The organism is Biomaibacter sp. TOL (genome assembly GCF_059717795.1).
The window spans coordinates 3,639,428-3,695,946 of the sequence record NZ_AP046092.1 but is presented as its reverse complement, the minus strand read 5'-3'; the positions used below and the strand labels follow the sequence as shown (position 1 = coordinate 3,695,946).

The following is a 56,519-nucleotide window of genomic DNA, read 5'->3' as shown; positions in this document are numbered from 1 at the left end:
TAACCGGTGCAAAGACTTTCATTCCAAACAAAAACCCTTCTCTGACATAATCGGTAATTTTTTCAAGAGAATCAGCTCCAAATCCCAACAATGAAATAACTGACGTAATTACCAGTGCCGTTCCACCGATTAACGCAGTAGCATCTCCGCCCCTCAATTTAAACTTTAAGAGTAGAATAACATCAATCAAAAATAAGAGAATAAATAATGCTGCGCCTATATACGATACTGAAGTAAATTTTCTGTTTTTTTGCTTTTCGTCAGTTTCTTCATATGCCAACCTGTGGGTCTCATTTTCAATTTTTTGTCTGGATAAGTCTTTTTTTACATATAAATAAGATAAGATACTCGTCACTATTGCCATGGTAAGCCATAGCGGAAAACTGGCACTCATTACGGGAGTGGCTGAAGTAAAACCTGCAGCTTTTGCCGTTATGGCGGGAGCTCCCTGAATCACATAATCTCCGGATAATCCAATACCGTGACCAAAGATGTTCATTGCCACAGCGGCTCCCATCACCGAAAGTCCGGCTCTTACCGCTATTGGGAGCATAATGGCGCCAATTAAAGCAACAGCCGGGGAAGGCCATATGAATAGTGTTACAATAAGCATGACAAAACCCAAAACCCAGAACGCTATATCCGGGTTGACCATTATCCTGGCGGCAGGTCTCATTATAATGTAATCACTTCCCACATCGCCCATAGCCTTAGACATAGCCACCACCAGTCCGATTACGGTTATCAACCCGAGAAATTCGGTACCCGCGGCAATTAATGCATTGAAAAGCACCTGTACAGATTTCCATGCATTACCAGTTGATACAAAACCTACGAGCAAAATTCCAATTACACAAGGTAATACAGTATCTCTTCTCAAAGCCATAGTTGCAATTATCACGATTACCATTCCAAAATATACCCAGTGTATGGCAGAAAGTTGAACCATTATTTCCCCTCCAAAATATAAAATAAAAAAGGGTCAAATTTATGACCCCTTTTTTATATGATTTTCATTTATTATGATTTTTATACTATTCGCTGGTTGAAAAAGTTTGTCATGCCCGCTTTTTCCACTCTCTGTCGAATGGTGTTTACATCTGTGGTGTAAAGGCCAAGCTGCTTCATTCTCTCAAAATACACCGAGCCTGAAAAAGTGTACTTTTTGGAGATGCCTTCTTCGGTCTTCATCTGTTCTTTTACATATGCAATAGCATCGCCAACAGCGAGTTCGGTAGGTATTTGTGCCAGTTCTTTGCCTGCGGCAAATCTTACTGCGTTCGACCCGGCGAGTGTTCCGGTACAAATTGCTTCTGTATGACCTACCAGCGGACCTGCTTTTTCGCCGCCGCAAAAAAGGTTATCTACACCTTCAGTCTTTAAATAATTGTCTCTGGGAGAAATTGCCAGATACCTCATGGAATTGCCTCTGTTCCCGGCATATGGATCTTCATACCGGGCATTTTCAAATCCCGGAATTCTACGCAGATTTTCAAGAGGGAAAAACGGCGTCATCAATTTTGCATGACCGGTGTCCAGCAGCACCACATTTTCGATAAATTCTTTTAGAGCATACTGCTGGCAGGCTTTTTTATTTAAAATGTCCGCTCCTTCTCTTACTTCTTCTGGAACAGGTATAACCGCTACACCAGTTGAATCAAGTTTGTCCACAATCTCTTTGGATAAAGAATCCTTGTGGAGTTTACAGGAACCGCTCATGGCCCCGTAAGTTCCATCGGCTTTCTTTGCCATCATTTCTTTAACGCCCATTTTACCTGCCACACTTATTCTGGGCCCATAACTCGGACATCTTATAATGCACATGGCACATCCATTTCCATATTTAGTACAGTTGCCCTGCGGGCCCGCCGTTCCAGTACATTCTACAAAAACATCGCCTTCAAATCTTTCGTCTTCATCTGTAATCACTGCTACTATCTTTTTACCCTGAGCTTCAACATCTTTTACTCTGGCTTCGGTATGAATTTCGACTCCCGCATTTAGTAAAACCTTTTTCACAGCGGGTTCAACTCTTGCTACATCATAAAGCGAAGCATGCTTATGGCCGGGAAACTCAATATTCTTATGGCGGGCAACTTCATCTGTCACATGGAATAATTCTCCTCCGCCCATGGCAATCATTTCTTCCGTCGCGGTAAATCTTCCGTTATTTCTCATGATCCCACCTACCAGGCCGGTTCCCAGCAGCATATCCGCCCTTTCAAGCAAAACCACATCAGCACCTGCTTTTTTTGCCGCCAGTGCGGCAGCGCAACCGGACCACCCACCACCAATTACTACGACTTTTGGCATCATTTTCCCTCCCTTTTATTTTAGGAAAATGCCAAAGGGTTTCCCCTTTGGCATTTAAAATTTTTATTCTGTAAAACCGCTGTACTTAGCAACAATTTCCATCAACTTGACCAGAGCTTTGACGGCGTATCTAAAGTTCTTTTCAATTATTTGACCGTTCTCATCAGTTGTTCCGAGACCCGGTGAAATCATAATATTGGCATCGTAGGCCACAGTCGGAATCACACCCATTGATCCCATTCCGCTCTGGAAAATGTTAGTTCCGGAATACATGTCTTCTATGGAGAATATGGGCAGACCAAGTTCGCTATCGCTCCATGTATTTTCATAATTCACTTCAATTGCTCTTGAGTTATATGATTTGGTGATGATCAGACCTTTTTTAATCTTGGGGTGTATTTGTTCAAACTCCTCTTTTACAATATTGTACATATCGTCGACAGGTTTCGTTAATTCTTCAGGATTATCCCGTAACTCCTTCAAAGCAACAATTACGCCGAGAAGAGCTTCTTTACCAGGATCATTTGTCACATAAGCCGCTTTACCGTAGGATGCTGTGGTACCATATCTGTCGCCGTGCATGCCCAGAGCTCTCCTGATTGGCACCATGAATTCTTCTTTGCCTACAATCAAACCGGCGGTCGTAGATTCGCTGGCTTTATCAAGGCTGTATATAATTACATCGGCGCCGCTTTTTCTTATATCGTGACCTATAAAGGGAACGCCCCATGCATTGTCAATCACATACGGCACGTCGAAATCATGAGCGATTTGGGCCAGCTTTTTCTGAAGCACCGGGGTTCCGTCCGTATCCTTCACACCATATCCATAACCGGGAGTATCATAACCCAGTGAAGTGATCCCGGTCAGCATGGTGGCGTGTCTTTCCGCTATGGTTTCTATCTTTTTTGCGGAAGCTTCGGGGTCTACTTTTGTTAATTGAATCGTGGGATGATATTTGATTCCATGAACCGAATAATCCGCCCCAACCAATGGAACCATGTATACACTTGTGTTGTTCTGCCGTTTGCCGTAAAATCCCAGTTCGCCTGCTGTAGATCCCCTGTCGGCAAGAATATCTTTGAATCTGCCTGGGAAAGGCCTACCGTACCCGCCGTGATGGTGCAGGTGTTTTTCGTAGGGGATGATGTAACGGGCCTGGTAACTGTCGCCTCTACCTTGCATTGGCGGTGTAAATAAAGCATCAAAAGTAACCCATAATCCGGCTTCGCATGTATTCACAGGAGCAACGTCATAATCATCGCCATAAACATCTTTTACTATTGAACGAATTTCATCTACTAATTTTGCCAGAGGAATAACTTCTGTACTGCCTTTATCCAAAGCTTCCCTGACTTTTTTTGTCAGAGGAGAAGGGCATCCGGATATGGCTCCTGTCAAACCGAATTTTCCTCTCAGTTCTACAGGGATTCCTATTTCATCGGCAGCTTTTTTTGCTTCAGCATATATGTTGGGAATATTGGCTTGTAAGAATCTGTACATTTCAAATTTCTTTGTGAACTTAGCCATCTTAAAAACTCCTTCCGATTATTTTATTTTTACAATAAGTTCCACTTCACAGGTAGCATCCAAAGGCAGTTCACTCACACCTACTGCGGAACGCGCATGAGCTCCGGCATCGCCGAAAATCTGGCCCAGCAATTCGGAAGCACCATTTATGACTTTTGGCTGCTGATTAAAACCATCGGCACTGTTTACAAATCCGACAACTTTTACTATTTTTTCAACATTGTCAAGACTTCCTGCCAGGGATTTAACAATGCTCAGGCAGTTCAGCGCACAAATTTTGGCCGCTTCATATGCTTCTTCAACTGTAACTTCTTTACCAACTTTTCCCTTGTACTTCAGCTCGCCATTCACAAAAGGAATCTGACCCGCCGTATAGATAATTTTTTCTATTTTTACTCCCGGGACATAAGCAGCCACCGGTTTTGGCGGTTCAGGCAAGTTGATTCCGAGCTCCTGAAGCTTCTTTTCGAATGACATTTAGATACACCTCCCTTCAATGAATATTATAAATTAATTTATTTTTTTCATAAAACTTTTTTATTCTTTTCAGCCAATCACTACCTCGTCATCCAGTTGCAAATTTCTTTCTTTGCCAGAGATGCGTTCATTACAGTTTATCACGATATTATAGTGGTTCGGCATATGAGTTTCATCAAAGCCGGCTATCTTTCCAACTATATTTCCCGCTATTTTTACCTCGTCTCCCACCACAACTACGCTGCTTTCTTTGACGGCAAAAAAACCAAGGTAGGCGATTCTGTTTACCGTATCTCCGGGTTTCTTAGATTCGTCCGTAATAATCATTTCATGAACTTCATGCGTTAAAAGGCAGCGCGAAGGTTGAGTTATAAGTTTCAAACCGCGTTCTTCATATTTTCCATCAAGAACTACCACAATATTTCCTTTTAAAGGTTTTTTTCTAAAATATGGGTTTGTTTTAAACATTCCTGTTTTGTATGGATCAGTCATTCCAGGCCTCCTCATCAATGATGAGCTATTTTGCTTTATAAGTATTCTACATTTTTATTGAATATCCTTCTTGTCAACAAAAATTTTTTATATATTTTTTCCCTAAAATATTATTGATTTTTTACAATAGTTATCTATTCATTAAACGACTTTGCTATTTTCGTTACACTTATTTTTTCCAGATTGCAGGCTTTAAAACCATCATATTTATGAGAAAGAAGCACCATAAGATGCTTCTGGCAAGTTCAACCATTCTCTAATAATCTTATAATAGATGTCAAATAACGTTTTTTCACGTATTTCCTGAGCGGATACCAGGTTGGTTTTAAAAACATGTTTTCCGTTTATATATACGTGAATCTCGCCTACGGGTTGATTTTTAATTATAGGGGCGGTTATGTTTTCAGGAACCGCCATCTTCAATTCAAAAATTTCATTTTCACCAACCGGAAGAAAAACATCCTCACCCGCAACCAGAAGAACCCTATCAAGTATTCCGTTTTTTACTTCAACCGAAGTATATAATTTGTCTTTTACTACCAGTTGCTTATATTTAAAATGCGAAAACCCGTAATTTAACAAATCATACGAATCGCCGAAATGATCTTTGCTACCCAAAACCACAGAAATCAGTTGAAAACCGTTTTTTACCGCAGATGCTACGAGGCATTTCCCAGCATTACCGGTAAATCCTGTTTTTATGCCACAGATACCGGCGTTATTCCATAAAAGCCTGTTTGTGTTGTAAATATGCCTTGTATAGCTGCCGTCGTTTATAACTTTCTCTCTGGTTTTAACTATTTCACGAAATTCAGGAATGCTCCATGCATATTTTGCAATCATCGCTAGATCCCTGGCTGTAGTGTAATGCCCGGGTTCGTCAAGACCGTGAGGGTTCATGAAATGAGTATTAAATGCCCCGATTTGATGTGCTTTCAAATTCATTAAGTCTGTGAAAATTTTTTCAGTGCCTCCAATATGTTCGGCAATTGCTACGGCGGCATCATTTCCCGATGGTAAAAGAAGGCCGTAAAGCATATTTTCTAAAGACATTGTTTCCCCCGCTTTAAGGTAAAAAGATGAACCACCAATTGCGGCGGCTTTTGTGCTTACTTTGACTTTTGATTTCAGATTCCCCTTTTCAATAGCGATTATAGCCGTCATGATTTTCGTGGTGCTAGCCATAGCCATTCTTTCTTCAGAATTCTTTTCTATCAACACTCTTCCGGTAATTGGGTCAATTAAAACATATGCCCTGGCATCTATATTGGTCATGGTGTTATCCGCTTTTACATAACCCGAACAAAATGCAGTAAAAATGAAACACAAAATAAAAAATTTTTTCAGCATATATAAATCCCTCCAGCTAAACTTATTCTTAGATCATTATCATAAATTCATTCAAAATAATAGTTGGAGGGATTACCGGTATTATTTATTCATAGAAAATATTGCATCCGAATTCTTTTGCTATTTTTTCGGCTTCCTTTACGTCTTCTTCACTCCAGATGGACCATCCCCCTTTTAATACCCCATTTACATATATTTCTACTTTATCTTTTTTAAATATCATCAATTTTTCATGTCTCTGTTTCATCTGAGCCACCTGACGCTTTACAGCCTCTTCCGGATCGATGTCAAGGACTTTCAGTGCAATAAAAATACAAGATAATGCATCTTCCAGTTCCCTTTTTGCCCTGTCCCGTTCATTTCTCAAAAGGGCTTTTAGAGATTCTGCAACTTCTTCATTCAAATGACTTATGGCCTCTTTTGGATCGGTAGTTTGATATTTTCGATTTTCCCATATTAATTCTACAGCTTTTTCCAGTTCCATTTGTATCACCTCTCCCCGAATTTTTCTAGATAATTTATATCATAAACTTAAATTACCTTTTTTTCAATAAAAAAAACAGGCTATCTTGCCTGAACAGTAAGCGATTCATTGTTTTTCTTTAAAACACCCTTCAACTGATCAAGAATTTGAGGAGCTATATCTATGATTCTTTCAATCATTGCACTTTGAGTAACCGGTAATAGCCTTATTTGACCCTGACCTACAACCATAAAAGCTACGGGCTGCACGGATACTCCGGCACCGCTTCCTCCTCCAAAAGGAAGATTTTGCTGCCCGCCTTTATCGGTATCCTGGGAAGTTTTCATATTAAATTCACCGCCTCCTGCGGCAAAACCAAAAGTGACTCTCGATACAGGTATTATAACACTGCCGTCAGGCGTCTCCACCGCATCTCCGACTATTGTATTTACGTCTACCATTTCTTTTATGCTTTCCATTGAGGTTTTTATTAAACTTTCAATGGGATGTCCATCCATATTCTTCCGCTCCCCTTGATTTAATATAACTCCGCTGCGACAAAAACCATATTACAGAAGTAAATAAACCTGCAATAATAATATGACCGATCCTGACCTGAATTATACTTGTAAAAAATATTTGTATGGATTTAGATTTTTCAAAAACTGGAATCACTGTTATTTCTGCAGAGGTTCTTTCAAAGTTAAAACAATATGACATCATGCTCAAAATAAAATAAATGAAACTCCATATTCCGCCGGCGATAAATCCTGAGATTGCAGGGTCTTCCGCACCAAATTTAATGTGGATATCTATATTTATGATTTTTATACTTTTTAAAAATATCCTAACTGGATGTTTAAATCTTTTAATCTGTTGAAATAATTTTTTAATAAAATTTACTAAAATAGCTATTCTTAGTCTTAAAGGTGAAATTATAATTTTATTATTTTTTGTCTTTTTTATTTTATTGTTTGATAAATTTATCTTTAAGGTCACAAAAGGGATTAAATTACTTATATAAAATATTGTTTCTGGAATCTTAACATTTATCCTGATTATTTTCAAATAGACAATAGAAATTTCAATATGTTCATCTGAACCTTCTTTATAAAAAAACAAAGTGAATTTTACCGAAGATAGAATAAAAAGAAAAAAAGTTAGGGCAAATATTATGTAAATCAATGCAATCCCCTTTGACTTTTTCTCTTATTTTATGGAAAATGATACAAAAAATACATGTCAACTTTTTTTAATATCATCAATGGATGTTAATCCAAAATATTCCATGCAATAATCCGTTGCGCCGTATAGAATGGGACGCCCCGGCGTATCAAGACGACCGATTTCATGAACCAGATTTTTATCCTGAAGGCTGCTCAATGCCTTTTCCACATTTACTCCTCTGATGGCTTCAATTTCAGTTTTTGTTACAGGTTGTTTGAAAAGAATTATGGCAAGAGTTTCTAGGGCAGCTCTCGATAGCTGTGAATTTATTTTAGGCTTAAAAACTTTTTCTATAAAACAAAAAATCTCAGGTTTTGTGGTGAGTCTCACGCTGTTCCCCACGCGCGAAACCATTATACCTCTTGATGGTAAAGCATATTCCTTCTGCAGCTTTTGTATTGCACACAAAAGCTCCTCCTCCGATACTTCCAAATACCGGCATAATTCTGCAATATTAACGGGGTCGCCTGATACAAATAAAATACCTTCTATTATTGCCATCAATTTATTTTCGTCCATTACGGAACCTCCTTTTTCATAACCAAGATATCATCAAAAATGTGTTCCTGGGCCGCAAATATTTTGTTCATTTTAATCAATTCCAAAACTGCCAGGAACGTAACAATAAGTTCCATTTTTGAATAGCTATTATTTATCAATCTACTGAAAAAAATTTTAGTTTTTCCGGTAATTATTTTATATATCTCTCTTACTCTTTTTGATAGGGGATATGGGTCCTTTGATAAAGTATGCGGTCTTTCTTGCTGTTTTTTCTTTGTTATTAAGTTTGAAAAAATCGATTTCATATCGTCAAGATTTATATTTGATATAGTAAATTCTCCATTCCATAAATATGACAGGTCTTCAGGAGGCCTCTTGAATATTTTCCGCTGTTCTTCTTCACGAATTTTTAAGACTTCCGCTATATCTTTAAACTTTTTATATTCCACCAGCATGTCCACCAGTTCTTTTCTTGGATCAATTTCGTCAACTCCAACCGCCAGTTCCAGTTGAACCTGGTCATTTTTAGTGCCGGGAAGCAACATTCTGGATTTGATGCTTAATAGAGTGGCCGCCATTACCAAAAATTCGCTGGCGAGATCCAGTTGATTTTCCCTCATGTCTTTGAGACATTCCATATACTGATCGGTCAGCTGGGCAATGGGAATATCATAAATATCGATTTGATTTTTTTCGATGAGATGAAAAAGGAGGTCAAAAGGCCCTTCAAAAGCGCCTAGTTTTACATTCAGTGCCATAATTATTCACCCATATTTAAACTTAAAACCGGAGTAGTATCAGATTTGACAATGTGTCCAATCCTGTATGGACAAAAGAAATTAAGGGGTCCAGGATCACATTTAGAATTCCAAAGTAGACTAGAATAATAAGAATAAAAGGGCCGTAGGTTTCTATTTCAGAAAAAGCATAAGTCTGTCTCCCGGGCAGAAGACTTGTTAAAATTTTGGAACCGTCAAGAGGTGGAATAGGTATAAGATTGAAAACCGCCAGGACAAGATTGTAAACAAAAAGTATCTGTAAAAATGTAAATAAAATTCCATTAAAAAATAAACCCATCTTTATAAAAATCAGCGTGATAAAGGCCAGAAGCAGGTTGGAAAGTGGGCCAGCTAGCGAAACAAGCAATATGCCCTTCTTTGGATCTCTGTAATATGAAGGATTTATCTGAACCGGTTTCGCCCACCCAAAACGGAAAAGCCAGAGCATCAACAATCCCACCGGATCAAGGTGTGCCATTGGATTCAATGACAGCCGGCCGGTCCACCGTGGTGTAGGATCTCCCATGGCATCCGAAACTTTTGCATGAGCGTATTCATGAAAAGTAATTGCAATAAGCAGCGCAGGAATCCTTAAAAGCATTTCCGATCCGAAAAGATTTGCCATGAATCTTCTTCCTTTCTTTGCCTGTTTTTTTACCTCTTATTGCATTATACCATTTATATTTAAATGAAAAAAGTGCGCTTTTTACGCGCACATAAAAATGTTAAGCAAAAGAAACAGATTTTTTATTTGTTTTAAATATTTCTTTTCTCAGCAGATCTTCGTACGTTTCTCTTTGAACCATTAAATTGGCGCATGCATTCTTTACAAATACCACAGCAGGCCTGGGGAGCATATTATAATTGCTGGACATGGTATAGTGATACGCTCCGGTGCAAAAAACAGCCAGAATATCTCCGGGCACAACTCGGGGAAGCTCCACATCCCATACAAGCATATCGCCGGACTCACAGCACTTTCCCGCCACTGAGACCTTCTCTTCAGACGCATTTCCCGCTTTGTTTGCAATCATGGCACTGTACTTGGCGCCATACAATGCCGGTCTGATGTTATCGCTCATACCACCGTCAACGCTGATATATTTTCTTACGCCCGGTATATTTTTAATTGAACCTATAGTATACAGCGTGGTCCCTGCGGCGCCCACTATGGCCCTTCCTGGTTCGATTAAAATCTTGGGAACCTTTATATTCAGTTTTTCCGACCATGATTTAACCGAATATACCAGCGTTTCCAGATAATTTTCCACAGAGAGAGGTCTGTCGCCTTCAACATATTTAATACCAAATCCGCCTCCGAAATCTAATTCCCCGGTTTCAACACCAAACTTTTCACGGACATCACTGGCGAGTTTGAGCATTACCTCCGCCGCCATGTTAAACGGTTCTCTTTCAAATATTTGAGAACCTATGTGGCAGTGGAACCCCATGAGTTTTATACCTTTCGAGCTGAGAGCATGTTCCACTGCCATTACGGCATGTCCGTTCTCAAGACCGAATCCGAATTTCGAATCTATCTGGCCGGTTTTTATATAATCATGCGTATGTGCCTCTATACCAGGTGTAATCCTTAGAAGAATCTTAATCTTATTGCGCCACTTTTTTGCAAGGTCTTTTAACATTTCCAGTTCGTAAAAATTATCTACAATAATCCTGCCCACGCCATATTCCACAGCCATTTTGAGTTCTTCATAGGATTTATTATTGCCGTGAAAATAGATTCTGTTGGCCGGAAACCCTGCGCTAATGGCGCAAAAAAGTTCTCCGCCGGATACTACGTCCAGGCTGAGTCCCTCTTCTTCGATAATTTTACACATGCCCATTGTTAGAAAGGCTTTTCCGGCATATATAACTTCGCTGTCTTTGTGAAGTTTTTCCAATGTCTCTTTATATATACGGCAGTTTTGCCTGATGTATTCTTCATCCATTAAATAAAGAGGAGTACCAAATTCTTTTGCCAGATCAACAGTGTCGCAGCCGCCAATCTCCAAGTGGTTAAATTCATTTATTCTTGCAGTACCAGAAAGCATTAATATTCTCCTTTCAAATAAAAAAGCTTTTTATTAATATAATTTAAAATTAAACAGCGATAGCTTTTTTGAAATGTGCTACGGAAAGCCCTAGATTAAGAAATATCTTTGCCTTCCTGCACATTTTAAAATAAAAAAACAACCGTAGATATTTGCCGGTTGCAAACAAAAAGACAACCGTAGATATTTGCCGGTTGTCAAAAGCTTCTTGAGGCAAATACCTCCTCTCTTTCCCTAAACTGAAGTAGCGCTCCACCAAAAAAATCGGGATTTTTCTGGTGACAGTCTCATATCTATTCGATATGAGCCCAGCACAGTTTTCCGGACAAAAACTGCACTTCGGCGGTGACCCCTTTTTCTATGCCTCATAGGCTTCCGGCCTTCGCAAAGATACTCTTGATCCACCGCGCCTCTACCTCAACTCTTTTCGAGATGAGGTTCTTTATTAAGTTAAGTTTGTATAAATATAACATGATATATCCTGATTGTCAAGTAAAATTTTATTTTAAACTGCCATTGAAGAGGACCATTTCCCGCATTTATCTCCCCATCGCGCCAGTAATTTGTCATCTCTGTAAATTTGAATTATTTCACAGCAATTTGAACAGCCTTTACACTCAAAGCTTTTTACCGTATAGTCTTTAAGCATGGCATCAAATCCAAAGAAATTTGTCGTTTTAAATTTGTGCTGTATAACATATCTTTTCGCCAATATTGCCGCTCCTATAGCACCCATTACATTATAGTGTTTTGGTACTGTAATGCTTATGCCCAGTTCTTCTTCAAAAGCCTTTTTTATGCCAACATTGGCCGCAACGCCTCCCTGGAACAGCACTGATGGCCTTATTTCCTTCCCTTTTGCCACATTGGCCAGATAATTTCTAACCAAAGCCTGACATAAACCATAGATTATATCCTCGATTTTGTAACCCATCTGTTGTTTGTGAATCATGTCCGATTCTGCAAAAACCGCACATCGACCCGCAATTCTCGTTGGAACTGTTGATTTAAGCGCCATTTTGCCAAATTCTTCAATGGGAATTCCCAACCTCTGGGCTTGCCTATCCAGAAAAGAGCCTGTACCAGCTGCGCACACTGTGTTCATTGCGAAATCTACTATTACTTTATTTCTTAAAATAATAATTTTCGAATCCTGACCGCCTATCTCAAAAATAGTCTGCGCATCGGGATACTCTTCCAGTGCCGCCACGGCATGAGTTGTTATTTCATTTTTAACTATATCCGCACCCACCAGAACCGACGCCAGCTGTCTTCCGCTCCCGGTAGTGCCCACTGCAAATATCTCCAGAAAACCGTTAAATTCATCTTTAAGCATCTTCAGGCCTTTTACAACAACATCTATGGGTTTCCCGGCGGTGTTTAAATACAGTTTTTCAACAACCTTATTGTCTTCATCAATTAAGACAAGATTTGTGCTTACCGAACCCACATCAATTCCCAGTGAACATTTCGTTTTCATTTTGTACCTCCGATTTATGTTTAATCATATCCACAAATGCCTCAAGGCGGGTCGCAAAACCAGCCTCCGCAGCGTGTTCATCCAGCACCAGAGTCATTACGGGTATCGAATATCTCCTGCTTGTGCTGGGAAGCACGCTCTTTGCCACTATTTCAGGCATGCATGTGAAAGGCAAAAGTTGTATAATGCCGTCAAAACCTTCTTTTGCAAATTTTGCTACATGTGCTACAGTTTCCTGACCATGACCGCCAACAAAGCAATTAATAAAGGGCTTTGACATATCAAGGAGCTTTTTATGCTCTCTAGGTTTTAAAAATGACGGAAAAAGATTGTGGCGTATCCAATCCGTAATATAGATACTTCTGTGAACTTCCACTCCAATTTCGCTGAGTTGTTTTTCAATTGCAAGATTCGCGAAGGGTTCAAGAACCGTGTAAATCTCACCTGTTATGCCAATTCTGGGTAAATCTGATCGGATGAGATTCAAATCGCAGAACATCGTTTTGATTTTTCTTTGAATATCTTTTATTCCTGCTGGGTCCATTACCTCTTCCAACATTTTTATTGCCGTTTTATAAAATTTTTCCGTCTCACCTCGAGATTTCTCTCGTGGTCTTGCCTTGCAAACCATTATATCTAGTTCATCCAGCAACAGAGCTTTTCCCCAGGCAAGTTTTGCGGCATATATTAAATCTTTATAAGAGTGAGTTTTCTTATTCGTAATCATTTTAAGTTTTTGTATTAATTCTAGAATGTGCCCACGGGGAGGTTCCAGTACCACCATATTGAATTTATACCCTAAATCTTTTAATATTTCTTTTTGAACTTCGGCATAATATCCAAACCTGCACGGCCCGATTCCTCCGGCCATGACTATAGTATCCGCTCCTTTTTCAAGCGCTTCGATGAAGTTCCCAATATTTATTTTCAACGGAAGGCATGCAAATTCAGGCGAATTTTTTACTCCCAGCTCCAGGGTCCTTTTACTGCAAGCGGGAGGCACCACTACTTCCACTCCGAGACTTTCAAAAAAACTTTGTAAAGGAATATAGATATTACCCAAGTGCGGAAATGTTACTTTCACTTTTTCTTCTCCCTTCAAGGATGTCTAAAAATGCTTCCAGTCTCGTATCAAACCCTGCCTCGCCCGAGTGTTCATCCAGAGTCAAATATAAAAAAGGCAATTTATAGTCCCTCATAACTCTGTGCTCAAGAAGTTCTCCAACAAGAGAGTCCGGCCCGCATCCGAAGGACGCCACATGTATTATGCCGTCAATTTTTTCGTTTTCTAAAAAATAATAGGCACACCCGAGAATATTTTTACCAAGTGTCCAGAACATTTCTTTGGACATTTTTTTTGTCCCTCGGAAAATTTTTTGTTCACTTATCATTTCATAAGTAATTATCTTTACATTATTTAATCGCAATTTTTTTATCAAATTCATACTAATAAAGTCGTCATACAGATTGTATGGATGACCTAACAATAATACTGTAAAACTTGCTTTGTTTTGATTTTTTATACTTTTGTATGTGGTTTTATTAAATAATATATCTCCTAATATATCTCCGGGAGTTGCCCAATATCTCCTTATATAGTTTTTATATGAAGAAAAACTTTTTGTTGCAATAAAATATGCCTTTAAAACTTCCGCGGGAGATTTATTTAATAAGTTTCCTATCTTAAAAAAGTGTTCAAATATACGGGACTTTTTATTATAAAGGTCAAGTTTTATATCTATTAACGGAGGCAAATTATTTAAGTTGAATCTTATCATTTCCGGTAAACCCAGAAATTTCGGACATATATACTCCCCCAGTTCAATACTGACTATTCGTGGAATAAAAATAGCGTCAACCTTTTCCGCAAGGTCCATCACATGACCATGAAACACCTTGACTGGAAGGCATGCGTCGTCTACCGCAGTTTCGACACCCCTTTTTAATATTTGTTTGTTCGTCGGATTTGATAAAATGACATCCTGCCCCAGAGCTTTAAAAAAACTTTCCCATAATGGATAATAATGATAAAAAAATAGAGCTCTTGGTATTCCTATTTTCATAACCAATAATACACCTCGTAACGAATTTTATTACCTATTATTTCCATTTTTTAATAAGTTATGCTCATCAAATTTCACATTGCCGTCCAAAATACTAAGAAAATGATCAGTCTAAAAACTGCCATTTTTATCATTATAACAGGCCATGGCTTCCTGAAACCTGCCAAAGGGTTAATCATATCTATCCAGGAAATTTTATTATGTTTCAACAATCCCGCACCTATGATAAATAAAAAAGCGGGACTTACCAAATATAAAAAATTTTTACCTGTCGAGTTCCATGTAATAGATGAAAAAATCCCCCCCGCAATCACTTCTGTTACCCCGAAGCTTAGAGCTGTTGTTATTAGGATGGAAAAGGCCAACTCCGTTATGGAAATGACAATAACTATAAACCAATATCGTGGGCTTATAATTAAAATCGTTAGAAGAGTACCTATTATGTCTAAAAACATCTCGTTCTCCTTACTTTGATTTTGGATTAAAAAGCAATGACATTAAATATCCAAATACCACTGCAGCCGTTATTCCGGCGGCGGCAGACGTGAGACCTCCCGTAAATATCCCCAAGAAGCCCCGCTTGTTGATATCTTCAATTACGCCTGTCACCAGAGTATGGCCAAAACCAGTAAGCGGTATGGTTGCTCCCGCTTTTCCTATTTCTACAATAGGTTGATAAAGCCCCAAACCGCTTAATACAGCTCCCAAAGTAACAAATAATACCAGAACATGGGCGGGACTCAATTTAGTCGTATCCATCAGAATCTGACCGACGGCGCAAATTATCCCGCCAACAATGAAAGCCATAATATAATCCACTTATAAAACTCCTCCAGTTTAAAGGTTTTCAATTGCAACTGCATGAGCTATACATGGTATTGTTTCTCCCTGCTGTGTACTGGTAGTACTCAAAAGCGCGCCTGTAGCAACCAGCAAAACCCTGTTGTATTTACCTTTTATCATCTCTTTATAAAGATAACCGCAAGTCACCACTGCCGCACAAGCACAACCGCTGCCTCCTGCATGTACATCCTGCTCCGGATTGAATATCATGAGGCCGCAATCTGAATATTTGTTTGACACGTCAAAACCTCTTTGTTTTATAAGTTCTTCTGCAATATCCTTTCCAACACTTGCCAGGTCTCCTGTAACAATCAAATCGTAATCGTCGGGTGTTCTTTTAGTATCATTAAAATGCCGCACTATAGTGTCCACAGCCGCGGGCGCCATTGCAGTACCCATATCATTGGGATTCGTCTCCCCCATATCTATTACTTTACCGGCTGTGGCGTATGTTATCCTTGGATTTTTCGGTTTTGATGAAATCACTACTGCTCCTGCCCCTGTGACAGACCATTGAGCTGTCGGAGGTCTCTGATTACCGAGTTCTAAAGGATATCTGTACTGTCTCTCGGCTGTACAGTAATGGCTCGAAGTTGCAACAACAAGGTTGTCTGCAAACCCTCCATCAATAATTATTGCCCCCAGACCCAATCCTTCTGCCATTGTTGAACAGGCTCCGTATATTCCATAAAATGGCAAACCTAGTTCTCTTGCGGCAAATCCCGCTGAAATGATCTGGTTTAAAAGGTCTCCCGCAATAAAATACTCAATATTCGAATACGGGACATTGCTATTTTTTATAGCCATTTCTACCGCTTCTTTTAACATTTTTCTTTCGGCTTTTTCCCAGGTTTTTTCTTTGTATATGTTGTCATTTAAAATGAGATCAAAATAATCTTTTAACGGCCCTTGACCTTCTTTTGGCCCAACAATGGATGCTGTAGCCAGGAGTGAAGGAGGGTTTTGAAATTTTACTGTCTGTAATCCCGTCTTTTTAACTGCCAAATTGGTTCCCCCTATAGCTTTAGTAAATAATAAATAAAACCTATAATAAACGCAGAAGTCATACCATAGACCAGCACAGGTCCCGCTACTACGAACATTTTAGACGCCACTCCAAAGACATAACCCTCTCTTTTAAATTCCATGGCGGGTGAAACTATTGAATTGGCAAAACCCGTTATCGGAACAATAGAACCGGCTCCAGCCCTTTTGCCTATTTTATCGTAAATTCCAAGTCCGGTAAGGAAAGCCCCCAAAAAAACCATGGTGGCTGATGTTGGGGCTCCGGCTTCTTTTGCGCTCAAACCTCTGGAAATAAAAAAGTTCATTATACCCTGGCCTATTACGCAAATCAATCCGCCTACTACAAAAGCCATAAAAATATTTTTTAAATAAGGAGGTTTTGGCCTCTTTTGCTTGACAAAATTTTGGTAATCCTGTTGTTCTTTTGTGAGTTTCTGCATACAAATCTCCCTTTAATTCAGGTTTAAAAACGAGCACTTACGTGCCCGTTTTTTCTAAGATTCGGTTGATCCGTCTACTTTGAAAGCAATTGCCACATCGGCCTTATACTCTATAATTTTTCCATTCTGAACATTTGCGGTGTTATTTAAAACTTCCACTCCGGAAATATTTCTTATGGTTTTGCTGGCGTCTTTTACGGCATTTTCCACTGCTTCCTGCCAACTGTTTTTTGATTCGCCTACTACTTCCACAATTTTAACAGTCATAAAAATTTTCCTCCTTTATGTGAAGTTACGATTTTATTTTTTCCCGTTATCAGGCTGTTATTCTCTAAATGCAATACAAGTTTGGCACTTTTTGGCATTCTGTTATTATATATATTTTTTGCTATGACAAGTCCAGAAACCGCAAATAATATTAATATCAATATTATCACAGTTATTCTTTTTTGAATTATATTCATATCAGATTCACCTCTTGTTTTATTATTGTTTGACACAAAAATTTTTATTCAAAAAAAATTAGCCTGGTTTCGGCTATATTTTATGAAATCAATTCCTTAATTTTATTTAATATCTTTTTTTCCATTCTTGATACCTGTACCTGAGTTATCCCCAAAGTTGCCGCAACTTCCATCTGTGTTTTGTCTTTAAAATATCTTAATATGATAATCTGCCTTTCTTCCTTGTTTAATTTGGATAATGCTTCTTTCAATGCTATTCTGTCCAGCCATTGATTCTGATGGATTTCATCGGTTGCGATCTGGTCAATATAATATATAGGTGCCCCTTCATCCTGAAAAGCCACATCATTTAATGAAACTGGCGCCTGAGAAGATTCCATAACCATCACCAATTCTTCAGGAGATATATTTATCTCTTCCGCTAACTCGTTTACAGTCGGCTCTCTATCAAGGGATTTAGCCAGTGTTTCTCTGGCTTTCTGTACTTTTGCCGATAGTTCCTTTAAAGATCTGGAAACCTTTACAGGTCTATCATCTCTTAAAAACCTGCGGATTTCCCCCATGATCATGGGAACCGCATATGTAGAAAACTTTACATTATATGAAAAATCAAACTTATCTATCGCTTTAAGCAACCCTATACTGCCGATTTGAAATAAATCTTCCAATTCATAACCCCTGTTGTTAAACCTTTTTACGATGCTCCAGACAAGACCCAGGTTAAGTGACACCAGATCTTCCTTCGCTTTATCGTCCCCCTGTTTGGCCCTTTTTAACAATTCCATAGAATCATTCGAATTCATAGATATTACCTCAAAATCCTGTCATCTTTAAAATTTTTAGCCATTTTTACAAGAGTCCCAACTCCGGAACGGGATTCTACTTCGAGTTCGTCCATAAAGTTTTCCATTATGGTGAAACCCATTCCCGACCTGTCTTGTTCCGGTTTTGACGTCCACAGGGGTTGTCTTGCCTTTTCAATGTCTTCGATTCCTTTTCCCCAGTCCTGGACAACAATCTCGATCCTCTCTTTATAAAGCCTTGCCTGTATCCTGATTATGCCAGGCTTATCTTCATATCCATGAATTATTGAGTTTGTCACAGCCTCAGACACAGCGGTCTTTATGTCGGCGAGCTGGTCCAGTGTCAGATCCAACTGGGATGCGAAGGCAGCTACCACTACCCTGGCAAAAGCTTCATTTTCGGACTTGCTTAAAAAGTCAAGCTGCATTTCATTCAATAATTCCATAATATCACTCCCTACAATTTTTCCATTGCTTCTTTCTCATCGTTGTAATACTGTAATATGCTAAAAATGCCTGACATTTCAAATATTTTCTTTATCTTTGCATTAATATTGGTCACTCCCACTATGCCTCCGATTTTTTGTAAGGCCTTGTAGCGCCCTATTATCATTCCAACTCCTGAACTATCCATAAATGTAACATTTTTAAAATTAAATAATATTTTTTTAATAGAGTTTTTTTGACAATAGCTATCAATCTGCATTTTCACTAAATGAGATGTGTGATGATCTAGCTCTCCTTTTAAATTAACTATCATCATATCACCCGTGATTTTAATAACAGAATTCACGCTGCTTCACCCCCCGTCGTACATAATAGTATTCTACAATCTAGAGGAAATTCCTGCTAATTACAAAAAAATAGACACAGCTCAAGCTGTTTACAAAGCTGTGCCTAAAAAAATAATGTTAAAAATTAAACCATCTTTCAAGAATTCTTTTGACCATATCCAGCATACCTGCCTTTTTTACATCCTGAGAAACTGCCAGCATTACCTCACCTACTTTTTTGCCATTCTGTTCAGCTATTATTTTGCCGACAACCTGTCCCTTATTAAGAGGAGCAAACAATTTATCCGGGGCTTCAATTTTAGTATTTATTCCGCTATCCTTACCTTTTTCAGTTAAAACACTCAAGTTGCTTTCAGCGATTAGGTTCACCTCTTTCAAAAAACCTTTTTCTACACGCAAAATTTTCTGCACGGAGCCTTTTTTCACTATCAAAACGGAATTAAAATGCCCAAACCCGTAATCAAGTAATTTAACCGTATCTTCAAACCGCTGGCTTGAATTTTCGCTGCCCATTACCACAGAAACCAGCCTGAAATCTCCTCTTTTAGCAGTACCTGCAAAACAATAACCCGCCTTCTGATGAAAACCCGTTTTTATTCCATCAAGGCCTTCATATTTGCCCAACAATTTATTGGTGTTTGCCAGCATTGTGGCATCGCGTTTTTTATCCGTATGTTCAAGATAATCCATCCACACCGTAGACCAAGTAAAAAAATTGTGAAATCTCAACAATTCTCTTGACATCATGGCTACATCATAGGCGCTGGTATAATGATTCGGTTCCGAAAGCCCATGAGGATTCATAAAATTGGTATCCTGAAGCCCAAGAACCTTAGCTTTGTCGTTCATCATTTTTACAAAGCCTTCGACACTACCTCCAATATATTCGGCTACAGCTACTGAAGCATCATTGGCAGAAGCGACGGTAATGCATTTCAATAATGTTTCAAGAGTTTGCTCTTCACCCGGACCTAAAAATACCTGACTGCCTCCTGTTTTCCATGCTCTTTCGCTGACTTTTATTTTGTCTTCCAGTTTAACCTTCCCCTGATCAAGGGCTTCAAATGCCAGCAATAGTGTCATAATTTTTGTGATACTGGCAGGTTCGAGCCTCTGATGAGAATTTTTATCAAAAAGGACTGTTCCAGTACCTGCATCAATCAAAATAGCAGAAGGAGATTTTATTTCGGGCTGGACTTGAGCAAGGGTTATACTGTTTACATTCAAAACAATAAGATTAATTATTAAAAAAAATATGATATACCTTTTTTTACTGTGTAAAACCATATTAAACATTCCTCCCTTTATATATAGACTTTCCAATGGGGAGGAATGTTATTCAAAACATCAAGGAATGATATTATAAAGCTGAAATCTGCCTTACAATTTCTTTTAAAAGAGTTGCAAGCATTTCTTCTGATCTTTTGGCTACTTCCATTACCTCTTCATGGCTCAGCGCATGGGGATTTATACCAGCAGCCATATTTGTGATGCAAGAGATGGCCAATACCTTCATTCCGCATTGCCTTGCGACAATAACTTCCGGAACAGTAGACATTCCTACAGCATCGGCACCCATTGTCTTTAGCATCCTTATCTCCGCCGGAGTTTCGTAACTTGGCCCGGTCATACACGCATACACTCCTTCATGTAGAGGTAAGCTCAGGGTCCTGCCTGCCCTTTTTGCGATTTCCCTCAGTTCCGGGCTGTAAGCTTGACTCATATCTATAAACCTGGGTCCCATTTCTTCAGAACCGATTAAAGGATTATTGCCCAAAAGATTTATGTGGTCATTTATCATCATAAGGTCCCCAGGTTTAAAATCATTATTTATACCTCCGGCAGCATTGGTTACTATTAAATTTGTAATTCCAAGTTGACTTAAGACATACACAGGAAACACTACCTTTTTTAAATCATATCCTTCGTAATAATGTATGCGCCCTTGCATTATTGCGGCAGTTACCCCTTCCAGTTCTCCAAAAACCATTTTTCCGGCATGACCTCTGACAGTGGATACCGGAAAATTGGGAATATCTCTAAAACCAATTTCCACGGGATCTTTTATTAAATCTACTATTCCCCCAAGTCCTGAACCCAGGATTAAACCTACTACAGGTTGAAGGTTTAATCGAGTTTTAATGGCATTAACAGCTTCTTCAACCTTTTTTCTCATTTAATTCTGCCCCCTTATTTCATAAAAATTTCTCCTGCGAAGCTTTCTCCAATCGGTAAACTGCCAAGATCGAATATTTCAGATATAGTGGCTCCAATATCAGCAAAAGTTTTTCTAATACCAAGGTTTTTCCCAGGAATAAAATATTCACTTTTACTAAATACCAGTAGCGGCGTATATTCCCTTGAGTGGTCGGTGCTCTCGGTAGTAGGATCACAACCGTGATCTGCCGTTATAATCAACAAATCCCGGGAATTTATGCTTGCAAGAATTTCTGGAACACTTTTGTCAAAAGCTTCCAGTGCATTTTTATATCCATAAACATTATTGCGATGACCGTACAAAGTGTCATAGTCTCCAAGGTTGGCAAATAATATGCCTTTAAAACTTTTTTTGGCATGGCTGATTATCTCTCTTACGCCTTCTTCATTGTTGGATGTGTGAATGCAATCAGTAATGCCCTGACCGTTAAAAATATCCCTGATTTTACCTATGCCAAATACTTTAAAACCTTTTTCAACAGCTCTGTCCAGCACAGTTTTATGTGGAGGAGAAAGAGAAAAATCCTTTCTCCTTTCGGTCCTTATAAAATCTTCTGGTGATGTTCCTGTGAAAGGTCTGGCGATAACCCTTCCCACTGCATGCCTGCCAGTTAAAAGATTTCGGGCGATTAGGCAAATTCGGTAAAGCTCTTCCACAGGGATTACATCCTCATGAGCAGCTATCTGAAATACACTATCGGCAGAAGTATATACAATAGGCATTCCCGTCTTTATATGCTCCATGCCCAGTTTTTTTATTATTTCCGTACCCGATGCCACTACATTTCCCAGCACTTTTTTACCTATTGCTTTTTCAAAGGACTCTATTACTTCATCCGGAAATCCATTGGGATATGTTGGGAAAGGATTTTTTAACATTAAACCTGCCATTTCCCAGTGGCCGGTGGTGGTATCCTTTCCTCTGGAAATCTCTGTGCATTTCCCATAGCAACCCATTGGATTCTTTTCCGGTTCAACTCCTGCAATGGGAAAAATATTCCCCAAGCCCATTTTCCCAAGGTTTGGCAGTTTAAGACCGCCAACGGCTCTCGCGGTATTCGCAAGAGTATTGCTTCCCTCGTCTCCAAAATCACGGGCATCAGGTAATTCTCCAATTCCTACGCTATCCATCACTATCAGTACAATCCTATCTATCATTGTATTCAACCTCCTTCATGCTCTGGGGTGGGTCCTGTCATACACTTCCTTTATTCTGCTCTTTGTTATATGAGTATAAATCTGTGTGGTGGATATGTCGGCATGTCCCAACATTTCCTGGACAGACCTCAAATCAGCGCCATTTTCCAGAAGATGAGTCGCAAATGAATGGCGCAAGGTATGAGGTGTTATATTTTTTAAAATGCCGGCTTTTTGGGCATATTTTCTGATGATTTTCCAGAATCCCTGCCTGGTCAATCCTTTTCCCAGGTGGTTAAGAAACAGTATTTTCTCGTCCTGCTTTTTTAATAACAGTGGTCTGACATCGTTTATATATTTTTCAAGATATTTTATAGCAACCGACCCAATAGGGACTATCCTTTCCCTGGCACCTTTGCCAAAACATCGTAAATATCCCATTTCAATGTTTATATCCTCGACTTTTATAATTATCAATTCAGATACTCTTATACCTGTGGCATATAGAAGTTCCAGCATGGTTTTATCTCTTATGCCCCATACAGTGGAAATATCGGGTTGGTTTAACAGCTGTTCCACTTCATCTAATGTCAAAACCCTTGGAAGTCGATGCTCGAGTTTGGGAGCATCCAGATTTATGGTAGGATCTCTTTCGGCAAGACGCTCCATCACCAGAAAGTGGTGAAAAGACTTTATGGCTGCACAGGCTCTGGATATGCTGCTGCTGGCTTTGCCTTTTTTTTGCATTAGAATTAAATACGAAACTATGACAGTCCTTGTAATGCAATTTATGTCATTAATCCTTTGCATTTTCAAATAACCTATGTAACTTTTCAAATCTCTTCTATATGAATTTATAGTATTCTTTGACAACCCTCTTTCGACTGATAAAAATTCTATATATTTTATCAATAGCTCATCCATAAAATTCCCCCTTATAATTATTATTAAATATTCAATAAAAACTACTCGATTCCTTCTCAAATAAAAAAAACTCCAAAAAACTATTTTTGGAGATACGAATATTAAATATAGGACGTCAGCAATCTAATAAAAACCGGTGAAATATAGCCTTCTATCAATCCTGCCAACATAAGAATGATACAAAAAGTGAGATTAAATAAGAAATACCCAAATAAAAGCCGCGAATAATCTTCAACATAATGCCATAGCCTGCTTCTTACAATCGTCAAAGAAAGAGTCATTGCTGCAACACCGATAGAAATAATTGAAGGTATTATTAAAACATTTTGCGGAAGAATAGATAAAAGAGAAAACAGTATGCCTTTAATTCCCATGCTTCCGATAAAAAAACCTACTGTATAACCCAACACGAACCCCCGGAAAAAAATCAAAACCGGAATAAGCGGCAGGCCGATTATGGTCAAACCGAGTATGCAAAGGATGACAGCCGTTTTTAAATTGTTTGAAATGGATATATAAAAAATGGTCGCAGAATCCACATTGATATTCTTAATATTAGCAAAAAATCCGTTTATAAAATTCAATATAGCCTGTATTTGTACATCTGACATCATATTAACTGCGATGCTCCCACAAATAGTTCCCCCAATGAAAAGCAGAATTATAATAACATAGAGCACTATATTTTTTTTAAAATAATCCAGTATCATTCTGGGGAAATAATTCAAAGATATCCCTCCCCCGTCCATTTCATAAAAATATTATGCCGGGCGGAAGAAGAATATGATTTTTATATATAATTATTCTATTCTTTTTCTAATTTCAACATATTGTAAGCCAGCAGCAAACCAGAAATAGTTTTGGCATCTCTTATTTCACCGTCATATATCTTCCTCACCGCTTGTTCTAAAGGAATAATTTTTAGGTCTATAAATTCATCCTCATCTGCAAGCTTTGTATTATTCTCAAGGTCCCTGGCTAAATACAAATACATTCTTTCGCTCGAAAAACCCGGTGAAGTGTAAAAAGCCGTAATATAACGCAAACTGCGGGCAAAAAAGCCGGTTTCCTCCATGAGTTCTCTCTGAGCGCAAATTTCCGGCTGTTCTCCTTTTTCCAGTTTTCCTGCCGGAAGTTCAAGAAGTTCTTCTTCCACAGGCTTTCTAAATTGTCTTACCATTAAAACTTCATTTTTTTCATTTAAGGCTACAATGGCGACAGCTCCAGGGTGTTCCACTATTTCCCTAGTGGAGGTTTTGCCGTTGGGAAGTTTTACCTCATCCAAACGGAGGGTTAAAATCTTTCCTGAATAAATCAGCCTAGAACTTATGGTATTTTCATAAAATTTCATTCTAACATCTCCTGATGAATCATTTTTTTTGTAATACATATAATATTTTAAAACAACTTAAAGGAGTGGTAAAGATAGAATATATAATTTTTAAAAATGGTTTTTATCTTATAGGCAAATCAAGAGATATTTTATTTTTTTTAAGACAAAAAGCACGGTTATATAAAACCGTATCTGAAATGCTAACAAATGAATTGAATTAAAATTGAAAAAGCGCGTAACTACGCGCTTAAACCGTTTTTTCTTTCCATCCTCAACTTATCGGAAATCATGGCAATGAATTCGGAATTTGTCGGTTTGCCTTTGTCCTTAGGTATTGTATACCCAAACAAGTTATTTATGGTTTCTATGCAGCCTCTGTTCCATGCTACTTCTATCGCATGCCTTATAGCCCTTTCAACCCTGCTTGGAGTGGTATTGAACTTACTGGCAATAGTGGGATAAAGGACTTTTGTAACTGCAGAAAGAAGCTCCACATTGTTTATAACCATATAAATGGCTTCCCTGAGATAAAAATATCCTTTAATGTGAGCAGGTACACCAATTTCATGAATAATATTGGTGATATCTATTTCTAGATTATCCTTCCGCTCACCGGGGCTGGCTACACTTCTTTGCCTTTTTGTACTAAAGTTATTTTCCATAATTTCCCGGACTCGTTCGATGAGTATATTCAGGTCGAATGGTTTTACAATATAATAGGCAGCTCCAAGATTTATTGCTTTTTGGGTAATTTTGTCCTGCCCAACTGCGGAAAGTACTACTATTTTTGGTTTTTTAGGATTATTTGCCAGCTTTTCTATAACCCCTAACCCGTCAAGATTTGGCATTATAAGATCCAGTATTAAGACATCGGGAGACAATTCTTCAACTTTTTCCAGGACATCCAAGCCGTCATAAGCGATACCAATTACTTCCATGTCGTTTTCGCTCTGGAAAAATTCCTGAAGCATGTTGCAGAACTCTTTGTTGTCATCTGCAATTAACAACCTTATTTTTTTTGTATCTTTCAAGAAAAACCCCCCTTATTTTGTAACATTATATTTTTTATATTCGACAAACTATGGTATATTCCTCCTATTATACCAAAAAATGTTTTAAAAATTTTTCATCACCTGTGTTTCGGACTCTAATTTTAATACCTCATCCATCATCCATTCAGCAAAGATTCCGTATCCTTTTGTGGGATCATTTACAAAAACGTGAGTTACAGCTCCCACAAGATATCCATCCTGAATAATCGGACTTCCGCTCATTCCTTGAATAATCCCACCGGTTTTCTCTATTAGTTTCGGATCTGTTATTTTTATAATCATGCCTTTTCCTTCCGGATAAGTCTGTCGCATGATTTTCTGGATTTCTATATCATATTTTTCTATTTTTTCTCCGTAAATTACAGTTAAAATACTGGCTTTTCCTTCATGAACTTGTGTCAAGGACGCTATTGGCAAAGAGTCGTAAAACGGGTTTTGAAAAGGAATGTAAGCCTTCCCGAAAATGCCATGTGGAGTGTTTGCCAGGATATTACCTATTATCTTGTCTTCATGGACAAACATGCCTCTCTTCTCGCCCGGTTGGCTTTTTCGCCCGGGCTCTATCGACGTCACCTTTGCTCTTATTATTTCACCTTCGCCTATTTCAATGATTTTTCCCGTATCAGCATCCGAAATAATATGACCAAGCGCACCGTAATATCCTGTTTGAGGATCGTAAAATGTTAATGTCCCTACACCCGCAGCTATATCCCTCACCCATAATCCGATTTGATACAGTCCAGATGCACTTTTTACTGCATTTAAATTAGTCTCGATTATTCTGTCGTTTCTTTTAATTGAAAGCACTACGGTTTTGTCCTGGTCATTATTCACTATCTTGGACAATTCATCCGCCTGATAAATTTTCTGGTGATTTGCCATATAAATAGTATCTCCGATTTCTATACCCGCTTCATGGGCGGGATAATGCCTCTTTCCGTTTTCGTCTATAACAGAGGCAAACCCTACTACTATAACCCCGTTTGGTCTCAATTTTACACCTACAGAATGCCCGCCTGGAATGACTCTAGTCTCGGGCAAAACGTGGACTTTCATTTTTTTTACCGGGATAACTCCAAAAAGCCTGAATTCCAGATTGTATGTTCCAAGTTTTGATGATTGAATGACAAATGGATTTTTCAAATTTAAACTTAATTTATCCTTAATTCGAGATCCATTTATTGTTAAAAAATTGTTTTCATCACAAAATAACTGAAAAATCATGGGAACATTAAGTATGATTTCCTGTTTTTTACCTTCAATTATTCTAATTTCATCCGGGAAATCATAAAAACGGTAATAATCCAGAACAAACGCAGAAAATATAATGATAAAAGCCAGAAAAATACCGAGAATTTTTCTTGATATTTTTTTTTGCAAAATATCACTCCTCATTACGGCATAAAAATAGGGTCTGAAGAATAACATAACCTTTAAAAAATCTTTTTATACCGTAACAAAAATGTATTTTTTTGCAAAAAAATAAGCCTTTTATTCAGGCTTTTTAAAGATTTTTTGTTTTTTTTGCCATTTCCAGCATTTCTTTAGCATGGGTTAAAGTATTTTCCGTAATTTTTGCTCCTCCGAGCATCCTTGCCAGTTCTTTAACTCTTTCGGAACCGGTTAACTCTAAAACTTGTGTAAATGTTGTTCCATCCAGAGTTTGCTTTTTTATTAAAAAATGACTGTCGCCAAGACTTGCTATCTGTGGAGAATGGGTCACGCATAAAACCTGGTGGCTTCTTGCTACCATTGAAAGCTTTTCTCCGACTATTTGCGCTGTCCTCCCTCCAATTCCTGTATCGATTTCATCGAAAATAAGGCATGGAATATTGTCCACTTTTGCCATAATATTTTTTAATGCCAGCATGATGCGCGATGTTTCTCCGCCGGAAATAATCTTTGACAGAGGTTTTAACGGTTCCCCGGGATTGGTGGAAATCATGAATTCCACCCGGTCGAAACCCTCTTCAGTGAGATTAACTTTTGATTTGTCTGCTTCCATACCATTATCATCAGGACCTTGAGTGAAATTTACAGAAAACTTGACATCTTTCATCCCCAGGTCTTTGAGTTCTTTTGAAATATCACTCTCCAGTTTTGCGGCAGTTTGCACCCTTAAGGAATGAAGATGCAAGGCTTTTTCTGTCAGCTTGGACACTATATCTTTTAGTTTTATATTTAAGTCATTAATCTCCTCATCGATATTATAAACTTCTTCTAACCGGGCGGCGGCCTGCTTTTTATATTCTATAAGCTCGCCTATATTCATATTATATTTGGATTTAAGTCTGTCTATCAGTTCAAGTCTCAACTGTATTTCATCCAATCTTTGAGGATCAAATTCTATTGAGTCGCGTAAAGCCCTAATATTTGAAGCAAGATCTTCGAATTCATACAGCGCATTTTTTAAAAAATCAAGGGAGGAATACACAGACTTGTAATAGCTTTTTATTTCCTCAAAACCATTTATTATTTTATTAATATTATCTACTATAGATGGAGCATCTTCCCCCCGGTATAAAATATTATAACTTGATTCTAAAACTTGAAATATTTTTTCTGAATTCTCTAAGATTTGTTTTTCTTCTTCCAACAATACATCTTCATTCGGTTTTAAAGCGGCTTTCTCTATTTCGTCAACCTCAAACTTCAATCTATCCCTTTGTTTATTAAATTCGGATCTTTTTCTATCCATTTCTTGAATCATCCCTATAAGATGTCGGTACTCTCTGTAAAATTCCGATACCTGTTTTTTTGCCTCTGCAATAGCTTCCGACCCAAGCAAATCCAGTAACTGTAGATGATTCTGACTGTCAAGGAGAGATTGATGCTGATGTTGACCGTGAATATCTATTAAGTGCTTACCTACTCTTTTTAAAACAGAAGTCGGAACTATCTTTCCGTTTATATGGCAGAAATTTCTTCCCTGGCTTGTTATTTCCCTATCTATAAAAAGCAGATCATCTTCTTTTTCTATTCCATACTCTTCAAGTATCTTTGTTATATTATCGTTATTGCAATCGAAAACAGCTTCAACGATGGAACTTTGTTTGCCTGTCCTGATGTATTCACTGGATGCCCTTTCTCCTATAAGTACACCTATGGCATCGATAATAATGGATTTTCCGGCCCCGGTCTCGCCAGTGAGGATATTCAAGCCATCTTTAAAATTTATTTCGATATCATCTATCAACGCAAAGTCTTTTATATGGAGTTTAAGGAGCATTAATTTGCCTCCTTATTTTATAATGTTCTCAAATTTTTCAACGATATCTTTAACCACCGATTTTGAACTTGCTACAACCAAGATGGTATTGTCCCCAGCGATAGTCCCTATAATCTCATTCCAGTTTAAACCGTCTATGGCTTCGGCTGCAGCTGAAGCAGTCCCGGTAAGGGTTTTGATTACAATAAGATTTTCTGAAGGTACAATGCTGATAATGGACTCTCTCAACATTCTGAGAAATTTGTCCGAAATATATGCAGTCCTGTCTGGTTCGGCATAACAGTAATGTTCATTATCTCGCAAAACCTTTATTAGCCTTAATTCTTTAATATCCCGGGATACCGTAGCTTGAGTAACATTGAAACCCTGTTTTCTCAATTCTTCCGCCAACTCCTCCTGGGTTTCAATCGGTTTTTCTTTGATTATCTCCCTTATTTTCATGTGTCTTTTTGCTTTCAAAAGGGCACCTCCTACTCACTAAAATTAACCTCGGTCAACTTCTTTCTTAAAATATCATAGAAACTTCTTTTTTTAATTCTTATAAGCCTGGTATGGTAATCGGACCTTTTTACGATCACCTCATCCCCGGGTAGGAGCCTATAACCCTGCTGTCCGTCTACTGTAAGCATTGTTTCGGGATGTTCGGCGATAACCTGTATTTTTATAATATCATCCTTTGAAATTATTATTGACCTGCTTCGAAGAGTATGGGGGCATATCGGTGTCAGCAATAAAAGTTCCATATCCGGATTAATTATAGGGCCACCGGCGGAAAGAGAATAGGCTGTTGAACCCGTAGGTGTAGAAATTATTAGACCGTCAGAAGGATATGTGTCAATATATGCTCCGTTGGAAAAAACCTTTAATCTTATTAATCTTGCAAAAGGACCCTTGGTTATTACTGCATCATTTAAGGTTATAAATCTTTCTAATAAACGATTTTTCCTGACAACCTGCGCTTCCAGCATCATCCTGGTATCGATAAAAAATTTGTTTGCGATAAATAACTCCAGATCCTTATATAAATCAGGAAGTTCTATCTCCGTTAAAAAACCCATATGGCCCATGTTTATTCCAAGTATGGGAACTTCATAGGGTGCCAGCTGCCTCGCAAGGCTCAGCAGAGTTCCGTCACCCCCAAGTGTCACGGCGCAATCTATTTTATTAAAAATTTTATCGCTTTCGATACTAAATAAGGCCGCATCCAATGACTTTGCAATATTATCGGGCAATAAAACCCTGTAATCTTTTTCACAAAACCAGTTAATTATAGCACCTGTCACCCGAGCTGAATTTTTTTTAGAGAGGTTCGGAAATAAGCCTATTGTTTTCATGTTTAACCACCTCTGGATAAAAAACCTATGACAAATCCGGCAAAGAAAATAACAGCAGTCCATCCGAAATAATTTACAAAAAAACGATGTTCATTACTTACAATAGAATACTCTACCTTCCTTATTTTTTCCCTCTCCATATCAACCAGAAGCAGGCCGCCGGGTCTATATACTAGATAGTATTCCAGAAGTTGCCGCCGGGTATCGATGAATCTCGGCGAAGGAGAAAATTCGCCGGATTTTACTTCAGCCACAAAGGTTTTATTGCCTTTTTTTACAATCATATCCGCTTTAACGGCTGCTTTATACGGTTTATCATCAATTAAAATTGTATAATAACTTTCCTTTTGAATATCAACTATTTCAAAACCATTTTTTTTCAACAACTCCATTGCTTTGAGTTCACTTTTTTTAGCCTTGTAAATTCTCTTTTTTATTTTCAATTTTTTAAGATGCTTTAAATATGCTGCAGTCGCCACAGCACCGATAATTATCCAGAGAGCTATATAATACATATTGTTCATTAACTTACCTTCTTTACAATAATTCTACAAAAAATTCAATTTTCCTTTTGTTGAAGTAATTGTAAATGAGCGTTTTCAACAACTTTTTCTATATTTATTATTCCATCCTGCCTTGGATATTTTTTAAACCAACCAAGAAATTCTATATTTCCTTTGGGGCCGGTAATCGGTGAAAAATCAAGACCCCATTCGAAAAAGTTGCTTTGATTGGCGCTTTTTATGACTTTCTTAAGAGTTTTTTCATGCAATTCTGGTCTTTTCACTACACCATTTTTACCGACATCTTTTTTCTCAACTTCAAATTGAGGTTTAATTAATGCTAAAAGATCTCCATCACTTTTTAACAAATTAAAAAAAGGTTCAAAAACCATTGAAAGAGAAATGAAAGAAAGATCAGCGGTTATAATGTCCACCTCTTGCCCTATATCCTCAAATTTTACATAACGGACATTAGTTTTTTCCATTACTACCACTCTTGGGTCATTCCTTAAATTGTAATCAAGCTGACCGTAACCCACATCTATAGCAAAAACTTTCCTAGCACCGTTTTTTAAGAGGCAATCTGTAAAACCTCCCGTAGAAGCGCCTGCATCTATGATGACTTTATCTTTAGGTAAAATATTAAAGACCGCCAGAGCTTTTTCCAACTTCAATCCGCCTCGGCTGACATATGGTACCGCTTTTCTTTTTACTTCGATATCAGTATCTATGTTTACCATTGTCCCAGGCTTATCTATCATCTTGCCTTTTATATAAATATTTCCAGCCATAATCTCGGCTTTTGCTTTTTCCCTGCTGGGAAAGAAGCCTCTTTGTACAAGAAGGACATCCAACCTTTCCTTCGCGTTACACATCTCAAACCATCCCCAAGCCGTTATTTTCTATTATTGCTACTCGAAAAAAAATCAATTCCGAGTCGCTTCTTCAATATATATAAAAAGAGAGCCACTCCATAAACTACTCTTTTTGAATTTTTTATGGCTATTCCCTTTCCTATAGCTTTGCCGCCTATGGTTAAAGTAGAAATGGCTCCCGCCATAAATATGCTTAAAATTGTTTCGTTTATACTTTTTGCCACAATAACCGCTTTTATCACAATGGCGGCTCCAGCTGCACCGCTTACTATCCCGCAGATGTCTCCAACCACATCATTACAAAAATTCGACACTATATCTGCATTGCGTATCAATTTTACCGCCTCTTTTCCACCGGGAACTTTATCCGCGGCCATAGCGTGAAAAGGAGTTTCGCTGGCGGAAGTAACGGAAATGCCTATAATATCAAACAGAATACCTATTGTTATTATTATGAGTAATAAAAAAACAGAAAATATTATGTTAACCCTATCCAAAACGGTTTCAGATATAAAACTAAAAAAAACGGATAACCCAAAAGCTAAGAAAAAAACCCAATATACCCACTTTGCTTTTGTGTTTCCGCTAATTTCATTATTTTTTACCTTTTTTATTGTTTTTCCGGAACTATTCTTTTTTGAGTAAGAACTCAACTTTGAACCTCCCGTACATTCACCGAAACAGGTGGCAGTGAATTGAGTAAATTTTGTGGCTTAGGTCCAGCTGGATTTCCCAGGAAGGCATCTCATCGTCGCCGATAAGACGGTTCCCCTTTAAGCCCGCCTTTGCCATGTCGCCATAAGCAATGCTAGATTACCACTTAGTCCACACTGTAATCCTCAATTCACTTCCATATGGAACAGTCTAGGGGTTTTCCCCACCAAAATCCATCTTCCCCTAGCCTCTTTTGCAAAAAAGGTTTCAAAGGGTATTCCCTAAGATTTAAATTGGCCAATTTAAATCTTAGCCTAAAATGCCTTTTTCCACCCTTTTCACTCAAGGCAGGCTACACTGCACCCAACATGTAATCGAATGCAGGTTCACACCCCAAGCCATAACTTATAAAATCTTTTCAGTTACAAACTTGGGTCTCCACGGAAGTAGGGTCAACGCCCACATGCCATTGTAGATCGCCCCATCTTCCTTACTCCCAGCACCAACCCCCGACTGGGCGTCGGCAGCCAGCACCAGGAACTTCATCGATGTGCCCTTGACGGATTTTTAGCCCCGCCTTCAGGGAAGCGATTTTGACTAGAATACTGTACCACCTGTTTTTCGATTCGAAATTTATTATATCATAAAAAAAAATTACCTTCAAACCGATAATAAGCCCCTATTAACCAAAAAGAGAGGCTTACAAACATATAACCTGCTTATAAAAACGTAGTGCACAAATACTGGATTATGATTTATGCAACGCCTAATAACGTCTTTCTTTTAAAAAGTCTACCAGCTGAATAAAAAACCAACTGTCATTAAACGATGATATCAGTTCTTTGGCTTCCCTACAGAGTTTTTCAACCATTCGAAGTGATTCTTCGTAACCAAATAATGAAGGAAATGTATTCTTATAATTCTTAGCATCACTGCCAATCTGTTTTCCAAGTAATTTTTCATCACCATTTATATCTAGTATATCGTCAATTATCTGGAATATTAAACCGATTTTGTCTCCATAATCATCTATTGCTTTTAAATCTCGCTCCGAAGCTTCGGCAAGTCTGGCGCCTGACCATAGTGACGCTCGTATCAGGCAACCGGTTTTGTGCCTGTCAATATAGAGCAATGTTTCCTTATCTATGTCCATACCTGAAGTATCAATATCAACAGTCTGGCCTCCGACCATTCCCAGACTTCCGGCATCTTTCGAAATTCTTTCAATGACGTCGATTACAGCTTGCAAAGATATGCCGTCAATTGTGGAGTTTCTTGCTATAATGGAAAAGGCATTGGTCAAAAGAGCATCTCCTGCGAGCAGCGCCACAGCTTCTCCAAAAACCTTATGACACGTAGGCTTTCCACGCCGTAAATCATCGTTATCCATTACCGGCAGATCGTCATGTATAAGGGAATATGTATGTATCATTTCTATACCGCATGCTGTGGGAATTACTTTTTCAAATGATAAACCAAAAAGTTTTGCACTCTCCATGACCAATATAGGCCTTAATCTTTTTCCTCCGGCCATAGCACTGTAACGCATCGCTTGATGCAATTTTTTCGGAAAATCTTCCCGGGGTAAATAAAAGTCAAGAGCTGCATCCACTATTTCCGCTCTTTGTTTAAGTAATTTTTGAAATTCATCCAATTTATTCCAAGCCTCCATTAAATTCCTTTAAAGATATGTTTCCATTCAGGTCTTTAACAAGTACTTCGATTTTCCCTTCGGCTTCGTCTAGTATCTTTGAACATATTTTCGTAAGTTTTATTCCTTCCTCAAAGAGAGTCAGCGCTTCCTCCAGTGTCAGATCGCCCTTTTCGAGCCTGGCTGTAATTACTTCCAGTTTGTTAATGGCATCTTCATATTTATAACCTGTCAATTTCCATCACCCTTCCCTTCTCGGTCTTTGATCTTGCATATAAGTCTGCCATCCGAAAGAGTCACAAAAACCATATCTCCAATATTTACGTCATCTATTCTTCTAATTATTTTTAAATTGCTGCTATTCTGGCAGATACTATATCCCCTTTGAAGCACCGAAAGGGGATTCAAGACCTGAAGCTTATCTACTTTATTTTTAAATTTCAATTTTTTGTCATCCAAAAGGATTCCCATATTTCTAAAAAGCTCACGCAGTTGCTTGTCCAGGCCCAGTCTGTAATTTGAAATTATGTTTTTGGCCCTGGTAAAAGTTGAAGATCTTCGTAGATATTCCAATTTTTGCCTTTTTAAATTAACATTATGGATAGCTGCATTAATCAGACGGTTCTTCAGCTGTCTCATTTCATCTCGCAATATATTTCTTTCTGGCACCACCATTTCTCCTGCAGCGGACGGTGTAGGAGCCCTTTTATCGGCTACAAAATCTGCTATTGTAAAATCGGTTTCATGGCCGACCGCCGATATTATCGGAATTTTTGAACCATATATGGATCTGGCTACTTTCTCCTCGTTAAAAGCCCACAGCTCCTCAATAGACCCCCCGCCCCTCGCCACTATAATAACTTCGACTCCTTCGAGGTTATTTAAATCGCAAATAGCGGAACATATCCTATCGGCTGCATCCTTTCCCTGGACCAGAGTTGGAGCAATAACTATATTTACGCTTGGATACCTTCTCCTTATTACCGTGAGCAAATCCCTTACCGCCGCTCCGGTAAGTGAAGTAACCAGACCTATTTTACGAGGTAGAAATGGAATAGGCCTTTTTCTCTCAACATTAAAAAGTCCTTCTTTTTCAAGCTTAGCCTTTAACTTTTCAAAAGCAATATGCAAATCTCCAATACCATCGGGTTCCATATCTTCAACATATAGCTGATACTCACCTGTTTTATCAAAAACGCTTATTCTGCCGAAAGCTATAACTTTCATACCGTTTTTCGGAATAAAGTGTAGTAGAATATTGCTGCTTTTAAACATAATACACCGGATTTGAGACTTTTCATCTTTTAAAGTAAAATACATATGACCGGATATGTGGTGCTTAAAATTAGAGATTTCTCCTCTTATATATATCCTCTGAAGTAAATCATTGGATTCCATTAAGTTTTTAATTATCAGAGTCACTTCACTGACGCTGAAAATAGTTTCCAATACTTTCCCCCCGAAGTTTATCCTTTTTTCTCTTCTTTTATCACGCTGCCCAGCAAACCGTTAATATACTTATAAGACTTTTCATCGCAGTATTTTTTGGCCATATCAACCGCTTCATTAATAGAAACGCTGTCAGGGATATCTTCGCAAAAAAGTATTTCATAAATCGCCAACCTGAGAATATTTCTATCGGTGCTGGCGATTCTGTCCAGATCCCATGCGGATGAATATTTTTGAATAATTTTATCTATTATATCAAGATTATCAATGGTCCCTCTGACCTCTTTGAAAATAAAATCCTGTTGTTCCCTGTCAAGATATTTTGACAATACTATATCCGCCGCTTCTTCAATAGTGTTTTTACCTTCATGGATGGCATATAGCATTTTAAACGCCATTTCTCTTGCCGTTCTTCTGCTCAAAAAAAGCACTCTCCTACCTAACCCCTGGAGGTAAAATTTTATCCAGGTAATCTCTTAAATTCATCTTATTGTCAAATAATTTGCCGACAAAATATCCGACAGCGGCGGAAAACACAATAAATAAGGTTTTAAGAAATCCGAAGACCAATATTATTATACCGATTATGAGGCCCAGTATAGCTCCCAGAATTTTCCCTTTATGTTTCTGTAAATTATCATAGGAAAAAAAATCCACTTTATTCCTCCCTATTTTACTATCCGCTGTTTATATGGATTAAAAATGTTATCAACTCTTACATTAACATCGTTTACCGTTATTCCGGCCGTAGTTTCTATATAATTTTTTATCGATTTCTGAAGTGTGGAGGATAATTCAGGTATAACAATATCATAATTTACCACTAGCTTCAGCAAGACTGAAATTCCGTTTGCTTTTTTTTTGATTTGCACCTTTACATCCTTAACATTTTCTATATCGCGGGTTATTTTCAAAATGAGATTTTCTATGGCATTCAGAGAAATGCTGATATTGCCAAGCTCTCCATTACAAATCACAGTCTCCGGAAAATGCTGTACTTTTAAACCGGATAGAAGAAACCTTAAACTTACGAGCATGACAGCCAATCCCACCGCTCCCGCTTCCCACCGTCCATACGCTATAGCAAGCCTCGTCCAAAGATCATCCAAAGAAATCAAGCGGGCGGAAAAAAGAACGACTATTATTGAGGCTAATGCTACAAACATGGTATAAATAGTTAAAATAATTCTGTCTAATATGTTCATTTTCAAACTCCTTTCAAAGGAAATTAACCCCCTGAACCATCAGGGGGCATTATCATTTAACCCTGCTTTCTTCCTCTTTCACCGTCTGGCCGAAATTTACGCCTTGTACATGAATATTTACTTCTATTACCGAAAGACCTGTCATATTTTCTATCGCTTTTTTTACATTTTCCTGGACATTCCATGCTACTTCAGGTATGCGGACGCCGTAATTAACTATTATGTACAGGTCCACTGCGGCTTCTTTTTCCCCAACCTCAACTTTAACTCCTTTTGAAAGGTTTTTACGACCTAAAATCTCTGCAATGCCACCCACTATACCGCCGCTCATGCCTGCCACCCCTTCCACTTCAGTGGCGGCAAGACCAGCAATAATACCGACTACTTCATCTGCTATTTTTATAGAACCTTTATCACTGGTATTTTCAATTTTATCATTTTCCATTCTCTACCCCTCCAAGTAAACTATGCCTTTTGCTATTATTATAACAAAAAAAGAAATGCATTACAATAAATTCCTTTATTCTTTTATTTTCTCTCAATAATTGTAATTTTATCTATAGGTATATTCGTTGTTTTTGTTACTATATCAGTGATTTGGGCAATTTGTTTGGGCAAAAGTCCTGATGCCTTTATCACCACATTTGCATAATCATTGGAAATAAATATAACCGCATCTTCAAAACCTTTGGCCTTAATTAAGTTTTCCACCATCATTTCCTTCTCCACTCTTTGCGATAGGACAATGAGGTCCTTTTGAGCCTGGTCCCTGGATTCACTGGAAGCGTTGGCATTGTTTATTAGTTCCCTTAAATAATCTGCTTCCTGGCTTCTGAGGCGGTCTCTTTCAAGTTTGTAATCTATGAAAAAATCACTTTGATTTTCTTTTTTATCCAGCGCTGTTCCGGGGGCGCTTTTTTGTGGTAACTGTGTTTGAGATATTACTTTTTCCGCATCAGAGGATGTAGAATTTTTTTCATATACTACCTTTGGAAAATTGCCTGAAAACATCATATACACCGAGAGCAGAAAAATAGAAGTAAATAATATTATCAGAAGCGTCCTCTTTCTTAATAAAAATGCCATTTTTTCCCCTCCTAAAAACTTATCTTGGCAACACTTTGATTTTATAAACAGGAATATCCAACACGGTAGCCGTTGCTCTTGTAACCTGCTCGACTATTCTGGATGAAGAAGCACCATCGGCTACGATAAGCACTCCTTTTATCGCAGGCGTGGACTTTTTAATTAACAGAGGTTCATCTTCCCCTCCTTTTTGAAGCACAACCACCTGCCTGTTTGATTGTGTTTCAATTGTTGATCTGATCCCTCCTTCACTATCTTTTTCTTCAGAGGTTTTTTGATTGTTGATGGTATTATAAGCCGGTTCTACCATTACATCATTCTCCAGCGTAATCATTATACTTACGTCTCCGACGTCACTGACCTTTTTTAGAACCTCAGCCAGGTGTTTCTCCAGTCTATCTTCATAGGATTGCTCTGAGATATTCGGAACGTCCGCAATACCTCTGTTTTCGTTATTTGTTAATTCTTGGGATTGTTTTAAAGGCCCAACGATTTTAGAAAGTGACAGGAATAAAAATCCAATGGCAAAAATAATCATCAGATTAAAAATCACTTTGTTTCTTGAATTTCCGAGCCACCTGAAGAGAACTTTTATATTTTGCTGTTCTTCCATTAATCTCCCTCCAGTTGTAATTGAATATTTTTTTCAGGAATATCAAATTTCTCTTTCAGATATTTTTTTAATTCAAGAAGAGCGTTTTTATAATTTGCAAAATTAACATTGTTTTCGATTTTATTTGTGTCAAATCCATTGATTTTGACGGAAACCTTTTGAATACTTTCTTTGTTTTTTACTATTCCAGATGCAGGCTTCAGTAATATGTATATGTTTTCTATTTTACCGAAATCACTTATTTCGTTTTGTTCTATAATCTTCAGGTCAATGTCTTTTACTTCAAATGTACTTTTTTCATTTATATGATTTTTTATTAAAGATATAAGGTTGTTTTTATATTGTTTTACAATCAGTTCGTTGTTAATATTATTAATGTTTTCGACTCTTTTATTAACTTCTTCAAGGTTTACCATTTGCGTATTGTAATTAATCTGAGATTCACTGAAGAAGTTTTCTTTATGAAAGAAAGCCAGCATGGGATTTATAATTGCTATCATTACGACAAGTCCCAACAAAACCCTTGCGTACCGTAAATACTTATCGCTGGGTAACAGGAAGTCTACAACTGTAGTGAATATAACTATAAGTATTATTTGCTTGACCCATGAACTAAGAATGTTCAGCATGCATGGTCACCTCATCATAACAGTGATATTACTAACAGTCAATATTACTGTTATGGCTACAAAAAACATCATGGCTACGGAAGCCACCGAAATGAAAATCAACATCAACGAATTTGCCATATCATTCAAACACCTGACCATTGTTTCTTCTCCCAGGGGTTGTATAATGGCGCCTGCCAGTTTATATATAATTATTAAAGAAAGTATTTTTAAGACCGGAAAAATTGCGATTAACAATACTATGAGCATTCCGGCAAAGCCTATGGCGTTTTTTAAAATCAACGAACAACTGACTATTGTATCAACCGTATCGGAAAAGATTCCGCCTACAATGGGAATGAAATTTTTTGAAGCAAACTTAGCTGTCCTGACAGCCACACCATCGATGGTAGCCGAAGCCGCTCCTTTAACTATAAGAATCCCGAGGAAGACGCTTAGAAAAAGCCCCAACAAAAAAACACAAATCTGCTTTAAAAATGAAGCCAATAAAGAAACATGAAACCTATCAGAAAAGCTGTTGATCAGGCCCAGAACTGCCGTGAAAAAAATAACGGGCAGAATGATATCTTTTATCCATGTACACGCGGCCGATGCTCCTATAAAAATGAGCGGATTTAACACGGCCACCGAGGTAATTCCTCCTATTGACGCAAGCAGAGCAAATATGGTAGGCATCAAAGCCTGTATAAAGCTCACCATTTGTTCTATTGTTTCCTTGCCAACTCTAACGGCCATAGAAAAACTTTGAATCGCTATAACCGCCAGTATGAGATATATGACGCTGTATGTGACTTTTCCCACGTTGTCGTTTTCAAAAGCACTGTTTATATTCCTCAAAACGGCACAGATTATTGAAAGGGCTATAAGCTTGCCTAGAAGCCTGTAACTGACTGAAATCTCTCTTAAAACATATTTAACAACACCATTGACCATTTGCCCAAAATCGTATCCCTGCCGACCGCGCATAATTTTTATCATATCTTTTAATTCATACTGCGGAATATAGTCGTCATATGTTTTATTGATTTTATCTAAAAATGAATTTATATCACCAAAATCCATATTTTGTAATTGTTCATCTATTATATCTTCTATTATATATTCGGCCATAGCCGGCCGCAAAAAACAAAACATTGTAAATATCAAGAACAAAATAATTAAAACATATTTTTTCAATAAACTTCTCCCCTTTCAGGGAAGTATTTTAAGAAGCAGGTCTAAGACTGCCATTAAAATGGGCAGCGATAATAACAATATCATTATTTTTGCTGCAAATTCGATTTTTGAAGCCGTAGAAGAGGACCCGGCATCTCTGCATATCTGAGCTCCAAATTCCGCTATATAAGCTATACCAACAATTTTTAACACTTCCGACATGTATATCATATCAATACTTGCCTTCTGAGCCAGACTTTTTAAAACATCCACCACCGATATGATTTTTCCGAGCATGAGTAAAAAAATGATGGCACCTATCACGATACTGATTTGAAGTGCAATTTCCGGCTTGTCTTCCTTAAGAAGGACTATAAGAATTGTAGCCACAAGCCCCATACCGACTATTTGGATGATTTCCATTTAATAATCCCCCTAATACAACTGGAACATAGTCTTTACATTTGAAAAGAGTTGGCTTATGAGCTGAATGACCATCATTAGAACAATTACGACTCCGACAAGCGTTGTCATTTGCGCCTGTTCTTTTCTTCCAGCTTCATCCAGTACTTTGCTCAAAATTGATATGACTATTCCTATTCCTGCTATCTTAAACAGAATATCTACATCCAATTTCAACACTCCTTCAGTCTAGTATAATAATAAGAACACCATTATTCCCGATAAAACTCCAAGATATTTCCACATTTTTTCATTTTTTTGTTTTTCTTCCATAGCATAAACTTCCTGCTGTCTCAACTGAGCAAGAGTCAACTTTATATTTTTTATCTGATCCTGTATATCTGTGACTCCTAAATATTTCCCAAAGTTTGTTAAAATTTCAATATCCACAGTAATTAAGCTTGAATCCGGAGAAAAATCCGCCAACGCCTTTTCCCATGCCTCACTCGCCGTAAGGCCTGACCTTTCGGAAATATATTTCATAGCATTCAAAAAAAGTTTCGAAACCTCCTTGTCACTTTTTTGGGCAATATTTCTCAGAGCTTCCGGCAGTGGGGAATGACCGTAATTAATCTCGGTTTCCAGCATGGAAATTGCTGTTTGAAGGTTTCTTAATATTTTTGGCCTAGTCTGATAATATCCTGCCATTAGAAAACCTATCATGCTACAGGAAATAATGACCATTAATCCTCCTGCCAATTTAAACAACATTTGAAACCACCTTTCCATTCTTATTTTCATAAATTTTTATAAAGCTCTCGCCATCGATAACTGTTTCCAGACTTCCAACGCCGTAACTGAAACCCAAAACAATGTATCTTTTAAAAAGACGGCCATATATCAATTTCTGTATCGCGGGTCTTTTCTTTATATCTTCTATATCGTTTCCATGGATGGTGGTTATAATAGTAACTCCGGCATTTATAGTTTCTTCAATAGCCTTTACATCTTCCGCTTTTCCAATTTCATCTGTGGCTATTATATCGGGAGACATAGACCTTAAAAGCATCATTATGCCCTGAGCCTTGGGACATGCATCCAGAACATCGGTTCTGAGTCCAACATCATTTTGCGGAACTCCATTGTGGCAGCAAGCAATTTCACAGCGTTCATCGACAAGCCCTACTTTAAACCCCTTTATGTGCAGCCTTTCTACTCCTGAACTCAACTGCCTAATTAAATCTCTCAACAAAGTGGTTTTACCTGCTCCAGGAGGTGACAGTATAAGGGTATTGTATATTCCAAATTTTCCATCAACAAGATAAGGAAGCACTTTATCTGCCGCTCCAATTATTTCCCGTGCTATCCTGATATTAAAAGAAGTTATGGATTTTATGGTTTTAACCGTGCCGCCTTCGAGGAGCACTCTTCCCGCAATACCGACCCGATGGCCTCCCGGAAGTGTTATATATCCATTTTTCAATTCATCTTCCACTGCATAAATTGAGCCCTGGCATATTAGTTGAAATGTTTTATCTATATCATCATTTGATACAATATAAACATTTTCGTATTTATCCGTCAGTCTTCCATCGTGGGTCACCATAAAATCCCGTCCGCCAATGCTCAGCATAAGGGGTTTTAAACGCCTTAATCTTATCTCCTCTGGAAAATCTATGTAATTGTCTGTAATGATTTTCAGCAGTTGTCTTAAAGGAAAACATAGAAATGGATAAATCTCCAGTTCCAGAAGTTCACCAATTTTTTTATTTTTGGTTATGTTTTCCATATTCTTGTCCTCCCTTTTTATAAATTTATATTTAATTATTTTCTCTATTATGACTTGGTACAAAAAAAAAGAGGGCTTTTATATAAACCCTCTTTTCCAGAGTTAATCAGAATCCTTTTCCGCTCGATGCACATCTATTATTACTTTACAGTTTGGGCACTCTGCCTTTCCGTCTTGATCCACCAGATTTTCATCGATATAAACCGTCTCATGGCATTTAGGACATTCCACTTCTAAGAAATCTTCATCGTCAAAAACAAGGTCATCGTCATCATAATCTTCTTCGTCGTCGTAGTATTCATCATCGTCATCATAGTCGTCATCATAATCGTCGTCTTCAGTACTGTAGTAATCCTCTTCTAACTCGCCCAGATCCTCATCGATGCTTTCAAGATACTCTTGATTTTCCATTACCGTGTTTTCGAGATCATCCAGCGTTTCCCCCATCTCCATTAAAACATTTATGATTTCCAGCATAAGTTTCTTTTCTTTAGAATCCTCAAGTTCCATACCATCTGCAAGACCTTTTACATAGGAAACTTTTGACTTAAAATCACTCATTTAATTACCTCCTTCTAAATTATACTCTGCTTAAATACTCGCCTGTTCGGGTATCAACTCTGATGATATCGCCTTTATTGATAAAAAGGGGAACCTGCACTACCGCTCCTGTTTCCAGGGTGGCGGGTTTTGAACCTCCGGTTGCAGTGTCGCCCTTAAAACCTGGTTCTGTTTCCACTATCTGAAGTTCCACAAAGGTAGGAAGTTCAATTCCAATGGAAACGCCTTCATAGAACATTACCATAACTTCCATATTTTCTTTTAAATATTTGATGGAATCTCCTAACTGGTCCTTGTTCAAAGGTATCTGCTCAAAGGTTTGTGTATCCATAAAATAATAGGTATCTCCGCTTTGATACAGGTACTGCATGGTTTTCCTCTCTATAATTGCACGGTTGAGTTTTTCGCCCGCTCTAAAGGTTCTTTCAAAAACTTGCCCGGTCTTAACGTTCTTTATCTTGGTCCTTACAAAAGCGGCTCCTTTACCGGGTTTAACATGCTGAAAATCCACTATCATGAATACATCTCCATCAATTTCTACGGTCACGCCTGTTCTTAAATCGTTTGTAGATATCATGCCAAAATACCTCCCAATATATGCTAATTGAAAACAATTAAATGTTTGTCGGATTTGGTCAAATTATCACAACCGTCACGAGTTACAACTACCATATCCTCTATCCTTACACCGTCATAATTTTATATGTATATGCCCTGCTCTTTGGCTACCCTATCTACATCTTTCCCTAAAAGTCCCGATTTTATATACTCAAATGCTTTTCCCAAAGCTTGCAGAACTATATTATCCTTTTAGAATTAATTTAAATCCCCTCCTCTTTATTTACGATATTTCTTAATCCCAAAAGTGCGAGGATATATCCCTCAGGCCCTAAACCTGCGATGATACCTCTTGCGCTCTGGCCGGTTAAGGTTTTTTTTCTGAAATCTTCTCTGCAAAAAATATTGCTCAAGTGGACTTCTATGGTAGGTATCTGAACAGCTTCCAGTGCATCTCTTATGGCAACACTATAGTGAGTATATCCTCCGGGATTTATGATTATTCCGTCATAGTTGCCCAGGCACTTTTGAATTTCATCTATAATTTCGCCTTCACTGTTCGACTGAAAAAATTCCACGGCAATACCCATTTCCAAGGCTTTATTTTTTATTTTTTCATTAATTTCATTAAGAGAAGATTCGCCATAAATCTTTTTATCTCTTATACCTACGAGGTTCAAATTGGGGCCGTTTATAACTTTTATCTTCATGTTTGACCTCCGCAAAAAAACTCTCAAATTATATTACCATATTTTTCACTTTTTGAACAGGTCAAAAAAAGATTTTTCTACAGAATAAAGTTTCAGAAGAATCTACCGCTTTTTTTATAATAATCCACAATTTGCAATGCTATTGTTTCGATGGATTTTCCGGAAACATCTATACAAAAATCGCAATATTTCTTATAAAGGTCATGCCTTTTGGAATATATACTCTTGATATCCTCAATGCTTTTATTATACGAAAGAGGCCTGTTTCCGTCAGATTGTATCCTTTCATATATCAATTCTACATGAGCTTTAAGCCATACTATCATTCCGGTGCCGCTAAGAACATTGATATTTACGGGGTTTAGAACAATTCCTCCACCCGTAGCCACAACCGTATTTCTTTTGTTTGCCACCCAACTTAAAATCTGGCTTTCCTTTTCTCTAAAAAAGCCTTCTCCAAACTTGGAAAAAATCTCCGGCACATTCATGCCCAGAGATTTTTCTATAAGTAAATCAGTATCTATAAAGTCCATGTTCAAAATTTGAGCAGTTTTTTTACCAACGGAAGTTTTTCCGACACCCATAAAACCTATTAGTATAATGTTGGATTTTTCCACACTTGCTCCTCCTCGCATCTTTTCGACTTTATTTACCGCTATCGTTTTTTTTGGCATCCTCCAAAATCAATTTGAGGAACCTTTCCATAAAATCTGTCACATTATCCTGCGTTTGTGTACTTGAAGGCGCATTGGTCGGATTTATACTATTTGTTTTTGAATTTGATACATTTTGTGAAGATGCGCTGGATTCCGGCATATTTGAGGAAGCGGGCTTACTGTTTATAGTCTGAAGCGATTTAAACGGATTTTGCCTGCCGTAATTATTACTCATAAAATCATATGTTAAAGGTTCAGCCATAAGCTTTTGATCAAATTTTACAGCATAAGCGCATATCTCAAGTTGCATTTCAAGGTTATCTCCCGTGTCTCCTTGCTTTTTGTTCAAGGTGATATTTTTTATAATGAACAACCTTTTGAATTTTTCCATAGCGTTCAAAAAGGAAATAACATTATTATACGAGCCTTCTATATTCAACTTTATTGGTATCTCTACATAATCATGTCTATTTATTATATTATCTTGATTTCCTTGGGATTTTGTCTGGCCTTCTTCCAGCTGTAATCTCCCATTGTTATTTCCGTAATTTTCGTCATTTCCGTTATTACCCTTATTCTCCTGTGAAGCGCTTTCGAAAATAATCCCTTTCAATTTCACACCTGCACTTTTTGCAAGACTTTCAAGTTGTGTAATGATTTCGGGCACTTTTTTGCCGGAAGGTATGATCATTTCCAGTTCGGCGATTTGTTTTTTGGTTTTTTCAATCTCTTTAATTAAAGAATCGATGTCGTTTTTATCTTTTTGTAAGTTCAAAAGTTGCTGTTGATTTATGTTCATCTCTTTTTTAAGGAAAAGATATCTGTCAATGATATTTGAAAGAAAAAAATTATAATAGATATAAACAGCTAACCCGACCAGGGCAATCGCTAAAAGGTTGCTCTCTCTTTTACTTAGCTTCATTCTTATCACTTCCATTTACGATAACGCATTTGATTTCAAAACCATATAAACCATTTTCCTGCTCGGTTATGCTGGACGGTTCAACTTCAGATACTATATCCATATTCAGCAAATTAACCAGGAATTGGGCTACAAGATTATAATTTTGGGCCTCGCCGGATATCTTCAAGCTGCCGTCTTCTGTATAGTTTATTGAAATCAATTCCATTCCTTCGGGCACTTTTTGGCCTATTTCAGCTATAATTTTCGACCACTCATTACTTTTTGATTTTAAAATATGTATAATTTTTTGCCGTCTGGCTAAATCTTTTTCCAGTTCCTGCGTTATTATCTTGTATTCCGAAATATCTTTCATGTTTATCACTTGATTTTTCACCATTACATTCTCATTCGATAGTTTATTTATTATGAAAAGAGGTACATATACTAAAGCAATAATCAAAAATGCCAGCATTATCATACCTGCGGTTTTTAATCTGTTTAATCTGTTTCGCTGTCTTATATTTCTATACTTTTCGGGCAAAAGATTTATTTCCTCTTTCAATTTCATCTCTCCTCCCGAAAAGCAAGACCCAAAACGTTGCAAAATAAATTTATCATCTTTTCCGGCATATCATTTTGCATTTTCATAGGGAAAACCCCTTTAATGGATAAATTATCTATATTTAACTGCTGGGCAATATATCTTCCGATATTTTTTAAACCACTGCCTCCTCCTATAACTAAAATAGTATCTATTGATTTTTGAGTCATTGATTTATAAAATTCCACCGATTGAAATATATCTTTTAAAAGCAGTTCTACAGTCGGCAATATAGTTGTCATCATTTCCCATGGCATTTTATCTTCAGTCTTCTCATCATCCAAAAAAACTTTCCTATGTGTATTTATATATTTTTCCCCATCTTCCAGCGTCAGATTAAAGGAATTTGCAAGTGCCCGTGCGATTTCTTCGCTTCCTATTTGAATAATGCGAGTAAGAACCGGAACTCCATGTTCAGCAATGGTAATAATAGTGTTTGAAGCCCCTAAGTCTACTAAAACATAATTTTTTTCTCCCATATTATTTAAAAATCTATTGACAAACCGGCAAGCACTGTTGCTGTGAAAATCTACCGCCAGGGGCTTAATATTTAGATTTTCAAGAAGTTCTATGTAATTTTCTACAACACTGTAAGGAACGGCAACTACGAGAGCTTTTAACAACCTCTTTTGAGAATCGTTAGTTTCTTTCCCAAAAATTTTATAATCTATTATATAATCCTTGCTGCTGCCAGGGATGAATTGTTCGGCTTCGTAGCCTATCACATTTTGAAGTTCTCTTTGTTTTAATTTGGGGACATCCACAGTTCTGATGATCATCTCGGGACATGCAAGGGTAAAAGAAGCAAAGGTTGCTTTAATCCTGGTTTTCTCAAAAATTTCTTTGAATTTATCCAGCAGCTTATTTTTATCGAGAATTCTGCCGTTCCTGACACTGTCTGTAGGGGTTTTTTCGATGCCCCAGTCATGTATTACGGGCATGCCTTTATTTTTGCTGTATATAATCCATTTTAAATTATTGCTTCCGATATCTAAACCCAATATTTTATTTCTCGAACTGAACATCTTACACCTCATCTAACAATTCTTGTGTCTGGGATTTTTTGCTACTTGTTGAACAGATTCCATAATTGCAGTAATAACATCTACCCTGAATTGGGTATACATCTCTTCCAACCTGGTATAAAGTTCACCTTTCTCCGAATTCACATAGTGAGGTTTTAATTTGTTTAAAGTCAATGCTGCTATGTCATTCACGCATTCTTCACATTTGCATACACCATCTACATCCTTCAACACAACCGGAAGGTAATAATATACTACATCCTCCATATAATTTTTTAATTTCATTTAACATCGCCTCCTATTTTTTTTGACGCCAGTACAATATCTGAACTTTATTGTCTATTCCCTGGGCTTCATAATCTTCCACCTTGATTTGCGCCTCTATTTCCCTAATCATTCTCTCCACCGATGCATTCGATTTTAAAACTATCCTATAAATTCTTTTATACACCACTGTCCGTTCCTCATCCACATAGATAGTATCGTCAAGCTGTACATTTTCCACTGAAACTGTATAATCACCTCGAACTCCGGTTTTTAAAAGATCTCGGTCATCATCTTCCATCTCCCATGTTTTGGAAATAAGGCCGGGATATATGGTTTCAAGTTCTGCTATGTTATATATGACTTTCTCCAGTCCAGCTTCCGCAAGATAACTTGCCATTAAACTTTCCCTGTACGCCTTTTCCATACGGTATTCGTTCAAAGTCACTGCCAGTATGGAAGTTCCAAGAATCATAAGAACAAGGGTGTATATCATCACCATTACCAGGGCTGAACCGCGTTTATTAATTAACAACATTTACTTTTTTCCCCCTGGCATTTATTCTGAAAACATAATTCCTGCTCGTCACACCTTCTCTAGCTTCGGTTGTAATGGATATCAAAATCAAATTGTTGTAATATTGAAAATGTAAGTCTTCTATATACATGGCTACGGTACTTTTGCTGTCTTCCAACTTAAGTTCCTTTAAAGACGGGTCAAATATATAAGATTTGTCACTTAAATCCGTATCATTATAATGCAATTTTATTTTTCTTCCGCTGGAATAAACATCTACAATATCAGCCATACGAATCTCATTATACAACGTATTCATGGCAATTCTTAAATTTTGCTGGATTTCTAACTGGTTTTCTCCTTTAATCCATGCCTTTACACCAGAGAAATACATAAAACCGGCGGTAATTATAACCACACTGGTCAGTGCAAGAGCAATCAATAGTTCAATCAGTGAAAAACCGTTTTTATTATAGATAGAAGGCATAATAATACACCGCCTATAAATCAACTGAATAAATCCCATATTGACAGCTTAACTCCATAGCGTTTGTAGACTTCATTTTTAAAATAGTCCCATATATTATACCACCTTAAGCCTTCAGGGCGGGTATTGTAAAGATAAACGAGTATATCGTAACAGGCTTTTATCGCATTTATTATATTTCCCAGTTGCGGAACCTTTCTTAAAAGGAGGGGGGGAATTAAAAGCAATATCAATGCCGCACCTAATACGTAGAGCAACTTTTCGAACCAGTTCCAGTAATCCTGTTCATTGTCTCCCGAAGGCGGCGGTTCTCCAGGGCCACCATTATTATTTCCATTTCCATTGCCATTGCCATTATCCCCTCCATCCCCCCCCTGTTGTGGTGGGGACGTGTCTATGGATTGGATGAATACATTGGCAGAATATGAAGCCAGCAACAAACCCTGCGTTATGGCATCCATCCCTTTTTTTGGAGCCACATAAACTTTTATTTTGCTCAAGCTGTTTTTATCAGCGGTTTCAGGAACTGTAACTGCTATTTCCACCCCATACTTTTCCTTGTAATTATAGATTTCCTCTTCTAAGTTTGAGCTGTTTATATCACCCGCTTTGATTCGATCCATGATATCCCTTGCCACCGTAAGGGCTATAATATCACGGTTAGTATTATAATTTATCTGTGCAGAAGATGAAAAAAGTCCTATTACCGGGATTATTGCCATTCCCAATATAGCGAGGGCTATCATAATTTCTACAAGGGTAAAACCGCCTCTAAACAATCTACCCTTTCGCACAGCCAACCTCTCCTCAGTAATAAACTCTAACTCTTCCGGTGGCCGGCAATACTGTTATGGTGCAAATCTTGGTTGTGCCGTAATTTATGTCTATTGTGCCACCGCTAGATGGAGCACCCATTGATGTAAAATGAAAGCGGTTATCCGGAAAGTTCGTAATTATATCGATTCTTTTATCAAAATTAACCCATTTTATTATTTTAGGAAGCGGATTAGCGTCAACTCGTATGCTGTAGAATTTGTTCTTATTGTCGAAAACAATATAACAATTTATTCTTTCTCCAATGGCAATCTGTTGAGCATATCTTATATCCGAGACAAGTTCCATAATAGTCGTGTTCATCCGGGCCTTTGACAGGATAATGCCAAAATTCTGAGCAGCTACGGCGGATATTATGGAAAAAATTGCGAGAACAGCCAGCAATTCCACAAGAGTAAAACCTCTGTTTGTTTTATCCAAAATTATTCTCCCCGGTTATTTAAAATAACTTGGAATAAAAAAATAGCCGCTAAATATTGTTAACATTGCTGCTGTTCCCAGGAATGGCCCAAATGCTATCGTATCTTTCCCGCTTTTTCTTCGAGTGACAAGCAGTATAAAAGCAAAGATGCCTCCCAATATGAATGAAACAAAAAGTGTCAATATCGCTTTTCTCCATCCCAGAAACATGCCTATAACCGCCATCAGCTTCACATCTCCCCCTCCCATTCCCCCTTTTGAAATAATGACGATGAACAATAAAATACCGCTTCCAATCAATGCTCCGGGGATATAATTTTTTAAGAGGTTTTTACTGTCTATGCATGAAAAGATTATCCCTGCCAACAAACCCAGCAGGATTACCTCATCAGGGATAATCTGGCTTTTCGCATCTATAAAACAAATAACAATCAAAATAGAACTCAAAAAACAATATTTTAAAAATAATATCCCAAACCCGAATTTAAATAATAAAAACGTGAACAACAACCCCGTGCCAAGCTCAACCAGAGGATACATCGCAGAAATCTTCTCTTTGCAATAAGCACATTTGCCGCCCAGCAAAAGGAAACTTAAAACAGGCAAGATGTGAATGGGTTTCAATCTCCTGCCGCAGTTAGGACAGTGCGACGGCGGGAAAACTATCGACTCTCCCCGGGGTATTCTGTATATGCATACATTTAAAAAACTGCCTATTATGAGCCCGAAAATGAAAACCGGCAAATAAATCATCATATATTGTATCAGCTACTTTCTCAAATAAAATATAATAGGTTCACAGGGCATAAAATAGCCCTGTGAAATGTTAAAGTGCTAATTAAATGAGATGTGTTTTAATCGAGTAAATTATCTGCTCCATCCTCAGTCCCATTAGTATAAACAACTTTAGAGCAATTTCCATTTGAGTCTACTGTTGCCTTATAATCATTATATTTAGAATCTGCCTGTACTTCAGGTTTTTCTTTTAAATATCCACCATTTTCCAACTGACTTCCTGTATATACTACTTGTTGGTTTTCATTATCATCAATCCATTTTTGTTCTGCGGCTCTGGCTATAATCTGTGCTGTCGCCTTATCAGCCTTCTCTTTTGCTGTATTTATAGTCCCTGTAAATCTCGGCACTGCAATTGCCGCGATGATGGCCAGCACCGCCAGAACTGCCATCAATTCTACCAGTGTAAAACCCTTTTTGTCCTTTCCTATCTTTTTAAAAGCCCTGATGATTTTTATCATCGTTCCTCTTCACCCCCTTTTCTTCTCATTTGATTATTTATCGGCAGAAGGTATACCCTTCGAACCTGCAAATCCTTTAGAAGTTAATATTTGTCATTAAATCAAACATAGGCAGTACTATCGAGACCACTATAAAGCCCACTACCAATGCCATGCCTATAATTATAGCCGGTTCCAGCAGGGTGGTCATCCTGGTGATAGCGTTTTCCACTTCGTCATCATAAAAATCTGCAGTCTTTGCCAGCATATAATCTAGAGTACCCGTATCTTCACCTATTTTTGCCATATGGATGAGCATTGGTGGGAAAATTTCAATGCTTTCCAATGGTTCAGAAAGTCCTCTGCCTTTCTTGATGCCATCCTCTACTTGAGAAATTAGATTTTGTATAACTGCATTTCCCACTACCTTTTTTGTTATCTCAACACTTTGGAGAACCGATATCCCGCTGGTTAGCAGGGTGCTAAGGGTCCTGGCAAACCGAGCGGTAATGACTTTTTTATTCACTTGTCCAATAACGGGCAATTTTAATTTTAAATCATCTAAAAACTCCCTGCCGCCTTCGCTGGATACATATATTTTTACGCCGAGTGCCGAACATATGGCAAAAGCAAAAAGCAACGGCCAATAATTCTTGATAAGGCCGCTCGTCCTCATCAAGATCCTTGTGGAAAGTGGGAGAACTGCCCCCATCTGTTGAAACATTGATGCAAAGGTGGGTAAAACTACCATTACCAGAAATGTTACTACTACTATGGCAACGGCTGCAACAATGGAAGGATATATCAGTGCGTTTTTTACTTTTTGGCTCAATTTATATTCTTTTTCATAGTGCAGCGCCATCCTGTCCATAACCTTGTCGAGGGTTCCGCTTATTTCACCAGTTTCCACCATATTTACCAGGAGTTCAGGAAACACACCTTTGTATAATCCCATTATCTGGGACAGGTTTTTCCCTTTTTGAACTTCTTCATATACTGTATTAATAGCTTCCCGTAGCCTGAAGTTTTCAGTTTGTTTCCTGAGAATATCCAGACTTGCGAGAATAGGCACTCCTGCACTTACCATAGTTGAAAATTGTCTGCAAAAAATAGATAAGTCTTTTGTGTTGATTTTACTAAACAACCTGCTCAAAGATAGGGTATCGAATTCGTTTTTTTTCTCCTTGATGTCGATGGGAAAATATCTTTTTTCCTTTAGCATATAGATAACAGCAGCCATTTCCGGAGCATCGTATGTTCCCTTTATTTCCTGGCCCTGCCAGTTTTTTGCCACATACTGATATGTGGGCATATCTTCACCTCTTGCCAATTAATTTTAATTACCGACAAGCCTCAGCAAAGATTCTTCGCTGCTACAGTATAAAAGAGCGTTTTCATAGGAAATTGCACCTTGCCTATAAAGTTGTGCGAGAGAAAAATCCATGGTCTGCATGCCATATTTCCCACCTGTTTCTATGGCGGTGATAATTTGATGGGTTTTCCCTTCTCTTATTAAATTCCTTATTGCTGGCGTGGCGATCATTACTTCCACCGCGGCCACTCTGCCCCTTCCATCCTTTCTAACTATTAGGTTCTGGCAAATAACCCCCTGCAATACCGTAGAAAGCTGTATCCTTATTTGTTGCTGCTGATAAGGTGGGAAGACATCTATTATCCTATCTATGGTCTTGTCCGCTCCAATAGTGTGCAACGTTGACAAAACCAGATGCCCAGTTTCAGCAGCGGTTATGGCAATCGATATGGTCTCCAGGTCCCGCATTTCTCCTACCAGTATTACATCAGGGTCTTGCCGCAGGGCTGCACGAAGAGCAGATGAAAAACTTTTTGAGTCATGACCAATCTCTCGCTGGTTAACTATGCTTTTTTTATGTTTGTGAAGGTATTCAATAGGATCCTCCAGAGTAATTATGTGACAGTTTCTTTCATTATTAATTAGATCTATCATGGCTGCCAGCGTGGTAGATTTACCGCTTCCAGTAGGGCCAGTAACCAGCACCAGGCCTCTGCTCTTTCTTGCCAGTTCTTTTATAACCAGCGGTAAACCGAGCTCTTCAAGGGTGGGTATGTTGAGTGCGACTGCCCTCATGGCAATACTATAACTTCCCCTCTGACGGTACACATTGACCCGGAACCGGCCTAAACCTTTTACAGAATATGAAAGGTCAATCTCTCCAGCTTTTTTTAATCTATCCATGCGTTCGTCATCAAGTATTTCTCCAACCATTTTAGAAGTATCTTCCGGATTCAGTTTTTCTTGTCCTATAGCAACAAGGTTGCCATTTATTCTAAAGATCGGCGGCACACCAACAGTAATGTGAATGTCGGATGCTCCGTTCTTTGTGGCAAGCTCCAGTATCTGTCGAAGATTCAACGCGCTCTCCCCTTATTCCTGAACATATACTGCTTTTACCATTTCATCCATGGTGGTAATTCCGGATATTACCAATTCTGCACAATTTTCTCTTAGCGTTTGCATTCCTTTTCGCTTGGATAATTCCAGCAGCCTGTCCGTTGTAGCTTTCTGAGTAATTAATTCTCGATGTTCACGACTTATCACCATTATTTCGTTCACAGCAGTCCTGCCGCGATATCCGGTTCCATTGCAGCTATTGCAGCCTCTGCCCCTAAAGAGTTCCACGTCGCTATCAGGATCTAATCCTAGTATTTTTAGTTCTTCTTTGGATGCTTTATACTTTATCTTGCATTCAGGGCATATCTTCCTCACGAGCCTCTGAGCTATAACCCCCACTACGGCAGAGGCTACAAGATAAGATTCTACGCCCATATCCAAAAGCCTTATCACTGAACTGGCAGCATCATTAGTATGAAGCGTGCTTAAAACCAGGTGCCCTGTTATTGCTGCCCTTACCGCCAGATTTGCAGTTTCTTCATCTCTAATCTCTCCCACCATTATTACGTTTGGATCTTGCCTTAGTATTGCTCTGAGCCCGTTGGCGAAAGTTAGACCTATTTTGGGATTCACCTGTATCTGGTTTATGCCTTCAAGCCTGTATTCCACTGGGTCTTCAAGAGTAATAATATTTACCGAAGGGCTGTTGATTTCTCTCAGAGCGGCGTAAAGGGTGGTAGTCTTTCCGCTCCCAGTTGGCCCCGTAACAAGAATTATTCCATATGGCATTTTTAACAGTTGCTCGTATTTTACTATATTTTCTGCAGTAAATCCCAGTTGCTTTTTTGTCATCAAGAAACTTCCTCTGTCTAATATCCTGATGACCACTTTTTCGCCATAAACTGTGGGTAAAATGGAAATTCGAAGGTCCAAATTCTTTCCATCAATCTCCATTTCTACCCTGCCATCCTGCGGAAGCCTTCTTTCGGCAATATTTAAATTGCTCATAATTTTTATTCTTGCCACCACAGCCCCATGGGTCTGCATGGATGTGCTCATTATTTCATGCAGCACTCCGTCTATCCTGAATCTAATTCGGAGCCTTCTTTCTCCAGGTTCTATATGTATATCGCTGGCTCTGCTTGCTACCGCCTGTTCAATTATTGAGTTGACAAATCTGACTACCGGAGCGTTATTGACCTGTTCTATCAGTTCCCTATCCAAATTTATATTGTCTTCAACTTTATATTCTTTTTTGAAATCTTCAATGGCTTTTTCCGCGGTCTGCTTACCATAGTAATATTCAATAGCAGCTTTAATGTCGTTTTCAGAAGCTATTGCCGGTTGGACTTCCAAGCCTGAAGCAAGTTTTATTTCATCAATAGCAAAAATGTTCATGGGATCGCTCATGGCAACTGTTAGCAATTTGTCGGTTTTTTTAATGGGTATTATATTGTATTTTCTTGCAATGCTTTCGGGCACTATTCTAGCTATTTCAGGGTCAATGAAGTATTTATCCAGTTTGACGTGGGGAACGCCAAGCTGATATTCTAATACCTCTATTATATCATTCTCTGAAACCATTCCCTCATCTACCAGAATTTTACCAAGTTTGTCCCCTCTTTTTTTCTGCAACTCAATTGCGTATTCCAGTTGTTCTCTAGTAATTTTTCCCGATTCAACCAATATGTCTCCCAGTTTTTTTCTATTCCTCTGAATCATTAGAGTCCTTTCTCCTTAAAAAAACCGACTAAATCTTACTAGCAGGCCGTATATCTACATCCATTCGGTGTAGTGTCCGGAATTAGCCGAATTTCAATGGTTATACAGTAGTAGACTTGTATTTTTTTTGATTTTCAACCTTATTCGACCTAATTCTACTTTATTTGTTAATTATTCTATATTAAAAATAAAATTCCTGCTGCTTTAGACCCAAAAAACAAATTAATCTTTGATGCTAAATCCTTAAAATGTAAGGCCATTTGTATTAAAGCGGCAATTTCTATTTACGGTCTTATCCGATTCTCAAAAGACGAGAATATAATAATTCAGTAAACAAAAATAGCCTAACGGCTTTTAATAAAATACAAACTCATGTGCGGTATTTTTTGATTTTTACCCGGCAAACCCACATCCATTAATTTATAGTTGAGGAGGACTGGATTTTTTTCTTTCAACTCCCTGACAATTTTTTTTAGTTCATATACAAGGGCTGCAGGTTCCTGAAGGTTTATCTGAAAATGGCGGGGCACTTTTTTATTTATTGTCAACAATTCCACATTAATCCCCCCCATCCATTAAATTTTAGAAGTGTTATCTCGGAAATTCAACTTTTCTTAATTACAATTTTTAAAATAATGTTTTCAAGTCTGCGTATTAATCTGGTCCAGACAAATTCCTTTTGGCTCGCCGGTTTTACCAGGATGGCGAACATTCCCATTCTTTTTGCTCCAAAAACATCTGTAAAAATCTGGTCACCAATTACCGCCGCCTGGTCGTTATTTATTCCAAGGATACTTAATCCCTTCAAAAAAGCTTTTCTACATGGTTTTATTGCCCCGATTACCGCCGGAATATCCAGTTGTCGGGCACATTCATTAATACGACCCGCTCTGTTGTTTGATACAATACACAATGATAAACCCCGGTCTTTACATTTTTTTATCCAGTCCAGCAAATCCTGGCTGATATCGGAACAGTTCCATGGCAACAAGGTATTATCCAGGTCTATCAAAAGCCCCTTTATATTCTTCTTCTTTATATATTCAAGATCCAGGCTATATATGTTGTCTAAATAAAGATCGGGGTGTAATAATTTTAGCATATTTTACCTCAACTATAATATTATATTTTTATCTTATACAAAATAACCTCTATTTGCAACTATCTGCATTCAATTCGCCGAGCAGTTTTTTTATAGCCCTTTTTTCGATGCGCGATACATATGACCTTGAAATACCCAGTAATTTGGCTATTTCCCTTTGAGTTTTCCCGACTCCGTTTAAAAGGCCATATCTGAGCTCAATGACTTTTTGTTCCCTGC

74 protein-coding genes and 1 riboswitch (2 of these 75 running past the window's edge) are annotated in these 56,519 nt (G+C 37.9%); all 74 genes read right to left on the bottom strand.

What is annotated here, in order from left to right:
* On the bottom strand, positions 1 to 949 hold the 5' portion of the coding sequence (locus AC6I1H_RS18460; RefSeq protein ID WP_497738965.1) for a hypothetical protein. The gene continues 437 nt to the left of window position 1, outside the view; only the first 949 of its 1,386 coding nucleotides appear in the window; the start codon lies at positions 947 to 949; its stop codon lies off the left edge, out of view.
* Positions 950 to 1,029: 80 nt separating this feature from the next.
* Entirely contained in the window at positions 1,030 to 2,313 is a 1,284-nt protein-coding gene (locus AC6I1H_RS18455; RefSeq protein ID WP_497738964.1) for an FAD-dependent oxidoreductase, read from the bottom strand.
* Between the two features lie 63 nt (positions 2,314 to 2,376).
* Positions 2,377 to 3,843, bottom strand: a complete 1,467-nt coding sequence (locus AC6I1H_RS18450) for a hypothetical protein (protein ID WP_497738963.1) — start codon at positions 3,841 to 3,843, stop codon at positions 2,377 to 2,379.
* Positions 3,844 to 3,861: 18 nt separating this feature from the next.
* Entirely contained in the window at positions 3,862 to 4,320 is a 459-nt protein-coding gene (locus AC6I1H_RS18445) for a RidA family protein (protein WP_497738962.1), read from the bottom strand.
* Positions 4,321 to 4,389: 69 nt separating this feature from the next.
* The gene (locus AC6I1H_RS18440) at positions 4,390 to 4,812 is read right to left on the bottom strand and encodes a DUF6917 domain-containing protein (protein ID WP_497738961.1); all 423 of its coding nucleotides are present in this window, start codon (positions 4,810 to 4,812) and stop codon (positions 4,390 to 4,392) included.
* A gap of 207 nt (positions 4,813 to 5,019) precedes the next feature.
* Complete coding sequence (locus tag AC6I1H_RS18435; RefSeq protein ID WP_497738960.1) at positions 5,020 to 6,162, bottom strand: D-alanyl-D-alanine carboxypeptidase family protein; 1,143 nt, start codon at positions 6,160 to 6,162, stop codon at positions 5,020 to 5,022.
* Positions 6,163 to 6,247: 85 nt separating this feature from the next.
* The gene (locus AC6I1H_RS18430) at positions 6,248 to 6,646 is read right to left on the bottom strand and encodes a MazG nucleotide pyrophosphohydrolase domain-containing protein (RefSeq protein ID WP_497738959.1); all 399 of its coding nucleotides are present in this window, start codon (positions 6,644 to 6,646) and stop codon (positions 6,248 to 6,250) included.
* Positions 6,647 to 6,726: 80 nt separating this feature from the next.
* Positions 6,727 to 7,143 carry a GerW family sporulation protein gene (ytfJ, locus tag AC6I1H_RS18425; RefSeq protein WP_497738958.1) on the bottom strand — a complete coding sequence of 139 codons (417 nt, stop codon included), beginning with the start codon at positions 7,141 to 7,143 and terminating at the stop codon, positions 6,727 to 6,729.
* Complete coding sequence (locus AC6I1H_RS18420; RefSeq protein ID WP_497738957.1) at positions 7,124 to 7,810, bottom strand: DUF2953 domain-containing protein; 687 nt, start codon at positions 7,808 to 7,810, stop codon at positions 7,124 to 7,126. Before AC6I1H_RS18420 ends, ytfJ begins: the two co-directional genes overlap by 20 nt.
* A gap of 57 nt (positions 7,811 to 7,867) precedes the next feature.
* Positions 7,868 to 8,371 (bottom strand): SMC-Scp complex subunit ScpB, encoded by a 504-nt coding sequence (gene scpB / locus AC6I1H_RS18415; protein ID WP_497738956.1) that lies wholly within the window; start codon positions 8,369 to 8,371, stop codon positions 7,868 to 7,870.
* Positions 8,371 to 9,111, bottom strand: coding sequence for a segregation and condensation protein A (locus AC6I1H_RS18410; RefSeq protein WP_497738955.1), 741 nt, complete (start codon positions 9,109 to 9,111; stop codon positions 8,371 to 8,373). The genes scpB and AC6I1H_RS18410 overlap by 1 nt, the downstream gene beginning before the upstream one ends.
* Before the next feature lie 22 nt (positions 9,112 to 9,133).
* Positions 9,134 to 9,757: a site-2 protease family protein gene (locus AC6I1H_RS18405; protein WP_497738954.1), complete on the bottom strand. Its 624-nt coding sequence runs from the start codon at positions 9,755 to 9,757 to the stop codon at positions 9,134 to 9,136.
* A gap of 100 nt (positions 9,758 to 9,857) precedes the next feature.
* Complete coding sequence (lysA, locus tag AC6I1H_RS18400; protein WP_497738953.1) at positions 9,858 to 11,183, bottom strand: diaminopimelate decarboxylase; 1,326 nt, start codon at positions 11,181 to 11,183, stop codon at positions 9,858 to 9,860.
* Between the two features lie 237 nt (positions 11,184 to 11,420).
* Positions 11,421 to 11,606: riboswitch (Lysine riboswitch) on the bottom strand.
* A gap of 82 nt (positions 11,607 to 11,688) precedes the next feature.
* Positions 11,689 to 12,663 carry an acyl-CoA dehydratase activase gene (locus AC6I1H_RS18395; protein WP_497738952.1) on the bottom strand — a complete coding sequence of 325 codons (975 nt, stop codon included), beginning with the start codon at positions 12,661 to 12,663 and terminating at the stop codon, positions 11,689 to 11,691.
* Entirely contained in the window at positions 12,635 to 13,747 is a 1,113-nt protein-coding gene (locus tag AC6I1H_RS18390; protein WP_497738951.1) for an acyl-CoA dehydratase activase-related protein, read from the bottom strand. The genes AC6I1H_RS18395 and AC6I1H_RS18390 overlap by 29 nt, the downstream gene beginning before the upstream one ends.
* Complete coding sequence (locus AC6I1H_RS18385) at positions 13,719 to 14,726, bottom strand: acyl-CoA dehydratase activase-related protein (RefSeq protein WP_497740856.1); 1,008 nt, start codon at positions 14,724 to 14,726, stop codon at positions 13,719 to 13,721. The genes AC6I1H_RS18390 and AC6I1H_RS18385 overlap by 29 nt, the downstream gene beginning before the upstream one ends.
* A gap of 74 nt (positions 14,727 to 14,800) precedes the next feature.
* On the bottom strand, positions 14,801 to 15,181 hold the full coding sequence (locus tag AC6I1H_RS18380; protein ID WP_497738950.1) for a hypothetical protein: 381 nt from the start codon (positions 15,179 to 15,181) through the stop codon (positions 14,801 to 14,803).
* Between the two features lie 10 nt (positions 15,182 to 15,191).
* A complete protein-coding gene (gene spoVAE, locus AC6I1H_RS18375) occupies positions 15,192 to 15,545 on the bottom strand; it encodes a stage V sporulation protein AE (RefSeq protein WP_497738949.1) in 354 nt (117 codons plus the stop codon).
* Positions 15,546 to 15,563: 18 nt separating this feature from the next.
* Complete coding sequence (gene spoVAD, locus AC6I1H_RS18370) at positions 15,564 to 16,574, bottom strand: stage V sporulation protein AD (RefSeq protein ID WP_497738948.1); 1,011 nt, start codon at positions 16,572 to 16,574, stop codon at positions 15,564 to 15,566.
* Positions 16,575 to 16,585: 11 nt separating this feature from the next.
* Positions 16,586 to 17,035 carry a stage V sporulation protein AC gene (gene spoVAC, locus AC6I1H_RS18365; protein WP_497738947.1) on the bottom strand — a complete coding sequence of 150 codons (450 nt, stop codon included), beginning with the start codon at positions 17,033 to 17,035 and terminating at the stop codon, positions 16,586 to 16,588.
* A gap of 54 nt (positions 17,036 to 17,089) precedes the next feature.
* The gene (locus AC6I1H_RS18360; protein ID WP_497738946.1) at positions 17,090 to 17,302 is read right to left on the bottom strand and encodes a dodecin family protein; all 213 of its coding nucleotides are present in this window, start codon (positions 17,300 to 17,302) and stop codon (positions 17,090 to 17,092) included.
* Positions 17,299 to 17,499, bottom strand: a complete 201-nt coding sequence (locus tag AC6I1H_RS18355) for a hypothetical protein (RefSeq protein WP_497738945.1) — start codon at positions 17,497 to 17,499, stop codon at positions 17,299 to 17,301. The genes AC6I1H_RS18360 and AC6I1H_RS18355 overlap by 4 nt, the downstream gene beginning before the upstream one ends.
* Before the next feature lie 80 nt (positions 17,500 to 17,579).
* Entirely contained in the window at positions 17,580 to 18,302 is a 723-nt protein-coding gene (sigF, locus tag AC6I1H_RS18350) for an RNA polymerase sporulation sigma factor SigF (RefSeq protein WP_497738944.1), read from the bottom strand.
* Between the two features lie 5 nt (positions 18,303 to 18,307).
* Positions 18,308 to 18,748, bottom strand: a complete 441-nt coding sequence (spoIIAB, locus tag AC6I1H_RS18345) for an anti-sigma F factor (protein WP_497738943.1) — start codon at positions 18,746 to 18,748, stop codon at positions 18,308 to 18,310.
* Between the two features lie 11 nt (positions 18,749 to 18,759).
* Complete coding sequence (gene spoIIAA, locus AC6I1H_RS18340) at positions 18,760 to 19,095, bottom strand: anti-sigma F factor antagonist (protein ID WP_497738942.1); 336 nt, start codon at positions 19,093 to 19,095, stop codon at positions 18,760 to 18,762.
* 118 nt (positions 19,096 to 19,213) lie between these two features.
* On the bottom strand, positions 19,214 to 20,383 hold the full coding sequence (locus AC6I1H_RS18335; protein ID WP_497738941.1) for a D-alanyl-D-alanine carboxypeptidase family protein: 1,170 nt from the start codon (positions 20,381 to 20,383) through the stop codon (positions 19,214 to 19,216).
* Between the two features lie 73 nt (positions 20,384 to 20,456).
* Positions 20,457 to 21,272 (bottom strand): purine-nucleoside phosphorylase, encoded by an 816-nt coding sequence (locus tag AC6I1H_RS18330; protein ID WP_497738940.1) that lies wholly within the window; start codon positions 21,270 to 21,272, stop codon positions 20,457 to 20,459.
* Positions 21,273 to 21,286: 14 nt separating this feature from the next.
* The gene (locus tag AC6I1H_RS18325; protein ID WP_497738939.1) at positions 21,287 to 22,471 is read right to left on the bottom strand and encodes a phosphopentomutase; all 1,185 of its coding nucleotides are present in this window, start codon (positions 22,469 to 22,471) and stop codon (positions 21,287 to 21,289) included.
* Between the two features lie 15 nt (positions 22,472 to 22,486).
* Entirely contained in the window at positions 22,487 to 23,374 is an 888-nt protein-coding gene (gene xerD / locus AC6I1H_RS18320; RefSeq protein WP_497738938.1) for a site-specific tyrosine recombinase XerD, read from the bottom strand.
* A 101-nt stretch (positions 23,375 to 23,475) separates the two neighbouring features.
* Positions 23,476 to 24,102, bottom strand: coding sequence for a stage II sporulation protein M (gene spoIIM, locus AC6I1H_RS18315; RefSeq protein ID WP_497738937.1), 627 nt, complete (start codon positions 24,100 to 24,102; stop codon positions 23,476 to 23,478).
* Between the two features lie 77 nt (positions 24,103 to 24,179).
* Positions 24,180 to 24,725 carry an NUDIX hydrolase gene (locus tag AC6I1H_RS18310; RefSeq protein ID WP_497738936.1) on the bottom strand — a complete coding sequence of 182 codons (546 nt, stop codon included), beginning with the start codon at positions 24,723 to 24,725 and terminating at the stop codon, positions 24,180 to 24,182.
* Between the two features lie 221 nt (positions 24,726 to 24,946).
* Positions 24,947 to 25,678: a sporulation transcription factor Spo0A gene (gene spo0A, locus AC6I1H_RS18305; RefSeq protein ID WP_497740854.1), complete on the bottom strand. Its 732-nt coding sequence runs from the start codon at positions 25,676 to 25,678 to the stop codon at positions 24,947 to 24,949.
* Between the two features lie 144 nt (positions 25,679 to 25,822).
* Positions 25,823 to 27,139, bottom strand: a complete 1,317-nt coding sequence (gene spoIVB, locus AC6I1H_RS18300) for a SpoIVB peptidase (protein ID WP_497738935.1) — start codon at positions 27,137 to 27,139, stop codon at positions 25,823 to 25,825.
* Between the two features lie 124 nt (positions 27,140 to 27,263).
* Positions 27,264 to 28,988, bottom strand: coding sequence for a DNA repair protein RecN (gene recN, locus AC6I1H_RS18295; protein ID WP_497738934.1), 1,725 nt, complete (start codon positions 28,986 to 28,988; stop codon positions 27,264 to 27,266).
* 12 nt (positions 28,989 to 29,000) lie between these two features.
* Positions 29,001 to 29,447 (bottom strand): arginine repressor, encoded by a 447-nt coding sequence (locus AC6I1H_RS18290; protein WP_497738933.1) that lies wholly within the window; start codon positions 29,445 to 29,447, stop codon positions 29,001 to 29,003.
* 11 nt (positions 29,448 to 29,458) lie between these two features.
* Complete coding sequence (locus AC6I1H_RS18285) at positions 29,459 to 30,322, bottom strand: NAD(+)/NADH kinase (protein WP_497738932.1); 864 nt, start codon at positions 30,320 to 30,322, stop codon at positions 29,459 to 29,461.
* 2 nt (positions 30,323 to 30,324) lie between these two features.
* Complete coding sequence (locus tag AC6I1H_RS18280) at positions 30,325 to 30,846, bottom strand: PD-(D/E)XK nuclease family protein (protein WP_497738931.1); 522 nt, start codon at positions 30,844 to 30,846, stop codon at positions 30,325 to 30,327.
* Positions 30,847 to 30,881: 35 nt separating this feature from the next.
* The gene (locus tag AC6I1H_RS18275; protein ID WP_497738930.1) at positions 30,882 to 31,700 is read right to left on the bottom strand and encodes a TlyA family RNA methyltransferase; all 819 of its coding nucleotides are present in this window, start codon (positions 31,698 to 31,700) and stop codon (positions 30,882 to 30,884) included.
* Positions 31,701 to 31,720: 20 nt separating this feature from the next.
* On the bottom strand, positions 31,721 to 32,353 hold the full coding sequence (locus AC6I1H_RS18270) for a hypothetical protein (RefSeq protein ID WP_497738929.1): 633 nt from the start codon (positions 32,351 to 32,353) through the stop codon (positions 31,721 to 31,723).
* Positions 32,354 to 33,120: 767 nt separating this feature from the next.
* Positions 33,121 to 34,008: a polyprenyl synthetase family protein gene (locus AC6I1H_RS18265; protein WP_497738928.1), complete on the bottom strand. Its 888-nt coding sequence runs from the start codon at positions 34,006 to 34,008 to the stop codon at positions 33,121 to 33,123.
* A gap of 1 nt (position 34,009) precedes the next feature.
* Positions 34,010 to 34,240, bottom strand: coding sequence for an exodeoxyribonuclease VII small subunit (gene xseB / locus AC6I1H_RS18260; protein WP_497738927.1), 231 nt, complete (start codon positions 34,238 to 34,240; stop codon positions 34,010 to 34,012).
* Positions 34,237 to 35,454, bottom strand: a complete 1,218-nt coding sequence (xseA, locus tag AC6I1H_RS18255; protein ID WP_497738926.1) for an exodeoxyribonuclease VII large subunit — start codon at positions 35,452 to 35,454, stop codon at positions 34,237 to 34,239. The genes xseB and xseA overlap by 4 nt, the downstream gene beginning before the upstream one ends.
* A 17-nt stretch (positions 35,455 to 35,471) precedes the next feature.
* Positions 35,472 to 35,885 (bottom strand): transcription antitermination factor NusB, encoded by a 414-nt coding sequence (gene nusB, locus AC6I1H_RS18250; RefSeq protein WP_497738924.1) that lies wholly within the window; start codon positions 35,883 to 35,885, stop codon positions 35,472 to 35,474.
* Between the two features lie 4 nt (positions 35,886 to 35,889).
* Positions 35,890 to 36,111 (bottom strand): DUF2273 domain-containing protein, encoded by a 222-nt coding sequence (locus tag AC6I1H_RS18245; RefSeq protein ID WP_497738923.1) that lies wholly within the window; start codon positions 36,109 to 36,111, stop codon positions 35,890 to 35,892.
* Between the two features lie 11 nt (positions 36,112 to 36,122).
* Positions 36,123 to 36,659 (bottom strand): alkaline shock response membrane anchor protein AmaP, encoded by a 537-nt coding sequence (amaP, locus tag AC6I1H_RS18240; RefSeq protein WP_497738922.1) that lies wholly within the window; start codon positions 36,657 to 36,659, stop codon positions 36,123 to 36,125.
* A gap of 52 nt (positions 36,660 to 36,711) precedes the next feature.
* Positions 36,712 to 37,104, bottom strand: coding sequence for an Asp23/Gls24 family envelope stress response protein (locus tag AC6I1H_RS18235; protein WP_497738921.1), 393 nt, complete (start codon positions 37,102 to 37,104; stop codon positions 36,712 to 36,714).
* Between the two features lie 83 nt (positions 37,105 to 37,187).
* Positions 37,188 to 37,745, bottom strand: a complete 558-nt coding sequence (locus tag AC6I1H_RS18230) for a SpoIIIAH-like family protein (protein WP_497738920.1) — start codon at positions 37,743 to 37,745, stop codon at positions 37,188 to 37,190.
* Positions 37,746 to 37,764: 19 nt separating this feature from the next.
* Positions 37,765 to 38,358, bottom strand: a complete 594-nt coding sequence (locus tag AC6I1H_RS18225) for a SpoIIIAG-related protein (protein ID WP_497738919.1) — start codon at positions 38,356 to 38,358, stop codon at positions 37,765 to 37,767.
* On the bottom strand, positions 38,358 to 38,987 hold the full coding sequence (gene spoIIIAF, locus AC6I1H_RS18220) for a stage III sporulation protein AF (protein ID WP_497738918.1): 630 nt from the start codon (positions 38,985 to 38,987) through the stop codon (positions 38,358 to 38,360). Before spoIIIAF ends, AC6I1H_RS18225 begins: the two co-directional genes overlap by 1 nt.
* 6 nt (positions 38,988 to 38,993) lie before the next feature.
* Positions 38,994 to 40,163, bottom strand: a complete 1,170-nt coding sequence (gene spoIIIAE, locus AC6I1H_RS18215; protein ID WP_497738917.1) for a stage III sporulation protein AE — start codon at positions 40,161 to 40,163, stop codon at positions 38,994 to 38,996.
* Positions 40,164 to 40,178: 15 nt separating this feature from the next.
* Positions 40,179 to 40,565 carry a stage III sporulation protein AD gene (gene spoIIIAD, locus AC6I1H_RS18210; protein WP_497738916.1) on the bottom strand — a complete coding sequence of 129 codons (387 nt, stop codon included), beginning with the start codon at positions 40,563 to 40,565 and terminating at the stop codon, positions 40,179 to 40,181.
* A 12-nt stretch (positions 40,566 to 40,577) separates the two neighbouring features.
* Entirely contained in the window at positions 40,578 to 40,775 is a 198-nt protein-coding gene (gene spoIIIAC / locus AC6I1H_RS18205) for a stage III sporulation protein AC (RefSeq protein WP_120765550.1), read from the bottom strand.
* Between the two features lie 18 nt (positions 40,776 to 40,793).
* Entirely contained in the window at positions 40,794 to 41,315 is a 522-nt protein-coding gene (gene spoIIIAB, locus AC6I1H_RS18200) for a stage III sporulation protein SpoIIIAB (protein WP_497738915.1), read from the bottom strand.
* Positions 41,305 to 42,333, bottom strand: a complete 1,029-nt coding sequence (gene spoIIIAA, locus AC6I1H_RS18195) for a stage III sporulation protein AA (RefSeq protein ID WP_497738914.1) — start codon at positions 42,331 to 42,333, stop codon at positions 41,305 to 41,307. The genes spoIIIAB and spoIIIAA overlap by 11 nt, the downstream gene beginning before the upstream one ends.
* Before the next feature lie 102 nt (positions 42,334 to 42,435).
* Positions 42,436 to 42,894 carry a CD1247 N-terminal domain-containing protein gene (locus tag AC6I1H_RS18190; RefSeq protein ID WP_497738913.1) on the bottom strand — a complete coding sequence of 153 codons (459 nt, stop codon included), beginning with the start codon at positions 42,892 to 42,894 and terminating at the stop codon, positions 42,436 to 42,438.
* A 19-nt stretch (positions 42,895 to 42,913) separates the two neighbouring features.
* Positions 42,914 to 43,471 carry an elongation factor P gene (gene efp, locus AC6I1H_RS18185; protein ID WP_497738912.1) on the bottom strand — a complete coding sequence of 186 codons (558 nt, stop codon included), beginning with the start codon at positions 43,469 to 43,471 and terminating at the stop codon, positions 42,914 to 42,916.
* A 244-nt stretch (positions 43,472 to 43,715) separates the two neighbouring features.
* A complete protein-coding gene (gene aroQ, locus AC6I1H_RS18180; RefSeq protein WP_497738911.1) occupies positions 43,716 to 44,162 on the bottom strand; it encodes a type II 3-dehydroquinate dehydratase in 447 nt (148 codons plus the stop codon).
* A 92-nt stretch (positions 44,163 to 44,254) separates the two neighbouring features.
* The gene (locus tag AC6I1H_RS18175; RefSeq protein WP_497738910.1) at positions 44,255 to 44,779 is read right to left on the bottom strand and encodes a shikimate kinase; all 525 of its coding nucleotides are present in this window, start codon (positions 44,777 to 44,779) and stop codon (positions 44,255 to 44,257) included.
* A gap of 28 nt (positions 44,780 to 44,807) precedes the next feature.
* Positions 44,808 to 45,740, bottom strand: coding sequence for a type IV pilus inner membrane component PilO (locus AC6I1H_RS18170; RefSeq protein WP_497738909.1), 933 nt, complete (start codon positions 45,738 to 45,740; stop codon positions 44,808 to 44,810).
* Complete coding sequence (locus AC6I1H_RS18165; protein WP_497738908.1) at positions 45,727 to 46,284, bottom strand: PilN domain-containing protein; 558 nt, start codon at positions 46,282 to 46,284, stop codon at positions 45,727 to 45,729. Before AC6I1H_RS18165 ends, AC6I1H_RS18170 begins: the two co-directional genes overlap by 14 nt.
* Before the next feature lie 2 nt (positions 46,285 to 46,286).
* A complete protein-coding gene (gene pilM, locus AC6I1H_RS18160; RefSeq protein ID WP_497738907.1) occupies positions 46,287 to 47,348 on the bottom strand; it encodes a type IV pilus assembly protein PilM in 1,062 nt (353 codons plus the stop codon).
* A gap of 12 nt (positions 47,349 to 47,360) precedes the next feature.
* Positions 47,361 to 47,633, bottom strand: a complete 273-nt coding sequence (locus AC6I1H_RS18155) for a late competence development ComFB family protein (protein ID WP_497738906.1) — start codon at positions 47,631 to 47,633, stop codon at positions 47,361 to 47,363.
* 13 nt (positions 47,634 to 47,646) lie between these two features.
* Entirely contained in the window at positions 47,647 to 48,150 is a 504-nt protein-coding gene (locus AC6I1H_RS18150) for a pilus assembly PilX N-terminal domain-containing protein (RefSeq protein WP_497738905.1), read from the bottom strand.
* Entirely contained in the window at positions 48,137 to 48,616 is a 480-nt protein-coding gene (locus tag AC6I1H_RS18145) for a PilW family protein (RefSeq protein ID WP_497738904.1), read from the bottom strand. The genes AC6I1H_RS18150 and AC6I1H_RS18145 overlap by 14 nt, the downstream gene beginning before the upstream one ends.
* Positions 48,617 to 48,636: 20 nt before the next feature.
* The gene (locus tag AC6I1H_RS18140) at positions 48,637 to 49,410 is read right to left on the bottom strand and encodes a type IV pilus modification PilV family protein (RefSeq protein WP_497738903.1); all 774 of its coding nucleotides are present in this window, start codon (positions 49,408 to 49,410) and stop codon (positions 48,637 to 48,639) included.
* 13 nt (positions 49,411 to 49,423) lie between these two features.
* Positions 49,424 to 49,870 carry a prepilin-type N-terminal cleavage/methylation domain-containing protein gene (locus AC6I1H_RS18135; RefSeq protein ID WP_497738902.1) on the bottom strand — a complete coding sequence of 149 codons (447 nt, stop codon included), beginning with the start codon at positions 49,868 to 49,870 and terminating at the stop codon, positions 49,424 to 49,426.
* Between the two features lie 15 nt (positions 49,871 to 49,885).
* The gene (locus AC6I1H_RS18130; RefSeq protein WP_497738901.1) at positions 49,886 to 50,626 is read right to left on the bottom strand and encodes a prepilin peptidase; all 741 of its coding nucleotides are present in this window, start codon (positions 50,624 to 50,626) and stop codon (positions 49,886 to 49,888) included.
* 98 nt (positions 50,627 to 50,724) lie between these two features.
* Positions 50,725 to 51,126 carry a prepilin-type N-terminal cleavage/methylation domain-containing protein gene (locus tag AC6I1H_RS18125; RefSeq protein WP_497738900.1) on the bottom strand — a complete coding sequence of 134 codons (402 nt, stop codon included), beginning with the start codon at positions 51,124 to 51,126 and terminating at the stop codon, positions 50,725 to 50,727.
* Positions 51,127 to 51,202: 76 nt separating this feature from the next.
* Complete coding sequence (locus AC6I1H_RS18120; RefSeq protein ID WP_497738899.1) at positions 51,203 to 52,417, bottom strand: type II secretion system F family protein; 1,215 nt, start codon at positions 52,415 to 52,417, stop codon at positions 51,203 to 51,205.
* Positions 52,418 to 52,441: 24 nt separating this feature from the next.
* On the bottom strand, positions 52,442 to 53,497 hold the full coding sequence (locus AC6I1H_RS18115; RefSeq protein ID WP_497738898.1) for a type IV pilus twitching motility protein PilT: 1,056 nt from the start codon (positions 53,495 to 53,497) through the stop codon (positions 52,442 to 52,444).
* Positions 53,498 to 53,509: 12 nt separating this feature from the next.
* On the bottom strand, positions 53,510 to 55,198 hold the full coding sequence (locus AC6I1H_RS18110; protein ID WP_497738897.1) for a GspE/PulE family protein: 1,689 nt from the start codon (positions 55,196 to 55,198) through the stop codon (positions 53,510 to 53,512).
* A 344-nt stretch (positions 55,199 to 55,542) separates the two neighbouring features.
* Entirely contained in the window at positions 55,543 to 55,755 is a 213-nt protein-coding gene (locus AC6I1H_RS18105; protein WP_497738896.1) for a hypothetical protein, read from the bottom strand.
* A 47-nt stretch (positions 55,756 to 55,802) separates the two neighbouring features.
* Entirely contained in the window at positions 55,803 to 56,300 is a 498-nt protein-coding gene (locus AC6I1H_RS18100) for a YqeG family HAD IIIA-type phosphatase (protein ID WP_497738895.1), read from the bottom strand.
* Positions 56,301 to 56,349: 49 nt separating this feature from the next.
* Positions 56,350 to 56,519: the end of an RNA polymerase sporulation sigma factor SigK gene (gene sigK, locus AC6I1H_RS18095; protein WP_497738894.1), read on the bottom strand. 550 nt of this gene lie beyond the right edge of the window; the window shows 170 of its 720 coding nt (coding positions 551–720); its start codon lies off the right edge, out of view — the gene reads right to left on this strand; it ends in the stop codon at positions 56,350 to 56,352.

Bases quoted from the DNA above. Each gene is read 5' to 3' on its own strand.
- AC6I1H_RS18385 (WP_497740856.1), bottom strand. From the start codon at position 14,726: ATGAAAATAGGAATACCAAGAGCTCTATTTTTTTATCATTATTATCCA.
- AC6I1H_RS18395 (WP_497738952.1), bottom strand. From the start codon at position 12,663: ATGAAAACGAAATGTTCACTGGGAATTGATGTGGGTTCGGTAAGCACA.
- AC6I1H_RS18360 (WP_497738946.1), bottom strand. From the start codon at position 17,302: ATGACTGTTAAAATTGTGGAAGTAGTAGGCGAATCAAAAAACAGTTGG.
- AC6I1H_RS18125 (WP_497738900.1), bottom strand. From the start codon at position 51,126: ATGATAAAAATCATCAGGGCTTTTAAAAAGATAGGAAAGGACAAAAAG.
- AC6I1H_RS18435 (WP_497738960.1), bottom strand. From the start codon at position 6,162: ATGCTGAAAAAATTTTTTATTTTGTGTTTCATTTTTACTGCATTTTGT.
- AC6I1H_RS18325 (WP_497738939.1), bottom strand. From the start codon at position 22,471: ATGATAGATAGGATTGTACTGATAGTGATGGATAGCGTAGGAATTGGA.
- AC6I1H_RS18110 (WP_497738897.1), bottom strand. From the start codon at position 55,198: ATGATTCAGAGGAATAGAAAAAAACTGGGAGACATATTGGTTGAATCG.
- AC6I1H_RS18155 (WP_497738906.1), bottom strand. From the start codon at position 47,633: ATGAAATTAAAAAATTATATGGAGGATGTAGTATATTATTACCTTCCG.
- spoIIAB (WP_497738943.1), bottom strand. From the start codon at position 18,748: ATGGAATTATTGAATGAAATGCAGCTTGACTTTTTAAGCAAGTCCGAA.
- amaP (WP_497738922.1), bottom strand. From the start codon at position 36,659: ATGAACATATTAGACAGAATTATTTTAACTATTTATACCATGTTTGTA.
- scpB (WP_497738956.1), bottom strand. From the start codon at position 8,371: ATGGACGAAAATAAATTGATGGCAATAATAGAAGGTATTTTATTTGTA.
- AC6I1H_RS18170 (WP_497738909.1), bottom strand. From the start codon at position 45,740: ATGAAGCTAAGTAAAAGAGAGAGCAACCTTTTAGCGATTGCCCTGGTC.
- AC6I1H_RS18430 (WP_497738959.1), bottom strand. From the start codon at position 6,646: ATGGAACTGGAAAAAGCTGTAGAATTAATATGGGAAAATCGAAAATAT.
- AC6I1H_RS18455 (WP_497738964.1), bottom strand. From the start codon at position 2,313: ATGCCAAAAGTCGTAGTAATTGGTGGTGGGTGGTCCGGTTGCGCTGCC.
- AC6I1H_RS18355 (WP_497738945.1), bottom strand. From the start codon at position 17,499: ATGAATATAATTCAAAAAAGAATAACTGTGATAATATTGATATTAATA.
- AC6I1H_RS18100 (WP_497738895.1), bottom strand. From the start codon at position 56,300: ATGCTAAAATTATTACACCCCGATCTTTATTTAGACAACATATATAGC.
- efp (WP_497738912.1), bottom strand. From the start codon at position 43,471: ATGATATCTACAAACGATTTAAGAACAGGCGTGACCGTAGAAATTGAT.
- AC6I1H_RS18145 (WP_497738904.1), bottom strand. From the start codon at position 48,616: ATGCCTTCTATCTATAATAAAAACGGTTTTTCACTGATTGAACTATTG.
- sigF (WP_497738944.1), bottom strand. From the start codon at position 18,302: ATGAATTCGAATGATTCTATGGAATTGTTAAAAAGGGCCAAACAGGGG.
- spo0A (WP_497740854.1), bottom strand. From the start codon at position 25,678: ATGCTTCAGGAATTTTTCCAGAGCGAAAACGACATGGAAGTAATTGGT.
- AC6I1H_RS18335 (WP_497738941.1), bottom strand. From the start codon at position 20,383: ATGGTTTTACACAGTAAAAAAAGGTATATCATATTTTTTTTAATAATT.
- AC6I1H_RS18225 (WP_497738919.1), bottom strand. From the start codon at position 38,358: ATGGAAGAACAGCAAAATATAAAAGTTCTCTTCAGGTGGCTCGGAAAT.
- AC6I1H_RS18330 (WP_497738940.1), bottom strand. From the start codon at position 21,272: ATGAGAAAAAAGGTTGAAGAAGCTGTTAATGCCATTAAAACTCGATTA.
- AC6I1H_RS18275 (WP_497738930.1), bottom strand. From the start codon at position 31,700: ATGTGTAACGCGAAGGAAAGGTTGGATGTCCTTCTTGTACAAAGAGGC.
- AC6I1H_RS18380 (WP_497738950.1), bottom strand. From the start codon at position 15,181: ATGTTTTTAGACATAATAGGTACTCTTCTAACGATTTTAATTATAAGC.
- spoIIIAA (WP_497738914.1), bottom strand. From the start codon at position 42,333: ATGGAAAACATAACCAAAAATAAAAAAATTGGTGAACTTCTGGAACTG.
- aroQ (WP_497738911.1), bottom strand. From the start codon at position 44,162: ATGAAGATAAAAGTTATAAACGGCCCCAATTTGAACCTCGTAGGTATA.
- AC6I1H_RS18235 (WP_497738921.1), bottom strand. From the start codon at position 37,104: ATGGAAAATGATAAAATTGAAAATACCAGTGATAAAGGTTCTATAAAA.
- AC6I1H_RS18150 (WP_497738905.1), bottom strand. From the start codon at position 48,150: ATGTTGTTAATTAATAAACGCGGTTCAGCCCTGGTAATGGTGATGATA.
- AC6I1H_RS18450 (WP_497738963.1), bottom strand. From the start codon at position 3,843: ATGGCTAAGTTCACAAAGAAATTTGAAATGTACAGATTCTTACAAGCC.
- AC6I1H_RS18230 (WP_497738920.1), bottom strand. From the start codon at position 37,745: ATGGCATTTTTATTAAGAAAGAGGACGCTTCTGATAATATTATTTACT.
- AC6I1H_RS18130 (WP_497738901.1), bottom strand. From the start codon at position 50,626: ATGATGATTTATTTGCCGGTTTTCATTTTCGGGCTCATAATAGGCAGT.
- AC6I1H_RS18405 (WP_497738954.1), bottom strand. From the start codon at position 9,757: ATGGCAAATCTTTTCGGATCGGAAATGCTTTTAAGGATTCCTGCGCTG.
- pilM (WP_497738907.1), bottom strand. From the start codon at position 47,348: ATGTTCAGTTCGAGAAATAAAATATTGGGTTTAGATATCGGAAGCAAT.
- spoVAC (WP_497738947.1), bottom strand. From the start codon at position 17,035: ATGCAGAAACTCACAAAAGAACAACAGGATTACCAAAATTTTGTCAAG.
- AC6I1H_RS18445 (WP_497738962.1), bottom strand. From the start codon at position 4,320: ATGTCATTCGAAAAGAAGCTTCAGGAGCTCGGAATCAACTTGCCTGAA.
- AC6I1H_RS18410 (WP_497738955.1), bottom strand. From the start codon at position 9,111: ATGGCACTGAATGTAAAACTAGGCGCTTTTGAAGGGCCTTTTGACCTC.
- spoIIIAB (WP_497738915.1), bottom strand. From the start codon at position 41,315: ATGTTGTTTAAATTGGCAGGAGGATTAATGGTCATTATTTCCTGTAGC.
- ytfJ (WP_497738958.1), bottom strand. From the start codon at position 7,143: ATGGATGGACATCCCATTGAAAGTTTAATAAAAACCTCAATGGAAAGC.
- AC6I1H_RS18280 (WP_497738931.1), bottom strand. From the start codon at position 30,846: ATGAACAATATGTATTATATAGCTCTCTGGATAATTATCGGTGCTGTG.
- xerD (WP_497738938.1), bottom strand. From the start codon at position 23,374: ATGGATGAGCTATTGATAAAATATATAGAATTTTTATCAGTCGAAAGA.
- lysA (WP_497738953.1), bottom strand. From the start codon at position 11,183: ATGCTTTCTGGTACTGCAAGAATAAATGAATTTAACCACTTGGAGATT.
- recN (WP_497738934.1), bottom strand. From the start codon at position 28,988: ATGCTCCTTAAACTCCATATAAAAGACTTTGCGTTGATAGATGATATC.
- AC6I1H_RS18190 (WP_497738913.1), bottom strand. From the start codon at position 42,894: ATGAGTGATTTTAAGTCAAAAGTTTCCTATGTAAAAGGTCTTGCAGAT.
- AC6I1H_RS18440 (WP_497738961.1), bottom strand. From the start codon at position 4,812: ATGACTGATCCATACAAAACAGGAATGTTTAAAACAAACCCATATTTT.
- AC6I1H_RS18285 (WP_497738932.1), bottom strand. From the start codon at position 30,322: ATGAAAACAATAGGCTTATTTCCGAACCTCTCTAAAAAAAATTCAGCT.
- AC6I1H_RS18120 (WP_497738899.1), bottom strand. From the start codon at position 52,417: ATGCCCACATATCAGTATGTGGCAAAAAACTGGCAGGGCCAGGAAATA.
- spoIIIAD (WP_497738916.1), bottom strand. From the start codon at position 40,565: ATGGAAATCATCCAAATAGTCGGTATGGGGCTTGTGGCTACAATTCTT.
- spoIIIAF (WP_497738918.1), bottom strand. From the start codon at position 38,987: ATGCTGAACATTCTTAGTTCATGGGTCAAGCAAATAATACTTATAGTT.
- AC6I1H_RS18310 (WP_497738936.1), bottom strand. From the start codon at position 24,725: ATGAAATTTTATGAAAATACCATAAGTTCTAGGCTGATTTATTCAGGA.